Source organism: Microcoleus sp. S13C4, from assembly GCF_036700865.1.
In the GTDB taxonomy this organism is placed as follows: domain Bacteria; phylum Cyanobacteriota; class Cyanobacteriia; order Cyanobacteriales; family Microcoleaceae; genus Microcoleus.
In genome coordinates, this window is record NZ_JAUBPS010000005.1 from 87232 (window position 1) to 141692 (window position 54461).

43 protein-coding genes, 1 tRNA gene and 1 pseudogene are annotated in these 54461 nt (G+C 46.2%); 23 read left to right on the forward strand and 22 right to left on the reverse strand.

Translation table 11 applies throughout. The features are described from left to right. Positions 1–180: 180 nt before the first annotated feature. Positions 181–336: a hypothetical protein gene (locus QT996_RS04105; RefSeq protein WP_333044734.1), complete on the forward strand. Its 156-nt coding sequence runs from the start codon at positions 181–183 to the stop codon at positions 334–336. 25 nt (positions 337–361) lie between these two features. Here the strand turns inward: QT996_RS04105 and QT996_RS04110 are convergent, their stop codons facing one another. After that, complete coding sequence (locus tag QT996_RS04110; protein WP_333044735.1) at positions 362–1297, reverse strand: DUF1350 family protein; 936 nt, start codon at positions 1295–1297, stop codon at positions 362–364. Between the two features lie 99 nt (positions 1298–1396). Continuing rightward, positions 1397–2215, reverse strand: coding sequence for a hypothetical protein (locus tag QT996_RS04115; RefSeq protein ID WP_333044737.1), 819 nt, complete (start codon positions 2213–2215; stop codon positions 1397–1399). A 434-nt stretch (positions 2216–2649) separates the two neighbouring features. Here QT996_RS04115 and QT996_RS04120 point away from each other — a divergent pair, with 434 nt between their 5' ends. From QT996_RS04120 to QT996_RS04145, 6 genes are all read left to right on the forward strand, one after another. Continuing rightward, complete coding sequence (locus QT996_RS04120) at positions 2650–2871, forward strand: DUF3285 domain-containing protein (protein ID WP_333044739.1); 222 nt, start codon at positions 2650–2652, stop codon at positions 2869–2871. A gap of 206 nt (positions 2872–3077) precedes the next feature. Further along, complete coding sequence (gene ybeY / locus QT996_RS04125) at positions 3078–3614, forward strand: rRNA maturation RNase YbeY (RefSeq protein ID WP_333044740.1); 537 nt, start codon at positions 3078–3080, stop codon at positions 3612–3614. Positions 3615–3775: 161 nt separating this feature from the next. Further along, positions 3776–4285 (forward strand): diacylglycerol kinase family protein, encoded by a 510-nt coding sequence (locus QT996_RS04130; RefSeq protein WP_333044742.1) that lies wholly within the window; start codon positions 3776–3778, stop codon positions 4283–4285. 180 nt (positions 4286–4465) lie between these two features. Further along, positions 4466–5053, forward strand: a complete 588-nt coding sequence (locus QT996_RS04135; RefSeq protein WP_333044744.1) for an aminodeoxychorismate/anthranilate synthase component II — start codon at positions 4466–4468, stop codon at positions 5051–5053. A 321-nt stretch (positions 5054–5374) separates the two neighbouring features. Then, the gene (locus tag QT996_RS04140; RefSeq protein ID WP_333044746.1) at positions 5375–6157 is read left to right on the forward strand and encodes an MBL fold metallo-hydrolase; all 783 of its coding nucleotides are present in this window, start codon (positions 5375–5377) and stop codon (positions 6155–6157) included. A 165-nt stretch (positions 6158–6322) separates the two neighbouring features. Beyond that, the gene (locus tag QT996_RS04145; RefSeq protein WP_333044748.1) at positions 6323–6955 is read left to right on the forward strand and encodes a fasciclin domain-containing protein; all 633 of its coding nucleotides are present in this window, start codon (positions 6323–6325) and stop codon (positions 6953–6955) included. Positions 6956–7075: 120 nt separating this feature from the next. On the opposite strand, the gene QT996_RS04150 is transcribed toward QT996_RS04145, so the two are convergent. After that, positions 7076–8029, reverse strand: coding sequence for a cobalamin-binding protein (locus tag QT996_RS04150; protein WP_333044750.1), 954 nt, complete (start codon positions 8027–8029; stop codon positions 7076–7078). Positions 8030–8095: 66 nt separating this feature from the next. Next, complete coding sequence (locus QT996_RS04155; RefSeq protein WP_333044751.1) at positions 8096–10804, reverse strand: glycosyltransferase family 39 protein; 2709 nt, start codon at positions 10802–10804, stop codon at positions 8096–8098. A 133-nt stretch (positions 10805–10937) separates the two neighbouring features. On the opposite strand from QT996_RS04155, the gene QT996_RS04160 reads away from it, so the two are divergent. Further along, positions 10938–11010: transfer RNA gene (locus QT996_RS04160), tRNA-Phe, on the forward strand. A 191-nt stretch (positions 11011–11201) separates the two neighbouring features. On the opposite strand, the gene QT996_RS04165 is transcribed toward QT996_RS04160, so the two are convergent. Further along, a complete protein-coding gene (locus tag QT996_RS04165; protein WP_333044752.1) occupies positions 11202–12551 on the reverse strand; it encodes a DUF4339 domain-containing protein in 1350 nt (449 codons plus the stop codon). Between the two features lie 138 nt (positions 12552–12689). Next, positions 12690–13538 carry a site-specific DNA-methyltransferase gene (locus tag QT996_RS04170; RefSeq protein ID WP_333044753.1) on the reverse strand — a complete coding sequence of 283 codons (849 nt, stop codon included), beginning with the start codon at positions 13536–13538 and terminating at the stop codon, positions 12690–12692. A 170-nt stretch (positions 13539–13708) separates the two neighbouring features. Between QT996_RS04170 and ribBA the strand changes: the two genes are divergently transcribed. The 7 genes from ribBA to QT996_RS04205 all read left to right on the forward strand — a co-directional run bounded on the left by ribBA (position 13709) and on the right by QT996_RS04205 (position 25098). Further along, the gene (gene ribBA, locus QT996_RS04175; protein WP_333044754.1) at positions 13709–15424 is read left to right on the forward strand and encodes a bifunctional 3,4-dihydroxy-2-butanone-4-phosphate synthase/GTP cyclohydrolase II; all 1716 of its coding nucleotides are present in this window, start codon (positions 13709–13711) and stop codon (positions 15422–15424) included. Positions 15425–15686: 262 nt separating this feature from the next. Continuing rightward, entirely contained in the window at positions 15687–16142 is a 456-nt protein-coding gene (locus QT996_RS04180; protein WP_333044756.1) for an HAD domain-containing protein, read from the forward strand. A 48-nt stretch (positions 16143–16190) separates the two neighbouring features. Continuing rightward, positions 16191–17630 carry a pentapeptide repeat-containing protein gene (locus QT996_RS04185; RefSeq protein WP_333044757.1) on the forward strand — a complete coding sequence of 480 codons (1440 nt, stop codon included), beginning with the start codon at positions 16191–16193 and terminating at the stop codon, positions 17628–17630. Positions 17631–17728: 98 nt separating this feature from the next. Next, on the forward strand, positions 17729–19462 hold the full coding sequence (locus QT996_RS04190) for an ATP-binding protein (RefSeq protein ID WP_333044759.1): 1734 nt from the start codon (positions 17729–17731) through the stop codon (positions 19460–19462). Between the two features lie 875 nt (positions 19463–20337). Further along, positions 20338–21342, forward strand: coding sequence for an RNA polymerase sigma factor, RpoD/SigA family (locus QT996_RS04195; protein ID WP_333044760.1), 1005 nt, complete (start codon positions 20338–20340; stop codon positions 21340–21342). 532 nt (positions 21343–21874) lie between these two features. Continuing rightward, complete coding sequence (locus QT996_RS04200) at positions 21875–22372, forward strand: hypothetical protein (protein WP_333044761.1); 498 nt, start codon at positions 21875–21877, stop codon at positions 22370–22372. 188 nt (positions 22373–22560) lie between these two features. Continuing rightward, positions 22561–25098 carry a CHASE4 domain-containing protein gene (locus QT996_RS04205; RefSeq protein WP_333044762.1) on the forward strand — a complete coding sequence of 846 codons (2538 nt, stop codon included), beginning with the start codon at positions 22561–22563 and terminating at the stop codon, positions 25096–25098. Between the two features lie 49 nt (positions 25099–25147). Here the strand turns inward: QT996_RS04205 and cobO are convergent, their stop codons facing one another. The 3 genes from cobO to QT996_RS04220 all read right to left on the reverse strand — a co-directional run bounded on the left by cobO (position 25148) and on the right by QT996_RS04220 (position 27196). Continuing rightward, positions 25148–25774 carry a cob(I)yrinic acid a,c-diamide adenosyltransferase gene (cobO, locus tag QT996_RS04210; RefSeq protein WP_333044764.1) on the reverse strand — a complete coding sequence of 209 codons (627 nt, stop codon included), beginning with the start codon at positions 25772–25774 and terminating at the stop codon, positions 25148–25150. A 59-nt stretch (positions 25775–25833) separates the two neighbouring features. Next, the gene (locus QT996_RS04215; protein ID WP_333044765.1) at positions 25834–26412 is read right to left on the reverse strand and encodes a Uma2 family endonuclease; all 579 of its coding nucleotides are present in this window, start codon (positions 26410–26412) and stop codon (positions 25834–25836) included. Between the two features lie 160 nt (positions 26413–26572). Continuing rightward, positions 26573–27196: a hypothetical protein gene (locus QT996_RS04220; RefSeq protein ID WP_333044766.1), complete on the reverse strand. Its 624-nt coding sequence runs from the start codon at positions 27194–27196 to the stop codon at positions 26573–26575. Positions 27197–27313: 117 nt separating this feature from the next. Here QT996_RS04220 and QT996_RS04225 point away from each other — a divergent pair, with 117 nt between their 5' ends. From QT996_RS04225 to rimM, 3 genes are all read left to right on the forward strand, one after another. After that, a complete protein-coding gene (locus QT996_RS04225; protein WP_333044768.1) occupies positions 27314–28588 on the forward strand; it encodes a molybdopterin-binding protein in 1275 nt (424 codons plus the stop codon). 117 nt (positions 28589–28705) lie between these two features. Next, a complete protein-coding gene (locus QT996_RS04230) occupies positions 28706–29338 on the forward strand; it encodes a response regulator (RefSeq protein WP_006632834.1) in 633 nt (210 codons plus the stop codon). A gap of 163 nt (positions 29339–29501) precedes the next feature. Next, positions 29502–30143, forward strand: a complete 642-nt coding sequence (gene rimM, locus QT996_RS04235; RefSeq protein WP_333044770.1) for a ribosome maturation factor RimM — start codon at positions 29502–29504, stop codon at positions 30141–30143. A 77-nt stretch (positions 30144–30220) separates the two neighbouring features. Here rimM and QT996_RS04240 read toward each other — a convergent pair whose 3' ends face one another. From QT996_RS04240 to QT996_RS04280, 9 genes and pseudogenes are all read right to left on the reverse strand, one after another. Beyond that, a complete protein-coding gene (locus tag QT996_RS04240) occupies positions 30221–30679 on the reverse strand; it encodes a phosphate-starvation-inducible PsiE family protein (RefSeq protein ID WP_333044771.1) in 459 nt (152 codons plus the stop codon). A gap of 360 nt (positions 30680–31039) precedes the next feature. Next, entirely contained in the window at positions 31040–31348 is a 309-nt protein-coding gene (locus QT996_RS04245; RefSeq protein WP_015179102.1) for an RNA recognition motif domain-containing protein, read from the reverse strand. Between the two features lie 623 nt (positions 31349–31971). Beyond that, entirely contained in the window at positions 31972–34167 is a 2196-nt protein-coding gene (locus QT996_RS04250; protein WP_333044773.1) for a nitrate reductase, read from the reverse strand. A gap of 373 nt (positions 34168–34540) precedes the next feature. Next, complete coding sequence (locus tag QT996_RS04255) at positions 34541–36205, reverse strand: nitrate ABC transporter ATP-binding protein (RefSeq protein WP_333044774.1); 1665 nt, start codon at positions 36203–36205, stop codon at positions 34541–34543. A 104-nt stretch (positions 36206–36309) separates the two neighbouring features. Beyond that, on the reverse strand, positions 36310–38334 hold the full coding sequence (locus QT996_RS04260) for a nitrate ABC transporter ATP-binding protein (protein WP_333044776.1): 2025 nt from the start codon (positions 38332–38334) through the stop codon (positions 36310–36312). Between the two features lie 200 nt (positions 38335–38534). After that, entirely contained in the window at positions 38535–39404 is an 870-nt protein-coding gene (gene ntrB, locus QT996_RS04265) for a nitrate ABC transporter permease (RefSeq protein WP_333044777.1), read from the reverse strand. 149 nt (positions 39405–39553) lie between these two features. Then, a complete protein-coding gene (locus tag QT996_RS04270) occupies positions 39554–40870 on the reverse strand; it encodes a CmpA/NrtA family ABC transporter substrate-binding protein (RefSeq protein ID WP_333044779.1) in 1317 nt (438 codons plus the stop codon). A 91-nt stretch (positions 40871–40961) separates the two neighbouring features. After that, a complete protein-coding gene (locus QT996_RS04275) occupies positions 40962–41285 on the reverse strand; it encodes a 2Fe-2S iron-sulfur cluster-binding protein (protein WP_333044794.1) in 324 nt (107 codons plus the stop codon). Between the two features lie 24 nt (positions 41286–41309). Further along, a pseudogene (locus QT996_RS04280) lies at positions 41310–42845 on the reverse strand (ferredoxin--nitrite reductase); the annotation flags it as partial. A 612-nt stretch (positions 42846–43457) separates the two neighbouring features. Between QT996_RS04280 and QT996_RS04285 the strand changes: the two are divergent. Both QT996_RS04285 and QT996_RS04290 read left to right on the forward strand, forming a co-directional pair. Continuing rightward, on the forward strand, positions 43458–43673 hold the full coding sequence (locus tag QT996_RS04285) for a hypothetical protein (RefSeq protein ID WP_333044780.1): 216 nt from the start codon (positions 43458–43460) through the stop codon (positions 43671–43673). A gap of 824 nt (positions 43674–44497) precedes the next feature. Then, positions 44498–45385, forward strand: a complete 888-nt coding sequence (locus QT996_RS04290) for an XDD3 family exosortase-dependent surface protein (RefSeq protein WP_333044782.1) — start codon at positions 44498–44500, stop codon at positions 45383–45385. 96 nt (positions 45386–45481) lie between these two features. On the opposite strand, the gene QT996_RS04295 is transcribed toward QT996_RS04290, so the two are convergent. From QT996_RS04295 to QT996_RS04305, 3 genes are all read right to left on the reverse strand, one after another. Then, a complete protein-coding gene (locus QT996_RS04295) occupies positions 45482–48136 on the reverse strand; it encodes a C39 family peptidase (protein ID WP_333044783.1) in 2655 nt (884 codons plus the stop codon). 435 nt (positions 48137–48571) lie between these two features. Further along, a complete protein-coding gene (locus tag QT996_RS04300) occupies positions 48572–49012 on the reverse strand; it encodes a peroxiredoxin (RefSeq protein WP_333044785.1) in 441 nt (146 codons plus the stop codon). A 253-nt stretch (positions 49013–49265) separates the two neighbouring features. Further along, positions 49266–50771, reverse strand: a complete 1506-nt coding sequence (locus tag QT996_RS04305; RefSeq protein ID WP_333044786.1) for a catalase — start codon at positions 50769–50771, stop codon at positions 49266–49268. 141 nt (positions 50772–50912) lie between these two features. Here QT996_RS04305 and QT996_RS04310 point away from each other — a divergent pair, with 141 nt between their 5' ends. Then, positions 50913–51179: a hypothetical protein gene (locus tag QT996_RS04310; protein ID WP_333044787.1), complete on the forward strand. Its 267-nt coding sequence runs from the start codon at positions 50913–50915 to the stop codon at positions 51177–51179. Beyond that, complete coding sequence (locus QT996_RS04315; RefSeq protein ID WP_333044789.1) at positions 51172–51348, forward strand: hypothetical protein; 177 nt, start codon at positions 51172–51174, stop codon at positions 51346–51348. The genes QT996_RS04310 and QT996_RS04315 overlap by 8 nt, the downstream gene beginning before the upstream one ends. A gap of 117 nt (positions 51349–51465) precedes the next feature. Here QT996_RS04315 and QT996_RS04320 read toward each other — a convergent pair whose 3' ends face one another. Further along, positions 51466–53550, reverse strand: coding sequence for a tetratricopeptide repeat protein (locus QT996_RS04320; RefSeq protein ID WP_333044791.1), 2085 nt, complete (start codon positions 53548–53550; stop codon positions 51466–51468). A gap of 250 nt (positions 53551–53800) precedes the next feature. On the opposite strand from QT996_RS04320, the gene QT996_RS04325 reads away from it, so the two are divergent. Further along, positions 53801–54211, forward strand: coding sequence for an Npun_F0494 family protein (locus QT996_RS04325; RefSeq protein WP_333044793.1), 411 nt, complete (start codon positions 53801–53803; stop codon positions 54209–54211). The last annotated feature ends 250 nt before the right edge of the window (positions 54212–54461 follow it).

The window sequence follows — 54461 nt, forward strand, 5'->3', positions numbered from 1 at the left end:
AGAATCTCTCGAACTTGATGAAAAGATTGGCAATCTTCAAGGGAAAGCTGCTACTTTGCAGCTACTAGCAATAATTTATACCAAGCAAGGGGAAGTAGCAAAGGCGATCGCATTTTATCAAGAACTCTCGAAATTAAGGAAAAGATTGGCGATGTTCGAGTAAAAGCTGCTACTTTCGCAATGTTAGGACAGTTGCTAGCAGATAAGAAGGGAGATTTTGACAAAGCCTTGAATTATTTACACGAATCTTTGGACATTTTGCAGCATTTGCGATCGCCCGAGGCGGACAAAGTGAGGGAAATTATTGCTAGGGTTCAGCAGATGGCAGGAAATTGAGGGTGAGTTGGCAGTTTATACAATGTTAAGTGCCTAACCGCTTTTTCAAAGCCTCCAAAAAATGAACAGACCAATATTCAAGAAATCGGCTTTTCAGGGGTTTGATGAATTTATCCCAAGGATTGAGGTCAACAATATAATTACCTATTTTGATACCAATCGGCTCTAAATGTTTGCCTTCTATTTCCTGGCTTAATAAAGGCAATTTTCTATTACTTAGCTGTTGTATGAGCCAAAGTACATCGCTGTTTTTTTGTTGTTCTGGACTTTTGTTGATATCATTGGTAGAACCAGCAATATCATCTCGGTCGAAAGAAATTATTGCAGTCAAATTAAACAGAGAACTATTAGCAATAAAGCATTGAGTTTGTTCTCTGGTTGGTAGCACTCCTAAGCGGAATTTGTCTAACAGTTTTGCTAGCGATCGCACTGGAATAGCGCTCTCTGTATTGCTGATATCAGGAGCAATTAATAAGGACGGCTGGCCTTTAATTGAAGGTCGGTCGATGCCCAGGTTTTCGATTAACCTTTGAATCCGTTCGTAGTCAGGGCGATCGCAGAATTTCTCCACAATATTTGGATACCGATCGTCGCTTAAAAATTCTAAAAGAGCAATATACTTGCATCCCAGACTGTGACCAACCCAAAAATAACTCGATGGTTCTTGATAAATTTCGCTTTCATACCCTAATCTTTGAGCAATCTCGGTCAGTTCTGTTCTCAGGATCTCCTGTTCTTTTAATAACCCAATAGCGATCGGCCAGTGACGAAAAGTAAAACTAAATGGCAGAGCAACTACGGTATAACCTTCTTCAAACAACTGCTGTAAAAAATATCGGTAAAATATAGTTGGCAAACTACCGAAAAAAGTTCCACCAATAAATTGGACAACACCTTTGGGCTGCGGATGAACAGCCACCCAACTAAAAGAAACAGGCTGAAATTTAAATGAGTTCGACATTTGAATAAAGCTCAGTGAGTGTATAAGTAGGCTTAATTAAACGTAATCAAACGTAAGGTGGGCAATGCCCACCCTACAGTTACTTACCATTTAACAGTTCTAGCCGCGAGACATTCTGACAGGAATATCGAATTTATCCATCACTGTATTTAGCTCTTTCAAATTGACCTCATTGGCATCGAGTTGGGCCAGCAGTTGCACTAGCAGTTGAGCTTTTTCTGAATTGTCTGCTTCCAAAGTAGCCAAGTCCAAATTACCGTTGCGTAACTCTTCCAAAATTGGGGTGACAATTGGTAAATCGATGATAATTGGTTTACCTGGTTCAGGCGTAATCTCGTTCAAGCCTTTTCCACTGGCGATCGCTAAAGTGTAATTAATTTGATCGAAGTCTGGTAAAGTGGGAGTGTCTGATGGGAAATCGTTTGGCAAGAAAGTACCGCGAATTTCGGGATTCAATAACACCTTGACTGGTTTCTTGCTTTGGGGTGTAGGCTTTGGAAAGATGGAGCGCGCTGGCACAAATAGCGAGACATAGCCGCGTACTTCCAACAAACCGGGAGTCAGAGTTTTTGGCAGAATTGGCAACAATTCAACAGATGCAGTTTTGTGAGCGGGTATGGTGAAAAATCCGCGATATACGTTCGGTTTCCCTGGCTGCTGAGTCAGAGCGATAGGGGTGTTAGTGCCTTCAACGTCAACAACTAAGAAAGCGTTGTTGAGCAAGATTTTATTAGGATCTGCCGGTACGGGTAAGCTGACGGTAAACTCAATCCGATATCGCAAGTCGATCGCTTCGAGATTGGAGATGGTGAGAAAGTATCCCTGAACGATTCGACGAGCCACTGGGATGAGTTGTGGAGGGATGCCCATCACAGGTGCGATCGGTGCGGTGAGGATTTCAAAGGTGGAAACTTCCATGTTTGTGTCCGAGTAATTTAACTTTTAGCTTGGGTTATTTAGCCGGAAAATTTTGTTTCTGTTTTTCCTTGGCTATATCTATGAATAACTGCCCGTCGAGGTTGGTTAACAGTCGCTTTTTCTGGTGACACTCATTTGAGTTAACTCAAATGAGTGTCGCTTGATTGTGCGACTTGACAATTTAAAATTTTTTGTTAAAGCGCACAGGAACACGGATCAGGAATTTAATTTATTCTTGTGTATCTGAAGATGAAAAGAAAATATCGAATTGATAATCAGCCCGATCGCACATTAATCTGTTGGTATAATCCCCCTTTAATCGGCCCGGGGCGATCGAAAAGCTCAAAACACCTACACAAAACGTTACATATTTGTTAACATCGGGACGAGCCTGTCCTCAGCAGCCCCTCTGTTAACCTTCTAAACTAACGACTATGAGTCAACCTCCCTCAGCAATTCCCGCCTCCGAAGAGTCCGCCGCCGAAACCCCGACAGCGCCGACAAACACTGCACCTCCACCGAGTTATGTCAAGCTGGCGATGCGGAACATGGTTCGCAAGCGGGCGACTTCTCTGTTTCATTTTGCTTTGACAGCCGCCGGACTTTTAGGCGTACTCGTCGGTTTGGCATTTCTCGATCGCTATTTCAATTCTTAATCGAGGATTCCAACAATCAGCCTCTAATTGCTGCTGATGTTTTTGATATTTCTTAATCGGGAGTTAAGCTGATTGTTCTGCCTGCGTGTTGCAATCTCTAACAGATTACTGTATCTTTCCAGCAACAGCAAAATCCCCTGCCGTTCGATCGCGCCATTGGAATTTGTAAAAAAATTGAATATATCCCTTGACAGGAGAGCAAAAAAATGTTAATTGAGGTGAACGTCGAGGACTGTTACGGGCTCGCCCAGCAGTCAGCCGACGCTTCCAACCTCCCTGAGAGTGCAGCCAGCGGGGAGATTGCAGCCGACACCTGGGAAAATTGGTTTAGCGTTTGGCTGGAAAACCAGGAAGAGTATGTGCCAGTGGCCCCGGGCTACGAAGTCAGTCTGCGTTTAACCGCCGATGCCGAGATGCAAGCCCTCAACCTCCAGTACCGCCAGCTCGATCGACCAACGGATGTACTAGCTTTCGCAGCTTTAGAGGTAGACTGTCCTCAGCTAGAGGAAATGCAGTCATCTGAACCCCTATACTTGGGTGATATCGTCATCTCGATCGATACAGCTAACCGACAAGCCCAGCAGCAAGGACATCCCCTGAAGACCGAACTAGCTTGGCTCGCAGCCCACGGTTTTCTGCATCTTTTGGGCTGGGATCACCCGGATGAAGAAAGTCTGACTCAAATGCTCGATCAACAAGAAACATTGCTGCGGGCGATCGGTCTTACGATCCAAACAGCATAACTGAAGTTGATGGTGATTTAACAAATCATGTCAAGCCCAACATAACTTTCTGAAATTAAACCAAAACTTTAGTAAAAACTTAGAAAAGTTACCTAGACTTGATGAAGTAAATTTGAAAAGTTTAGCTTTCATTCATCTCTGTAAATTAAAGTTGGTTCTTTATGACACTAGATAGACCCTCAATTTCCTCACAAATCGCACAGTTTCTGCCCATGCCTCAAGACTCTTCTAGCCAGACAGTCCACGAGCCTAAAAAAGCCTTGAAATACAATCGAGAGCTGTCCTGGAAAATCGCATCTAGCTTAGCTACGAGTTTTAGATACGCTTGGGGGGGTCTGAGTTATGCTTTTGAAACTCAGCGGAATTTTCGGATTCACACAGTTATAGGAACATTGGCGATCGGACTCGGGCTATTTTTGCAACTCAAACCTGTAGAAATATCTGTGATCGGCGTCACCATTGGCATAGTTTTAGCAATGGAACTGTTGAATACGGCGATCGAATCGGTGGTAGACTTGACAGTCGGGCAATCTTACCACGAACTCGCCAGAATTGCCAAAGACTGCGCTGCAGGAGCAGTTTTGGTATCGGCAATGGCTGCGATCATCGTGGGTACTGCACTTCTGCTCCCTCCCTTGTGGGCAGTGGTTCAAATTGCGATCGCCCGTTAGTAACTTATTGGATCCAGAAAATTTTAGGTTTTAGATGACCAATTTGAGATTTTTCGTTTTATTCGTCTATATTGCAGCTATTTTTATCTTCGGCATCTATCTAAAATCTTGAAACCCTTGCTTTCAGGGAGCGAGTTAACCTAAAATCTAAAATCTAAAACCTAAAATCTAACTTAACCCGTGATTATAGTCATCGATAACTACGACAGTTTTACATACAATTTGGTACAGTATCTAGGAGAACTCGGTGCTGAGTTACCGGTAGCAAGCGAAGTGCAAGTCTACCGCAACGACCAAATCTCCTTAGCAGAAATTCGCCAATTGCAGCCGGCAGCAGTGGTGATTTCTCCTGGCCCGGGGCGGCCGGAAGATGCGGGAATTTCTTTGGAATTAATCAAAGAATTGGGGCCGACTCTACCCATTTTAGGAGTGTGTCTTGGACATCAAAGTATCGGTCAAGTATTCGGGGGAAAAATTGTTTCTGCACCCGTGTTAATGCACGGCAAAACTTCTCAGGTAGAACACGCAGGAGTCGGAGTGTTTCAGGGCGTCGAATCGCCGATGATTGCCACTCGCTATCACAGTTTGGTAATTGAAAAGCAGAGTTTTCCCGAAGTGTTAGAAATTACGGCTTGGGTTGAAGACGGAACTATTATGGGTGTGCGGCATCGGGAATATCCGCACATTGAAGGTGTGCAGTTTCACCCGGAAAGTATTTTGACGACTGCGGGAAAGCAATTATTACGAAATTTTTTGGCACGGCTTTAGTTGGGTTGGGAATTTTGAGTTTTTGTCTGAATCTTTCGGGTGCGAAATCCACACCTGACTGTTCAAATTATCTAAATCTTTAGGGTGGCACTGCGAACTTTACGGTAAAACTAGGGTGCAGAGTTTCGCATCTCAACCGCCCACAAAAGGATACAAGCCCCAAAAATGGTCGTGGTGAACCCCAAATTTTAGACGAAAGTTCCATATCCCAGATTCATCTGTGGAGTAAATCTAAAATCTAAAATCTAAAATCTAAAATCGACTGACTGTGTTTTGTGGTATAACAACAAACGACCAACACCCGACAACCCCAACCACAAGATGAAACGGCGACAATTAATACGTTACGCACAGACGGGTTTGCTAGCAGCTTTCTTCACTGGTTTACCATCTGGATGGGAAACCTATCAAGCTCAAACTGCTGATTCTTTGTCGGTTCAGTGGTTGGGCCACACTTGCTTCTTGTTCGCCGGAGGCGGTGCGAGGGTGCTGGTGAATCCTTTTCGCCCCCTGGGCTGTACCGCAGGCTATCGCTCTCCTAAAGTGCCAACAGATTTGATTCTGATTAGCAGTCGGTTGCTCGATGAAGGGGCGATCGACGGATTTTCGGGCAATCCGGGCCTTTTGTACGAGCCAGGGGCTTATCAGTCCAACGGGCTGCGGATTCAAGGGATTAGGACGGAAAAAGACCGTGAGGGAGGAAGGCGATTTGGGGTCAATGTGGCTTGGCTGTGGCAGCAAGCGGGCGTTAAGATTTTACACTTGGGCGGAGTTGCTGGCCCGATCGGCATTGAAGAACAAATCTTGATCGGGCGGCCCGATGTAGTGCTGATTCCCGTGGGCGGCGGGCCGAAAGCTTACACTCCGGCGGAAGCGAAGCAAACTTTGCAGCTTCTCAAACCGAAGATGGTGATTCCGACACATTTCAAAACCCAAGCCGCCGATGCTGCTGCGTGCGATTTGGTGCCGCTAGATGAATTCTTGGCGCTGATGGATGGTACGCCGGTGCGCCGATTGAATAATGACACGATTTCGATCAAAGCTGGTGACTTACCTCAAACTGGTTCGGTGATTGAGGTTTTGAGTTACAGATTTAGCGGTTGATGCCCGATTGCTCAGCTTGCGTTATAGTAAGGGAGTTTTGGTCGATCGGGGATGCAAGAGAATTTTCTTGCTATCTTAGCCTCTGGCAACCTTGCCTTTTGTCGAGATTTGGCTAACATAACAATTCATGTTCACTGTTTTATCTCATAAGGAAATGCAAGCGCAATGAAAAATCAAAATTTACTTAGCTGGATGAAACAACTCACAGGTTTCGCAGGAGTAATCGGCGCTAGCGCGTTGATTGGTTTCCCGGCTTGGGCTCACATCACCTCCAACACCAATGTTGCTAATGCAACTCAAAGTCAACAAGTTCCAGGAAAAGTGAAGACCGCTGCTTCACCAGCACCAACTTCCGCTTCACCGGCATCAACTTCCGCTGCTAAGGATATTGTTGCTATTGCATCTGGCGACGCTCAATTCAAGACGCTGACAAAGGCTTTGGGAGCTGCTGGTTTGGTGACAACTTTACAAGGAAAAGGCCCTTTCACTGTTTTTGCTCCGACTGACGCGGCTTTTGCTGCTTTGCCAAAAGGAACTGTGGATGATTTGCTCAAACCGGCCAACAAAGCCAAACTTACTAAGATTTTAACTTACCACGTTGTTCCTGGTTCGGTTTTATCTACTAGCCTGAAATCCGGCGATGTGAAAAGTGTGGAAGGCAGCTCGCTAAACGTGGCTGTTAGCGCAGGCAAAGTTACTGTCAGCGGCGCTAATGTTGTGAAAGCTGATATCAAAGCTAGCAACGGCGTTATTCACGTAATTGATAAGGTGTTGATGCCCCCTGATGCAACAAAGTAGGACTAGCGTTTTTTGCATTCATTGATTTCAGATTCGGTTAAATGAAGGCGAAGTAAGGACACAACAATGTTGTGTCCTTATTTTTATTGCCGGCAATTCTGAATTAATATAGATAAAGTTTTAGCTAGCTGCCGGGACTGGCACAAATGGCTGCCAACCCTTACCCCGATAGCCAAAATTGAAGATTTCGGGATGGAGAATTTCTGCTAAAATTTCTAACGAATCAACCAATCTCGGCCCCGGTCGATTAAAGTAAGAATTGGCGTCAGTTATGTAAACTTGCCCCGTTTTTACTGAGTGCAAATTATGCCATTCTGGCTTTTTAGTTATCTGCATTGCTTCGCTGCGAGTGCGGCTTAAATCAAAGCCGCAAGGCATGAAAATAATTACATCGGGATTAGCTTCTACTAGCGATTCCCATTTTAACCAAGGGGAATGTTCGCCGACAATTCCAAATAGCGAATTGCCTCCCGCCATTGCCACTAATTCGGGAATCCAGTTACCCGCAGCCATCAAAGGCTCAATCCACTCGATGCAAGCTACTTTGGGAAGTCTCTGTTTTGTGGTAATAATAGAGGATGCTTGTGTTTGGGAGGTAATAGCATTGATGCGGGATTGCAAAAGGTCGATCGCACTTTTGCCATCTACGCCCAAAACATCAGCAACTCGCTCAATATCCGTCCAGATTTCTGCTAGCAGATTCGGCTGCAAAGAAATAATTTCCGGCTTGCTATTTACCAGAGTGCTTACCGCTTGTTCAACCTCTGTTAGAGAACAAGCGCAGACTTCACATTGAGCTTGAGTAATAATGTGAGTCGGCTGCAATTTTTCCAAAGTCTCTATTTCTACTTTATAGACACTCAGCGCATTTTGCAACAATTCTGTCACGCGGTTGTGAATTTCGCTGCTAGTTCCTTCGGGATTGAATTTAGGCTGAGTGCAAACAGGTAAATTTTGGATTTCTGGGGGATAATCGCATTCGTGGGAACGACCCACAATTGCATCGGTTAATCCTAAAAGTGCTACAATTTCGGTGGCACTGGGAATTAGAGAAACAATTCTGAGTTGGTTCATTGGTTTTCTGTTTTTTACCGCTTCGCAAGCACAGGCGGGACGCCTGTGCCACAATAAAAGGGATTGTTAAACTTTCAACTTTTTTAAGAATTGCAAATCTTGCCATGCTTGAATGAGATTACCTTGCATCAGAGCAGCTACACCGTTTAAAACTCTAATTTCCGGTAGATTGGAGTTGAGAGCGAGAGCAGGTTTTAATGCTGTTTGAGCGGCTTTGGGATGCCAGCCGTACAGGTGTACGAAAGCGAGATAGGCGTAAGCGTAAGGGTTTTTTGAGTCGAGTTGAGTGACTTTTTCTAAGGCGGCGATCGCACTTTCGACATTCTGCTGCAATACTCTAGAAAATGCCAAAGCATAAGCCAATTCTAGATTATTTGGTTCCTGCTGCAACCGATATTCTAACGCTTGTTCCGCTTGCACGGTATAATCTTGAATTGGATCGTACTGATTGATGCGCCCAATCTGGTCGAACACGGGTTCTAAACCGGGCAATCCTTTGGGTAAATTAACCGCCATCGCCCGCAATTGAGTCACCAAATCTAACTCAGGCTTATCAGTATTATCCTCGTTTCCAGGCTCTGCCTCAGAACGCATATCCAGAGGCTCTGCCTCGATCTTAACACTAATTGCCGGCACATTAATCGGATAAGTTTCGCCAGTTTTCCGATTGAGATAAGTAGCTTGCAGATTGTAAGTTCCCGGTGCAATATTAGCAGGAGGAAGCATCGCCGTGCGATCGACAACTCGAAACCCCACAGCAAATTTATCCGCTTCCAGCATCCCCGGATGCAAGGTCGCCTGGGCGATCGCGCGATCGTGTAAAATCCTGAAAGTCTTTCCCGGTGGAATATCGCCAGACTGCTGATTTTGCCACGTTACCAACACTAAACCAGACTGTAACTGCTGCCAAGGCCCAGACCAAGTATAAGTAACCGGCAGCGCGACGCCGGGAACTGCTTTTGCAGCAACAGTAACTTGCTCTAATTCTACTTGCGAGCGCCCTTCATTCAACGGCTGTATTTCGACAGGCTGCACTCGCTTGCGATAAAGACTTAAATTAGTATAATCTGGCAAAACCCAAGTTTTATCTAACTCAAAGTTATCACCTTTTTCAATTGCAGTCACCGCTGCATTTTGAGCTTTTTTAATACCTTCGCGAATAGAACCTTGCGGCCCACTTTTAGTTACAAACCAAGATAGCGATCGCACGTCTTGCGGCACTTCTTTTAAATTCGTTCCCACCTGCCGCCCGTAAACCTGAAAATTAGCCAAAGCACCGTAAAAATTCAAATTATGCTGATTAATTTCCGGCGTCGAAGGCAAGACGCCTAAAGTAGATTGTAAATAAGGTTCCCTATCAATTATTTCGGCAATTACCTCTCGGTGCGGCCACTCTTTCCCCAAGTAAGGATAGTTAGAATTTCCGGGACTGATAATTTGGACTAAGCTATTTCCCACAGCACCTCCCAGCGGCCATATATGGAACAGCATCGCCAGAATTGCCAAGCCAATTGTACCCCAGTGAATTTGTCGTCCCCACCGAGAAGGCCACAGCGTTAAACAGTAGGCTAAGAAAATAGATAAAACTGGCAAATAAGGTATCACATATCGGTCGTCTTTGTTGATATTTAGAGAATTAATTAAATAAGCTCCTCCCCAGAAAACAGCCAGCCAGCGACAGGAGTTGAGATGCAAGAGTGACGAACTATCTTGCCTGCGACGCCAATAAAGTATCAATCCTACTAAGGGAATAAGTAACAGAGGCCAAGAAACCTGTTCGGGTAAGTGCTTACCGTAGTAAATCCAAGCGTCGATCGTATTGAGAGCCGGATCTCCTTCGGCGATCGCAGAATCCACCGTTGCCCGTTTTCCCCCGGTCAAAATTAACAGCCAATTGGTTTTCGCCCACGGGCCAAACACCGCCGCCGACAGCAACAAAGCACCAGTTAATTGACCTAATCTTCCCCAAGCTTTTTGCCGCACAGCACCAACAGCCAACCAGACAATCGGGGTAAATAGAAATAATACGGTAGTGTGTTTAACTAATATTGATAAGCCGAGAGAAATTCCAAAGGCGATCGCCCAAAAGAAAGATGACGCGGAGAGTGAGGAAGTGTTGGAGGGGGAGAGGGGGAGATTGGGGGAGGGGGAGAGGGGGAGATCCGGAGAATGGGGAAAATCTTCCTTGATTTCTCTTCCTTCTTCCTTCTTCCTTCTTCCTTCTTCCTTCTTCCTTCTTCCTTCTTCCTTCTCCCTTCTTCCTTCAGAAGCCTTCCACATTGTCAGACAATAGAAAGCCAAAGTAATCGCAGCAGTGAGGGGATAGTCGAGCAAAAATTGCAAGCGGAACCGATAAAGTCCCGGCAACAAAACGCAAATTGCAGCGGCCCACAAACCGACTTGCCTGTTAAACAGTTGGACGCCCAGACTGTAGACTGAGGCGAGGAGAATTGCACTAAATAATAAATGAACGAGGGTTGCCCGATCGCCCCCAGTACCGAACACCTGAAGAAACGGAACCGTCAAGATGTACACCAAGGGCGGAATTTTCGTCGAAAGCAGCCAGAAGTTTGTCCACCACTCCCCGGAAAACCACTGAGGATGCTGCAACACCTGCAAGTAATTCAGGGTGCTAGTCAGGTATTCTGCCTGATCCCACGCGGGGACAGATCGATCGAGGGCAAACCAGAGGCGATCGCTAATTGCCCCCAGCAGCCAAATTATGCCCAAGACAAGCAGACTCTTACTCCCGCTGTCCCGATGTTGCTGTGCCATTGCGATTTTGGGTTTTAAGTTGCAGCTTTTAGCTTACAGGCGGGGGGTTCTCGCGCGATCGAAAAATTAATTTACAAAACCCCTTGCTAAATTCCCTATGTGTCTGCTAAGGTGGTTAAGCGTAAAAAAACAAGCCGAGATAGCTCAGTTGGTAGAGCAGTGGACTGAAAATCCACGTGTCCGGAGTTCAAGTCTCCGTCTTGGCATCGCAAAGCCCTCACAATGTTGAGGGCTTTTTTTTAGGGGAAGTGCGGGCAATGCAGTCCATTATCTAACTCGATTTGCCTGAAAGTTTAGGTGAGGAGATTGATGAATCTATTCGACCTGAATATTTGAAGCTGTGGAGAAGCGTTCAACCCCGCCGAGAATAGTTTTTAGAGTGAATTATTTAACTGTCTTATTTTTGAGTGAGGTACGACGCTAGTTCTGGAATTTCACCGGCGCGCTGCCACTCGGCTTCCCCGCGCCGCACTTTGGTTCGGGCTGTGATTTCCTGAACCTCCCATAATTGCAATTTGGTATAGGGCCCCTTAGCTTCTCCGCTGCGAAACACGTACCATTGAGGAACTTCAGGAGTTGCCGGGGTCGATCGTCTCACAGGCTTCATCCGATTCATTCCTGTTGTGGCTTTGAGCTGATTTAGGTCTTGTTCTACCGGATTCGGAGGCGGTGAGTTAGAATTGGGCGATCGCTTTTTCTTAGCTGAACTCTGACTTTTATTAGCCTCCGACTTACCTCTAGCAATTTCTACTTCGCGAGGCCACCCCCAGAAATGCCACACCGCCACCCACACTACTGCTACGGCAGATCCTACAATCTCTTCTTGTGTTTCTGACCATTCTGAAGACTTTCCAAACAGCAGAAAGCCGATCGCACCGAGTACGCTCGCTATGAGGTTTAGGTAAATTAGGTTGGTAGTATCGTTAGCCGCTAAGTGCCAACTGGTTGTGTGCCGAACAAAAGATTGGCTGGTTGCTGTCCTGTTGTGTTTCCAGGCTTTTCGGGCTTGAAGGCGACTGTAACCCGGAGAGTCAGCGGGCCACCACGTCGCGGCCCAATTAACTAGATGCGCTGACCAATACTGCAAAGCTGCATATCCCACTATTCCGCTCAGCAGTACGCAAATAACTAACAGAAAGGTTGTCAGCGGTAGTAGCTGTTTTGGCACGATTTTGGCCGTCGCAACAGTTAGCAGAAAAAACGGAGTACCAGTTAATACTGGAACTAACAAAAGTTCCAGTATCTTTAGAAGCTCTGCATAGAAAATCCATAAGAATTTAAGAATATTTTTAAGCAGCTTTGCAAAGCGGAAGTGATACAGGTAAGCAGAGGCGATCGCAGTTCCTAGAATTAAAGCAACGAGCGCGCCTGAAGAGCTTCTGAGCGGCAGCATAAAAATTGCGATCACCGGAATTCCCATCACGATTGCTGCTGGCAGCGTGAGAAATGCAATAACGCCTTCCCTCCAGTGCTGCCAAGCCGATACAGTCGGCGGTTGCTGATTGTGTCGGCGAATTTCCACCCACTCTGCAAACTTGGTTAACCCCCAGTGATAGAAAGCAAATAACAAGATTTGGCACAACCAAGCAACTACAATCGGGGATTCCCAGTCAGAGCTGCTAAATCCGTCGGAGGAGTAGTAAGCGTTGGGCAGCAGCACTGAAAGAATCAGCCAAAAGCTAATGCTTAAGGCAAACCCTCTGGCGCACGATGTAGGATCGGGGAGGAATTTCGGCCAATTATTCATGGTTGGGATAATTTGACGGGATATCAATATTGTCCCATTGCGCCGATCGTTCTGGGCAGTGCGATCTTAAGCGCCGATCGCTTGAGACCGCTCGCCCACTCTGGAACAATTTAAATTAAGTTGCTGCAATTACCAACTTTAGAATAAAGATAACTCTGCTTCTGTGAGTTCCTTGTCCCTCAAAAAACCATCTATTCTACTAGCCACAATCTCACAGTAATCAGCCCTAATTTCAAATCCAATAACTTGACGCTGCAAACCCAGAGCCACAATTGCTGTAGTCCCGGAACCCATAAACGGATCTAAAACAATTTCGTTTAAATTCGATGCCGACTTGATGATGCGATCGACAACAGCAACAGGAAATTGAGCGGGGTGAGGCGTGCGTTCTTTTGAAGCTCGGTTTTTCCCCGACGTAACTTTTGGGAATTGCCAAACATCCGTCGGATTTTTGCCTTTTAAATTTACTTTAATCTTGCCGTTCTTTTTCTGATTCGGGTATTTCACATTTGGATCGCGCACTTCATCTAAATTAAAAGTATACTTATCTTGATTTTTCACATACCAGAGAAACTTTTCATTGCGGGGTGAAAAGAACTTGCTGCCCGCAACTCCCGCGCCGTAGTTCCAGACAACTTCTTGAATTAGATAAAAAGGCACTTTGTCCCAAAGCAGATAGGAAATCGGAATTGCTTTTGCCCGATCGCGAATTGACAAATAACCTAAATTCAGCCAAAATGCTCCTCGATCGAGCGTTACCCGGTAAACCTCCGCTATCCACTGCTCGCACCAGTTTAAATACTCATCTAACACCAAGGATTTTTCGTACTCTTTGCCGATGTTATAAGGCGGGCTGGTAACGGTTAAATCTACAAATTGATCCGGCAGCAGCTTCAATGCTTCCAAACAATCCATGTTATAAATTACGCAATTAGGAGCTTGGAAGTACGGTTTACCTAAAATATTCGCGATCTCAGTCAAGCTCATGAAATATTGGGGAGAAATTTTGTTGACAAGATGCAATAATTATAGTAAGTGAGTTTAGAAATATTGTCAAACTCATCTGGACTGGGGAATCGCCCTGTCGGAAACAAAAGGTTACAATCACAAATACATTCTATTTCCATAACAATACAGTTTATAGCTTGAACTCCTCAGTGCCAAATAACAACACCTCAACTCAATCCTTTCAATTTGACTCAATTGACAGCGCCCTGGTAGACCTCAAAGCAGGTCGCATGGTGGTAGTAGTCGATGACGAAAATCGCGAAAACGAAGGCGACGTGATTTGTGCCGCCCAATTCGCCACCCCCGACAACATCAATTTCATGGCCGTGAACGCGCGGGGTTTGATTTGTCTAGCATTGAGTGGCGAAAGGCTCGATCGCCTGGAATTGCCCCTGATGGTCAGCAAAAACACTGACAACAACCAAACTGCCTTCACCGTCAGCATCGATGCAGTCAACGGTGTCAGTACCGGCATCTCGGCCGAAGACCGGGCGCGCACCATCCAAGTCGCCATCCACCCGGACACCAAACCTCAAGACTTGCGCCGTCCCGGTCACATTTTTCCCCTGCGGGCGATCGATGGTGGCGTCCTCAAACGCGCCGGTCACACCGAGGCCTCGGTTGACCTCGCCAGACTCGCTGGCCTGTATCCCAGCGGCGTGATCTGCGAAATTCAAAACCCCGACGGTTCGATGGCGAGGTTGCCCGAATTAATCGAGTACGCCAAAACCCACAACCTCAAAATAATCAGTATTGCTGACTTAATTAGCTACCGACTGAAGCACGATCGATTCGTCCGCCGCGAAACAGTCGCCAAATTGCCCACTCAATTCGGCGAGTTTATGATTTACGCCTACCGCGACACTCAAGACAATTCAGAACACGTCGCCGTTGTCAAGGGCGACCCGGCAGAATTTAAAGACAAACCCGTGATGGTGCGGGTGCATTCCGAATGCCTGACCGGCGATGCTTTGGGTTCTCTGCGCTGCGACTGCCGGATGCAACTGCAAGCGGCACTGAAAATGATCGAAAATGTCGGTTCTGGCGTCATTGTTTACTTGCGCCAAGAAGGTCGGGGGATTGGATTGGTAAATAAACTAAAAGCTTACTCGCTGCAAGATTTGGGATTCGATACCGTAGAAGCCAACGAACGGTTGGGCTTTCCCGCCGACTTGCGGAACTACGGCGTCGGAGCACAAATGCTCAACGATTTGGGAGTAAAAAAAATTCGGTTGATTACCAACAACCCGCGCAAAATTGCGGGTTTGAAAGGTTACGGAATTGAAGTAGCCGATCGCGTCCCTTTACTAATTGAAGCCACAGATTACAACTCGATCTATCTGGCAACAAAAGCCGAAAAACTCGGTCATATGCTACTGCAAACTTATTTAGTAACAGTGGCGATTCAGTGGAACGAAACGAAGGAAGAAGCTAGAAGCCAGAAAGCAGAAGGAAAAGAGGAAGATTCTGCCATTCAAAATCGGTACGAACACCTCGAAAAGCTGCGGCATTTGGCGGCTAGCCAGCATTTGCTGTTGCAAGAAGAAGCGCGGCCGGTGGGAATAGCCCTTTTCGGAGAAGGCTCCCTCATCGTTCACCTCGGCTTCGATCAAGCCGGACTCGCAGCCCCCGACTGGTACTCGGATGTAAACCATCCTTACGTCAAGGCGATCGGCAAAATTTTGGGTGAAATCAGCACTGAGCCGAATTTGCAAACATTAGAATTCATGGTTTCCTCCGGTGGAGACCCGCTCAAAACCCTGCAAGTTCAGCTCGATCGCGAGACATTCCCTTTGTCGGAATTAACCGGAATTTGCGATCGGCTCGAACCTCAAAAAATCTACAGTTTTGCTCCTCTTCCCTGAAGGCAGAAGGTAGAAGCCAACCCCCCCTACCCCAGCAGGGGGGAAGGCCGAAGCTAAGAAAAACTGTGGATTTAAGAACAATACTTGTTGATACCAGCATCTTCCTTTCATCAGAAAGCAGCCACCAATAAAAACAGTGAATAACAATGTTGATTTCAGTCTAACAAGTCGATGTAGCGAACAATTGAGAGAGCATCGTAGATGCACATTTATATTAAGCAGTATTAATAGTCATTAAATTATTCACTAGGAATTTTAGTTAATGTTAATTTTTTTAGACATTGATGGTGTACTTATTCCTGACAGAAGGCATGAAACATCGAGCTTGCAAACAGATATAATGAAATTTAATTCAGATTGCCTTAATCACTTTGAAAAGGTCCTTCGTTCCTATCCTGATGCGCGAGTACTAATTTCATCTTCCTGGCGTGAAATATTCCCCTTCGAGGTAATCCAGGCATTATTTTCACCAGATATCGCTATCCGTATTATCGGATTCACCCCTTTTCTCAACCCCAAAAATATTCATCAACACAAATATTTACGACACCAGGAAGTTCTTGAGTATCTTCGACAAAATCAAGCCGAAAACTCACCTTGGGTAGCAATTGACGATATTCCCGAACACTATCCGCCAGATGTGCCAGTTGTGGCTATTGATGATTACAATGGTTTTGACCAGAACTCAGCAAAGGTACTTTCAGAATATCTAACTTGATTTCAAAGGTTAGGAAAAAAGTATCGGAATAGAGAGGGTAAATTTGACATGGAAATGAACGTTGGTGACTTTCTGCACCGACTCGACCTCAGGGGACAAGCACTTAAAGGCACCAACCTCGGCGGTGCGGAACTCCGGGGAGCCAACCTCAGAGGCACGGATCTCCGAGAAACTAACCTCAGCGGCGCTATGCTCAGGTATGCAGACCTGATTGAAGCCGACCTCAGCGGCGCTAATCTCAGCGGGGCGGATTTAGCTGAATCATTTCTTAATTTAGCTAACCTCACTAGAGCTGATTTGACTGGTGCTGTCCTCCGAGAAGCTAATCTCGTAGGAGCCGAATTCACGGGCGCCAACCTCCAAGAAGCAAGTTTGATCAAGGCTAATTTAGTAGGAGCAAATCTCCACGAAGCCAACTTAACTAGAGCCAACCTTAGCGGGGCGGATTTGCGCGGTTCTCAGTTGAGCGGCGCCATTTTAGACAAGGCTGTATACAACAACCGCACTATCTTCCCCGAAGATATTGATCCGGGTGCAATGGGAGCATTTTTGCTAGCTCCCAATGCTTCGTTCCCTGGCTTAAATCTGGCTATGGTAGATTTGACCGAAGCCGATTTAAAAGGAGCCGATTTGCGGCGGACAAACTTATACAAAGCTATTTTATTTGGCGCAAAACTCGATCGGGCAAACTTAGCAGGAGCCAACCTCAGTGCAGCGGACTTGAGGGAAGCTAGTTTGAGCGGCACGATTTTGGAGAAAGCTGTTTACAGCAGCAAAACATTGTTTTCAGAAGGCATTGACCCCGCTCTGGGCGGAGCTTATTTAATTGCTCCCAATGTATCGCTACAAGGGGTAAACTTAACCGGAGCCGACTTAAACGGGTCAGATTTAAGCGGAGCTAATTTGAGCGGTTCTAACTTAAGTTCGGTTAATCTCAAAAATGTAGACCTCAGCAGAGCTAGCTTAAAAAAAGCTTACCTCAAAGGTGCAAACTTGGAGCAAACAGATTTGAGAGGAGCCGATTTAAGCGGCGCAATTTTACACCAAGTAAACTTGAGTTCTGCTGACCTCCGGGGTGTAGACTTAACAAGGGCTGACCTCAGCGGCGCTAATTTAAGCGATGCCGATTTGAGGGAGACAGATTTCACGGGAGCTACTTTGCTGTTCGCTAACTTGAGCGGGGCCGACTTGAGAGGTGTAGACTTGACAAAAGCTAACCTCAGTGGCGCTAAGTTAACCGAAGCTGACCTCCGAAAAGCAGATTTGATGAGAGTAAATTTGGAGGGAGCAGATTTAACTGAGGCAGACTTGAGCGATGCTCATTTATTCCGAGTTAATCTCAGAGGTGCTAACCTGAAGGGTACTAACCTCAAAGGCGCAAGTTTAAAAGGGGTATTTTTGACAGATGCTTATTTGAGCGAAACCGATTTGGCCGATATACATCTGAGTCCGAGTTTTTTTGAATTGCCACTAGAATCGGAATGGTAATTAGTTGACTGTTAACAATCGAAAATCTAAAATAAAAAATCGCCCATCGAAAATTGCTCGATTATTAACAATCTAAAATCTAAAATCTAAAACCTAAAATGGATCGACCGTTAGGCTCTGTTATTCAAGGCTCCCTGAGCAAGGGATTAGAAGTGCGACTGCACGCCGACGTTTCGGTGGAAGATATGAGGGTGGGGAAATTTCTAGTAGTGCGGGGGGTGCGATCGCACTTTTTCTGTATGCTCACCGACGTGTCTCTCGGAACTTCCAGCGCTCGCATTTTATCGAATCCTCCCAATCCCAACGACGATTTTCTGCTCGCAGTGCTAGCCGGTAGCAGCACCTACGGTACGATCGAACTGTCGCCAATGTTGATGTTGACTGCTGAGAGAGAAAAACAGCAGGCAATTTTCGATCCGACGAAAAACGGCGGAGTCCGCGAGAACAAGTTGGCTTTAGGAAATTTGGCTTCTTTTGAGTCACAAACCGGTGCGGATATTGAGTTGCTGCCGGTCAAAACTATTCCCAGCCACTTTTCCCAGGTGTTTGATGCCAAAGAAACCGATTTTCGGGCAGTTTTTGGCTGGGAAGATGACCCGTACCGCCGCAATTTTGCGATCGGCAAACCGATTGACATGGACGTTGCTGTGTGCTTGGATTTAGACCGATTTGTGGAACGCAGCAACGGGGTTTTTGGGAAGTCGGGAACAGGAAAATCTTTTCTGACGCGCTTGCTATTGTCGGGAATTATTCGCAAGCAAGCTGCTGTTAATTTAATTTTTGATATGCACTCGGAGTACGGGTGGGAAGCTGTTTCGGAAGGGAAACAGTTCAGCACTGTTAAAGGTTTGCGGCAGTTGTTTCCCGATAAAATTCAGATTTATACCCTCGATCCAGAATCGACCAAACGCCGGGGAGTCCGCGACGCTCAAGAGTTGTTTTTGAGTTTCGATCAAATTGAAGTGGAAGATATCGCGCTGGTGCAGCGCGAGTTGAATTTGTCGGAAGCTAGTATCGAAAATGCGATTATTTTGCGAAATGAGTTGGGAAGTGGTTGGATCAACAAGTTGCTGGAAATGACCAACGAAGATATCCAAATGTTTTGCGAAGAAAAGCGTGGAAATAAGTCTTCGATTATGGCTTTGCAGCGCAAGTTAGAGCGATTAAACGATTTGAAGTATATTCGCAAACGCTGTCCGAAAAATTATGTAACTGAAGTTTTGCAGTGTTTGGACGGTGGCAAAAATGTGGTAATTGAGTTTGGTTCCCACTCGGATTTGCTGTCGTATATGTTGGCGGCAAACGTGATTACTCGCCGCATTCACCAAGCTTATGTACGGAAAGCAGAGAAGTTTTTGCAGAGCAAAAATCCGTGCGATCGCCCGCAGCCGTTGGTGATTACCATTGAGGAAGCTCACCGCTTTCTCGATCCGGCGATCGTGCGATCGACTATTTTCGGTACGATCGCCCGAGAAATGCGAAAATACTTTGTCACCCTGCTAATTGTAGACCAGCGTCCCTCCGGCATCGACGCAGAAGTCATGTCGCAAGTCGGAACGCGCATTACTGCTTTGCTAAACGATGATAAAGACATTGATGCTATTTTTACCGGCGTTTCGGGAGGGCAGAGTTTGCGTTCAGTTTTGGCAAAACTCGACTCCAAACAGCAAGCATTAGTTTTGGGGCACGCCGTACCCATGCCCGTAGTGGTGCAAACTCGCCCCTACGACGAGCAATTCTACAGAGAAATCGGGGATATTGACTGGCAAGAAATGCCCGACGAACAAGTATTTGCCGAGGCAGAATCTGCTAAAATGGATTTGGGATTTTAGATTGAGAACTTCTAGATTTATTACAGAACTTAGGCAAATGTCACTCTAAAGTAGTCTTTGCGAACAATTGGCCGCTGGCAATGACAGGAGTATCTGATTTTTGCCTCAGTTATAAACGAAAAAGTGCGATCGAACGTCAAAAAAATTAGCCCCCACCTTTCAGTCAGAACCTTTTCCCCTTTCACCCCCTCACCCCTCATCCCTAAGTGCCCAAAATTTGCATAAGCTTAAACATGATGGAGATGATGGAGCCTCGCAGCACAATGAAAGTCAAACAGGGCAACAGCCAGCCTTTATACACCTTGTCGTTACTCGTAGCAGAATTGGATTAGCATATTTAAATAAAAATGTCAATAAATATTTTAAACAATTACTCGCATCTAATACGGCGATCGAGTTCGGTTATCTCGCATCCCACCATCTAGGCAGCGAGAAAATTTCAAGCGATGATGGAACAGAGAGCAAAACAAAGCCCTCGAATTGCATGAGTCTGTTTGCATGAGTATTGTGAAGTTGAGTGGCAGTTAAAACTAACAGGGAATTCAAAACCTTAAGGAAAAATGTAGAATCTTGACCTTAAGACAGAGGTTTTTACCCTTTACGATCCTCAAAATTGGGAATAATATTGAGAAAACTAAACTCTTGCTTCACTTCGCCTTGAACTAGCCGTTAAAGCTAGCGAGCTACCGAAAATCGACGGGGATTACTGGAAAATCCAGCACAAAAGTAATCCCAAACAAAAAGCTTCTACCGATCGTCACCGATAAACAGGAGGGGAAACATCCCCTTTGTCGCAGTCTTTATCCCACTTGCAAAAGTGGGACAGGGTATCACCAACTTTTTATCTGTTGTTACAAGGAGTGCAATACTCACCCATGTCCACCACAACCCCCAAAAACAAAACAGTGAAAGCCGATCGCATGGGCAGCCGGCCATACTCCTCAACGGATACGGTTCGTACCTATCTGCACGAGATCGGTCGCGTACCCCTGCTAACCCGAGAAGAAGAAATTGTTTTCGGGAAGCAGGTGCAGCAAATGATGAAATTAATCGAAGCAAAACAAGCACTTGCTAAAGAATGGCAGCGGGATCTGACGAATCAAGAGTGGGCTGCCGAAATGGAGTTGACCGAAGCTGAACTTAGCCGGATCTTACAAATAGGGCGGCGGGCCAAGCAAAAGATGATTGAAGCCAATTTGCGGCTAGTAGTGGCGATCGCCAAAAAATACCAAAAACGCAATATGGAATTCTTGGATTTAATTCAAGAAGGCACCCTTGGTTTAGAACGAGGAGTCGAAAAATTTGACCCGATGCGGGGATACAAATTTTCTACTTATGCCTACTGGTGGATTCGGCAAGCAATTACCCGCGCGATCGCCCAACACGCCCGCACAATTCGATTGCCAATTCACATCACCGAAAAACTCAACAAAATCAAAAAAGTGCAGCGGGAACTTACCCAGCAGTTGGGCCGATCTCCCTCCCCCGGGGAAATTGCCGCAGCCTTGGAACTGCACCCTTCCCAAATTCGGGAATACCTGCTGATGGCAAGACATCCAGTTTCTTTGGACTTGCGGGTAGGAGACAACCAAGATACCGAACTGCAAGAACTCTTAGAAGACGAAACTGCATCTCCAGACAACTACATTACCTCGGAATTGCTGCGGCAAGACCTGGATACTTTGATATCAGAACTGACCCCCCAGCAGCGAGATGTGATAATTCTGCGCTTCGGCTTGGAAGACGGCACAGAAATGTCTCTGGCGAAAGTGGGAGAACGCCTCAATCTCAGCAGGGAACGGGTGCGGCAGCTAGAACATCAAGCCCTCGCCCACCTGCGGCGCCGCCAATCTCAAGTCCGAGAATACTTGGCTAGTTAGTCACTAAAAAAGTTGAGATTTTGGGAAATCTCAACTTTTTTTACGTCTTGGCGCGGCTGGGAAGGATAGTTTTGTACCAGTTGAAAAAAAGAATGTAACTGTAGGCCCGTGATTCAACTCCTTAAAGAATAGGTCAATCGATTTTAGATTTTAGATTTTAGATTAAAGAATTGAAGCATTGACCCCACGGATAAATTCGGGGGGCAAGTTTCATCGGATACAGGTTTTTTATTTCTACACGGATGAATCCGGGGGCTTGTATCCTGGATGATTTCGCTCCTTCCCAATTCTGCAATTCTTTAATCTAAAATTTAAAATCTAAAATGGTATTATTTGAGAGGTCGATCGCACTTTCGGGGCGGTCGCAAAATTTGTCAAAACTAATTTTAGATTTAAGTTCAGGAACCGGGCGGGCGATTATTCCTTCAAGTTAATAGCCAACGTTAAGCCAGATACCCGGTTTCTCTACGAGCTTTGTGAAACTGGTACAAGAGGCGCTTGGAACCAGCTATTTTAAATTTTGGGGTCTGGAGTGGTTTTGACTTATTTGATATTGACAGGAAGTTTAGAAGCGATCGCGATCGTGCTTGCTATTTTGCCCGGTAACTTCAGCATCGCATTTCCCGCACGCTGGGCACACGACTCGGACATCAAATCCGGCGTTTTAAGCTCGCAATCTCCGCCCAATCCTGGGCAAGATACAGCTAGCACAGGTTTAGCAGATGGCATTTACCTCTACGGCCAGTCGAGCAAGCCCGAGGAAATTAAACAAGAATATTTTGTATTTGAAATGCGACAGAGTAAGGTAGTCGGCGCTTTTTACCTGCCTCGGTCTGCTTTTTACTGTTTTTACGGCACAAGCGATCGAACTCAGTTAAATTTAACAGTAGTGGACAGTTACGACGGCAGCCGCTCTCCCTACTCGGTAAACCTGGAACAGTATTACCCAATTTCCACCATCAGCGAGAACGATCGGCGCATCTTGGGTATTTGCAAAGAATCTCACAAACAGCAGGTGTGGGAAAAGTAGGAAACACGCGCTCTGCCACCAGTCAATCGATTTTAGATTTTAGATTTTAGATTTTAGAATTGAAGAAAGCAACCCCACTGATACATTGGGGGCCCCCGGATCAAATTGCTTTCGGTCAGGGTTCAGGAAACAGTAGTAAAATTGCTCCTGAGTTGAGAATTTCGGATGGACACCACACACATGGCAAGATGAAACTGCGTTGGAAAACACTATCGATCGTTGGCATTACCATCGCTGGGCTGACTGGCATTCTGTATGTCGCCTCCTCAAGCATCCTCTTGGGCAGCCTGATCAAAGCAGAGGAACAAGAAGCCACACAGGTTGTCAGGGGAGTGCTAAGCGTGTTCGGGCAAACTGCAGATGACTTCAACTCGCGCTTTGCCGACTGGTCGTCCTGGGACGACACCTACACCTTCATCCAAAACCGCAACTCAAAATTCATTGCCTCCAATTTAATTCCAGAAGGGCTGGCTAATATAAGAGTTAATATAGCCATTTTTGTCAATACTTCTGGCAAAATAGTTTACAGTACGGGTTTCGACAGCCAAAAGGTGAAACTAACGCCTGTTCCAGAAGCATTAAAACGGCGCATTTCTCTCAATGACCCGCTGTTGCAGCACCCCAACGCCAAAAGCAGCCTCGCTGGTATCCTGCTGCTACCGTCAGGGCCAATACTGATTACTTCCCGCCCCATTCTCACGACTAAAAGCACCGGCCCGATCCGAGGTACTCTGATATTCGGGCGCAATTTGGATGCTGCGAGCATTGCGAAGGTTTCTAAAATTACTCGCTTGCCACTCATTGTACACAGCGTTAATGAGGCTCAGTTGCCTGCAGACTTTCAGAAAGCGCGGGAGAAACTGTCGGAAAAAAAACCGATTTTTGTGCGTCCTTTAAGCGAAGAGTCGATCGCGGGTTACGCTCTGATCCGCGATATTTATAATCAACCGGCGCTGCTATTGCGGGTGGATATCCCCAGAGAAATATACCGGCAAGGTCACATTAGTTTGCTGTACCTGCTGGTGTCTGTAGCGTTAGCCGGAGTTGGGTTTGTCGGCTGCACTCTGCTGCTGCTAGAGCGTCTGGTGCTGTCTCGCTTGAGCGGTTTGGCGAAAGCAGTGAACCACGTCAGCCGCAGCCAAGACCTCTCGGTGCGACTACCGGTGACGGGCGAAGACGAGTTGTCCGACCTTGCCCATACTATCAATGGAATGCTGAGTGCGATCGCGATCGCCGAAAGCGAACAACTTGAGGAAAAAGCCCGCTACCGAGCCGTCGTGGAGCAAGCTACAGATTGTATATTCCTGTGGGACGCTCAAACCAAACGCCTTTTGGAAGCCAATACAGCGTTTAGAGACCTGCTCGATTACAGTCATGATGCGATTTCGCAACTAACTATTTACGATATCATCGCTTACTCTAAAGACCTAATTGACAACAATATCGAGTTGCTGCTGACGGACAAACAATTCAGAATTGGCGAAGTTCTCTATCGCCGCCGAGACGGTTCCTGCGTGGACGTGGAAGTGAGCGGGAGCGTGATTTCCTACGGCGGCCGCGAAATTATTTGCACGGTTGTCCGCGACATTACCGAGCGCAAGCAAGCCGAAGCCGAACTGCGAGCCTCGGAAGAACGCTACAGACTTTTGTTTAAAAATAACCCCCATCCAATGTGGGTTTACGATTTAGAAACTCTGGAATTTATAGCCGTCAATGAGGCTGCTATCCACCACTACGGCTACACTCGCGACGAATTTCTCAACATGACCGTTGCGGACATTCGTCCCCCCCAAGAGGTGCCGAGATTGCTAGAAAATATCTCCCAAGTAGATGTCGGTATTGAGTTTGCAGGTGTGTGGCAGCACCAGAAAAAAGACGGAACAATTATTGATGTAGAAATTACTTCTTATGCCATGATCTTTGATAGTAGAAATGCTGAATTAGTGCTGGCTCACGACGTGACGGACCGTTTGCAAGCCGAGGCCGAACTCTACAAGGCAAAGGAAGCCGCAGAAGCAGCTAGTTTGGCTAAAAGTCAGTTTTTAGCTAACATGAGCCACGAACTGCGAACTCCTCTGAATGCGATTATCGGTTACAGCGAGATTCTGCAAGAAGAGGCTTTAGATTTGGGTGAAGAAGATTTTGTGTCGGATTTGGAGAGAATTCACAATTCAGGCCAGCTTTTACTTTCCTTAATTAATGATATTCTGGACTTGTCGAAGATTGAAGCCGGTCACGCGGAACTGGAATTAGAAACTTTTGACGTGTCCGAGGCAGTTCAAGATGTAGCCAGAACTGTGGAACCGCTATTTTTGCCAAACACTAATCGCCTGAAGGTGGAGTGTCCTAATAATATTGGCGAATTGTATTCCGATCAAATTAAGTTTACTCAAATTTTGTTTAATTTGCTCAGTAATGCAGCTAAGTTTACTCATAAAGGAACAGTTACACTCAGCGTTGAAAGAATAAAAAATGACGAGAATAGTGGGAATTCGGAACAGTTAATTATTAAGTGTACTGATACGGGGATTGGGATTACTCCTGAACAGCTACAAAAGTTATTTCAACCTTTTACGCAAGCTGATGCTTCGACTACCCGCAAGTACGGAGGTACGGGTTTGGGCTTGGCAATAGCGCAGAAATACTCTCAGATGCTGGGGGGAGAAATTACTGTGAGTAGTGAGTTTGGCAAGGGGTCAACTTTTACTCTGATGTTGCCAGCATAGCTCTTTTTTAAATTTGAGAGGGGCGCCCAAGTCTTGACTACAAACAACATTAATAATCAATACCTGCTTGAGCTTTAATGCCTTGTTCTCGAAATGGATGCTTAACTAAAGTCATTTCTGTCACCAAATCTGCCCGTTCAATTAGCGCTGGCGGGGCGCCTCTGCCTGTTAAAATAATGTGGGTTTCTTCGGGTTTTTGGTCTAACCCGGAAAGCACTTGCTCGACTTGCAAATAACCTAGTTTTAATGCTATATTGACCTCATCTAGAAGAACTAATTTAAATTGGGGATTGCAGATAAAAGTTAGGGATTTTTCCCAGGCTTTTTGAGCTGTTTCGATATCTCGATCGCGGTCTTGTGTGTCCCAGGTAAAGCCTTCCCCCATTGCGTGAAATTCTAACTGTTTTTCCCAGAGTTGAAAAACGGCTTTTTCTGCGGGTTCCCAAGCTCCCTTAATAAATTGTACTATAGCGACGCGGTATCCGTGACCGAGCGATCGCACAACCATTCCCAAAGCGGCCGTGGTTTTGCCTTTACCGTTACCCGTATTGACTATAATTAAACCTTTGTCTGTGGCAGCGTTGGCAATGCGCTGCGCCTGTACTTCTTGACGGCGCTGCATTTTCTGTTTGTGCTGTTCGGCAGTTAAGCCAGTGGTTTCTGTAGTGGTTTCCATTAGATTTTTTTTAACCGCAGATGAATGCAAATAAACGCTGATAGATGCAGGATGTCGGGTTATTCCCAGACTAGCTGCAAGTTTAGCACGAAACCTGGTAAAATATCTTCTCCGGAAAGTTCCGTTGGACATTCCAAAACTTCTTTTTCTTGTCCTTGGCGATAGATTTCGACTCTCCGGGTTTTGCGGTTGATTAACCAGCCTAGTTTTACTTGGTTATTCATGTATTCTTGCATTTTGTCTTGAGTATCTTTTAAACTGTCCGTTGGCGACATTAACTCCAAGACAAAATCTGGGGCAATGGGAGGAAATTTTTGTTTTTGTTCGGGAGTGAGTGCGTCCCATCTTGATTTTTCAATCCAAGAGACATCGGGAGAACGGTTTGCACCGCTTGGCAGTTGGAAGCAAGTTGAAGAATCAAAACAAATTCCCAGTTGAGTTTGTCTGTTCCAAATTCCAAAATCAGTAGCTATTTCAAAATTGTAATTTCCAGTTTCTCCTCCTGTGGGTGACATAACAATTATTTCTCCTTTGGCGTTCCGTTCAAATTTGACATCGGGGTTTTCGCGACACAGGTGATAAAATTGGTCGTCGGTTATTTTGGCGATCGAGTTGAAGTTGATGGTAACTGCTATCATAGTATTTTATCAGGATGCGTTGGGATTTTTAAGACCACATAATGTATATGAATGCGCCTAATTGCCGAGCGAGTCAGATGATGTAAATATTATTAATGTGGCAAGGAGGATTTGAGTTGTATTTTTGGGGAGGCAATTGTGATATCATTATATCATCTACTTATAAATAGCTCTCAATATTTTTATAAAAAGCTTTTTGCAGGAAACACTTACAGACATACCAATAGTAAAATGCAATGTTGATTTCGCTAAACAATTTAGGTACTCCCTCTAGTAAGCTGGAAAAAATCTGGTTTTTTAAATGTAGGGAATCTACGCCGATCGCAAAAAACAACAAGCCCAAACCAGCTAGCAGTATTTGGTAGGGAGTTAACTGTAGTTCTCGCCGAAAAAACCAGCCGTAGGATGACAAAACAACGGCGTACAAAAGACTTACTCCTAGCTTGGGAATTCCTGCTGCTACCATATATATATGAATTCTGTAAATTTCATTTAGTAAAAATCCACCTGTTAAGAAAGCCGAAAAGAGAATAAATCGATTTTCGGAAGTGCGCGGTTGAATACTTTGAGCTAATTTATAGGTAAAAGTACAAACAATGACTGGTAGAGAACATAAAATCTGGAAAGTCCGAGTTAACAAGGCGACATTGGGATTGGGGGAAAAATAAGGGTGAAAGAATAAATCGCTGACTTTTAAGCCGGAAAGTTGAGTGAAAATTATCAGCAGCGCCACTAGGAAGAAGGATAAACAATTTAGTCGGACAACCAAGCGAGAAATAGTCATAAGCAATTAATACCAAAAATTAGGTTTACTGCCCCACTACAAAAAAATTATATCACCAATATCTCTGGATATTTTGCTAAACTTAATCAGGAGTGTTATCAAAACAAGGAGACAGTGATGCTGTCAGTGAAAGAAGCAGAATCGATCGTTCTAAATTTGGCGCAACCCCTCGACAGTCAGCGGGATGTAGAAACTGTAGACTTACTGGCAGCATCGGGGCGCATTTTGGCGGCACCCATCACTGGTTCTCTCGATTTTCCTTATTGGGACAATTCGGCAATGGATGGGTACGCGGTGCGGTTTGCGGATGTCGAAAACTGTAACGCCGACAAACCGATCGCACTTGATATCGTTGAAGAAATTCCAGCCGGATATCAGCCTCAAAATACCGTCCACTCGGGGCAAGCGGCGCGGATTTTTACGGGTGGGGTGATGCCTGCGGGTGCTGATACGGTGGTAATGCAGGAAGAAACAAGGCGTGAGGGCGATCGTATTTTTATCTTAGTTTCTCCTGAAAAACCGCAAGCATTTGTCAGGCACAAAGGCGCTTTTTATCAAGCAGGAACAACTTTGCTAACTCCCGGTACAGTTATCAATGCCCCTGAAATTGCGGTGTTAGCAACTGCCCAGTGTATTCAAGTTCCGGTTTATCGGCGGCTGCGGGTGGCAATTTTTTCTACGGGTGACGAATTGGTCTCGCCAGACGAACCTTTGGCACCCGGGAAACTGGTAGACTCGAATCAGTATGCTTTGACAGTTTTGTTGGCACAAATGGGATTTGATCCGATTCGATTTGGCATTGTTCCTGATAATGAAGAGGCGTTAAAAAAGGCGATATCCCGGGCTGTTGCTACGGCGGATGTGGTGCTTTCTACGGGCGGTGTCTCGGTAGGAGACTACGATTATATTGAAAAAATTTTGGGGGATTTGGGAGGAAAAGTTCACGTTAGTTCTGTGGCGATTAAGCCGGGAAAACCTTTAACAGTTGCTGGGTTTAAACGAGGTGAAAAAAATCAGGATTCGCCGAGTTGGAGTTCGGATTGTCTCTATTTTGGTTTGCCCGGAAATCCGGTTTCTGCTTTAGTCTGCTGTTGGCGGTTCGTGGTACCTGCTTTGAGAAAGATGTCTGGGCTTGCCCCGGATGCTTGGGGGCCGGAGTTTGTCAAAGCTAGGTGTAATGCTGAATTGCCTTCCCCAGGCAAGCGCGAAACTTATGTTTGGGGTAAACTACATTTAGTTGCGGGCGTGTGGGAATTTGAACCTGCTACTGGCAGCCAAAATTCAGCGAATTTAATTAACCTCGCCAATACAAGTGGTTTAGCAGTTTTGCCACCAGCGGACACCGGGATTGAACCGGGCGAATTCGTTGAAGTTTTAAAAATTAGTCATTAGTTATTTGTTATTGGTTCAGTATAAGTTCATGTAAAATATTAACAACTAAGTAATCTTCCTTTTTCCTGACATCCGTTACATCCGTTACACAATCCGTTGCCGAACTTCCTTCGTATTATGAGAATTTTAATTGTTGAAGATGACCCGATGATGCAACTGGGATTAGAGCAAGTTTTAGCCGATTCCCCAGAAATAGAAATAGTAGGACAAGCAGAAGACGGCTATTTAGGCGTAGCAGCAGCACTGAAACTAAAACCTGATATTATTGTAATGGATATCGGTTTGCCGCGGCTGGACGGCATAGCAGCGACGCAGCAAATTAAAGCACAACTGCCAGAAGTTCGAGTAGTAATGTTAACTTCTCACACGGCAGAAACTGAAATTATTGCGGCCCTTTCTAGCGGTGCTGATGCTTATTGCATTAAAGGTGCTTCCGTAGACAGGCTGTTAGCAGCGATTGCAGCCGCAGCAGAGGGCGCTACATACCTTGACCCCCAAATTGCCCGGACTGTCATAGAACACCTCAAGCCCCCAATACCTGCCTCTACAACTACTTTTGGTCAGTTGTCACAGCGGGAATTGGAGGTGTTAAAATTAATGGTGGAAGGTAACAGCAATCCCGAGATAGCAGCGGCGCTTTACTTGAGCCCAAATACTATTAAAACTCACGTTCGCGGTATTATGAATAAGTTGGCAGTGGATGACCGCGTGCAAGCAGCAGTTGTAGCGCTGAGAACTGGATTGGTGTAAAGAAGGAAGAAGGAAGAAGGAAGAAGGAAGAAGGAAGAGGGAGAAGGGAAGAGGGAAGAAGGAATAAAAATAATTCAACATTTTTCAGTTGCCACTCCCCAATTCTCCATTTCAAACACCAAATTTCCATTATCAATTACTAGCAATTTGAGTGATATAATGTATGTCTGAATGGATAGAAATCGGTAAAATTGTAGCAGCTCAAGGTTTGGACGGGGAAGTGCGAGTCTATCCCGATTCGGATTTCCCGGAAAGGTTTATCGAACCGGGGAAGCGGTGGATTCTGCGCCCTAACAAAAGTGAACCGGAACCGATCGAGTTTTTGGGCGGTCGCTACATTCCGGGCAAAGGGCTGTATGCTGTAGAGGTAGAGGGTGTGGAAGACCGCGATAGTGCTGAGGCGCTGCGGGGCTGTAAGTTGTTTGTTGAAAAGACCGATCGACCTTACCTGGAAGGTGATGAGTTTTACGTCCAAGATTTGATCGGTATGGAAGTTTTTAACCAGTTAACCGGGGAAATCCTAGGCAAGGTAAGTGATATTATTCCCGCAGGTAACGACCTTTTAGAAGTAGAAACGAATCTAACGCCGCCGGAAACTGTCGTTGCAGAATTAGAAAAACCAAAACAGCCTGAAACTCCCAAAGCCAACGCTGACCCCAGAAATACCCGCAAACCACGGAAAATTCGCGCTAAAGAGCCTAAATCCACAAAAATTTTGATTCCTTTTGTGGAAGAGATTGTGCCAGTTGTTGACTTAGAACAAGGCCGAATTGAAATTGTGCCTCCTCCTGGTTTGTTGGAATAATATCATGTCCGGTCGAGCGACCGGACATGATATTAGTTATTAACCATTTCCAATCCCCAATTCCCCATTTCCCAATATTAATTATTTCCTTTATTTGTGTACCGCACTATCAAGTAACTGATGGAAAGCGCAAAAATTGCAATCGCCAAACCAATCAAGTCGGCTGCGGTTTTCTTTTCCAGGTCAAGAATGATGATTTTTCGAGATACTGCTATCAAAGAAGTTACAATAACTAGCTCTACTTGAATTATGTGCTTTTTCAGATAAGCTGTAATATTTTCCAAGATTTCCAGAGCAATTAAAACATTTAAAAATAACCCAAATATGACAAATAACGTGTCTTTTAACAAATTATCAGTGTGGTTTACCAAGTCTTTTGCTAAAAAAATCAGCAAATCGCAAACGCTGACGATAATTACCAAAATCATCGCCAGTGATAAAATTTTCGATATTATTACCTCTACACTTTCTGTAAAATGCAGAAAATTTTCCTCATTCCCTAACTTAGAAATTTGCCTAAATATTTTTTTCAGCATACCCGTGATTTAGTCATCTTTCTTGATGATTCTGTCATTGTTCGGTACACTTTGCAAGCGCCCAACTCTGGGATGGCCTGGTTTCGCGGCGGCGACAGGTTGCTGGGGAAGGTGACTCTCTGGGCCTGTTATATTTTATAATTTTTCGTGTCAGCTAGGAATCGATCGCACGCGATCGAACTCCTGATTAATAATTTTTGCCATAAAAAAGCCTCAAAATATTGTCTAGCAATATTTTGAGGCTTTTAAGGCGAGGTGCAATCACTGAACTAACTATCTATTCTCAACAGAGAATGATTGTTTACTCCCAGCTTGCTCCGACGCAATATACAAGCTAGCTAAAAATTTAGCTCGGGTGGTTTAGTAGCGACGAGAATTGCCACCGCGATCGTTGTTACCCCAGTTACCGCCGCCACTAGGACGTTCTTCGCGGGGTTTTGCCTTATTGACCTTGAGGTCGCGACCCATCCACTCAGCACCGTCAAGAGCCTCAATGGCTGCAGCTTCTTCTGCTTCAGTAGACATTTCTACAAAAGCGAAGCCGCGCATCCGACCTGTTTCCCGGTCAGCAGGCAACTGAACGCGCTTTACTGTTCCGTACTCTCCAAAAGTTTGGTTGAGGTGCTCCTGCGTTACTTCGTAGGATAAATTGCCGACATAGATTGACATTGAACATTCTCCAGAATCAGAGTGTGTAGAGATTTAAATCCGGAGGAACGCCGATCGAACGAACTGCACTGCCGAAAATAAAGCCTTGTAAAACGATTATAGCACCTTGAGGTGCAAACGGCAATTGTCTGACTCGATTAATTAAAAACAAAGCACAAGCCTTTGGCCATAAGGCATTCAGCCGAAGCAAAAACCCCCAATCTAGAAGGAAAAACTCAGAATAAATAAATTTAGTTTTCCTTGTTCCCGGGCTCTGCCGGGGAAACGCAGGCTGTAGGCTGCGTAAGCGCATAACGATTTTAGGTTTTAGATCTGGGAGTTGAGATTTAAGATTTATGTGTAGGGTATGTCCGGGTTCAAAATTGCTTGATCGAGAGAGGTTGTTACCCTAAAAAACGGATACAAGCCCCGGACTGCTGTCGGGAAGAGTGCAAAATTTTAGACTCTTGTTCAAGAACCCAGATTCATGTGTGTAGTAAATCTTCAATCTTCGACTGAGCGCGATTGACTGAGCGCTACCCGAACGTATCGCCGAACCTCCACCACGTCCTCCCCAGGTCGATCGCCCGGGGCTTCCCGCTCGTTCTTCAGTGATTTGTAACATCCCGTAGTTGGACGCCAGCTCAAGAAGTGACGGCGAGGGTGGATTTTGCCCAATTAAATTCCCCAACTTCTGCGGCAACTTCTGCGACAACTTCCGTCGCAGTTTCTGGCCCAACCAGCACCAACTGTACTGCACAAGCTTTTAACTCGGGCTGTTTGGAATCTGGACAGCTTGCAGCATGAGTCATGGCATTGGCTTCAGCACCTTCAGCCCACAGAGAACCCCAGTGCATGGGTACAAATAGCGTACCTGGGGCGATCGCCTTTGTGACTTTTGCTGGAAACTGCGCCTTGCCGCGGCGCGATCGAACTTCCAGCAAATCCCCCTCCTTAATCTGCAATTTGGCAGCATCGCGGGGGTGAATTTCCAAAAACGGATCGGGATGCAATTGATTAATTTTTTCTGTTCTACCCGTCCGCGTCATCGTGTGCCAGTGTCCGTAAACTCTCCCTGTCGTCAACACAAACGGATAATTGGGATCGGGAGGTTCTGCCAGTCCCCGGGAGTGATATGCCGCAAATCTCGCCCGCGCGTCAGGAGTGTGAAAACGCCTGTCAGTATACAGCCGTTTCGCTTCGTTCGCTGGATGCACAGGCTCGTTTTCGCGACAAGGCCACTGCTGTGGCCCTTTTTGGCGGATGTATTCGTGGCTCAGACCGGTCATGTCGCAAGGCTGGCCCCGCGTCAACTGCGCGTACTCTGTAAAAACCTCGGCACTGTTCTCGAAAGCAAAGTGTTCAGCAAAACCCAATCGGCGGCCGACTTCAGCGAAAATGCTCCAGTCGTCGCGGGCTTCCCCGGAGGGAGTGTCGAAACCGGGACAAAAGGTAACGCGGCGTTCGGAATTCGTCATTACTCCGGTTTTTTCGCTCCACTGCGTTGCCGGCAGCAGGATGTGAGCGTAGGCGGAGGTTTCAGTGGGATAGTAAGCTTCTTGATAAATAGTAAAGGGCGATCGCAGCAAAGCGGCTTTAGTGCGTTCCAAATCCGGCATACTCACCACCGGATTGGTAGCTGCAATCCACAGCAACTCGACTTCACCAGTTTCCAAACCGGTAATCATCTCCCAAGCTGTGCGGCCCGGATTCGGGGAAATGCTTCCCGGTGCGATTCCCCAAAACTCCTCCACTTGGGTTCTGTGTTGGGCATTTTTCACAAATCGGTAGCCTGGGAGCAAGTGAGACAGTCCTCCGGCTTCCCGCCCTCCCATGGCGTTTGGCTGGCCGGTGAGGGAAAACGGGCCACATCCCGGTTTGCCGATTTGACCGGTCATCAAGTGCAAATTAATCAGCGATCGCACCTTTGCCGTGCCTTCCGACGACTGATTCATCCCCATCGACCACAGCGACAAAACGCGCTGCGACTGTTCCCAGTAGTTTGCCGCCGTTTCTAACTCGCTGACAGTAATGCCACAGCGCGAGGCTACAAACTCCGGCGTGTAGCTGCTAATAACCTCAGCAAAAGCTGAAAAATTCTCCGTGCATTCTTGAATAAACTCCGAATCTATTGCTTGCCTGCGTAACAGCAAATAGGCAATTCCGTTAAGCAAATCTATATCCGTACCCGGTTTAATTGCTAAGTGCAAATCCGCCGCTTCAGCAGTCGGAGTTCGCCTTGGATCTACCACAATCATCTTAACATGGGGGTGCTTTTTGTGGTATTTTGCTAATCGATTGAATACGATCGGATGGCATTCCGCTGTATTGCTGCCAATAATAAAAGCGCAATCGGTTAATTCTAGATCGTCGTAACAGCAAGGTGGCCCGTCCGAGCCCAAGCTTTGAACGTATCCAGAGACTGCTGAAGACATACACAAGCGAGAATTAGCATCAAAATTATTAGTACCCAGACAACCTTTCATTAGTTTCTGGGCAATATAATAATCTTCTGTAACGAATTGACCCGAACCGTAAACGCACAAAGCATCGGGGCCGCTGGTGCTGCGAATTGTTTGGATGCGGTTAACAATTGCATCGAGAGCTTCGTCCCAGCTAGCGCGGCGGAACGGTTGGTCGAGAGTATCTCGCATCATCGGATACATTAGCCGATCGCTCCGAATCGACTCTGCTACGGTTGCTCCCTTAATACAAACCATGCCCTGACTCGATGGGTGATTGCGATCGCCCCGCACTTTCCAACTTTGTTTTTTGTCGGCTACAACTTCAAGACCGCAACCTACACCGCAGTAAGGGCAAAGAGTTTTTATAGTTTCCATCTGGTGATTTTAGATGCTAATTTTTGAAAGCTAATGGGTAAGTGGTAATTCATTATTATAGTCGGAACTGAAGGCTCCTGCAAATAACCTGTCAATCCTTACTAAATTACCGCAAAAATGCTTCCCAGAAACGGACAATACCCTGATTTAAAATTACCCGCTCTCTTACTAAAACTCGCGCTCGCTCTCGCTTGTAGTCAGCTTCTGATTGCTACTAAATCTTACTCAAACAGAGGAAATTCCAACCTAACTCTTGTCACCCCAAGAATGGGGGATAGGAGGAACTTTTGCCGAGTTCAAACAGCGCCCAGGTACTACTTTTGACCTAGTTGTTAATAGCAATGTGAGATTTAGGGCGGGAGGATTATGTCGCCTACTTCCCTGATTTTACTTCAAATACGCCATTGTTGGTGGGGCTAAAAGTTACTTGGAAATCAGCAGTTTTTTCAGCGCCTGCTGTGGCACCTGCAGGAGTTTGCAAAACCGGCAGAGGAGTTTCTTTGACGAAATCTTTAGCTGCTTTATTTGTGGGCTCGAACTGTAGGATATCGCCGTTTTGTTTTACTTTGACCCGATAAGTCAAGCTTTCGGTAAACGTTGGAATTGTTCTCCACTTTTGGTCGATTTGTGCATACAACTTCTGCCCGATCGCATCGAGTTCAGCTTGGTCAGAAATCTCTGATGTGGCACTGGTTGCTGCATTGGGCGCGGCGGTGTTAGTGGCAGCAGGTGAGGCAGCCGTCGCGGCAGCAGCGATGGGTGCAGGACTTGCAGCAGCAGGCGAGGCAGCAGCGATGGGTGCAGGACTTGCAGCAGCAGGCGATGCAGGGCTAGCATTCGGTGCGATCGAACTTGCTGCAATTTGCGGGCTGGGGGGTGAACTCACAACGGCCGTCGCAGTCGTCGCCTGCGGTGCAGTTTCTCCTAGTTTCGCTTGCTTTAGCTGGCTGGAAACACCAGACATATTGACTGCTGCTAAAGTAACCATTGCTACTAACCACGAGGCTGCCAGGATGCCGCCTTTGATCGGCGAGGCTTCAGGAAATTCCGCAGCGTGAGGCATAAAGGACACAGGTGGCATCGGCCTGTCAGCAACCACAGGCTTTTTGCTAGCAGGTAATGGCATCGGTAGCGCGACGGCTTCTGTCTCCGAGTCCGTTGCTTCATCCTCTTCGTGGTGGGCGTACCGAGAAAACAGGAACTCCAAAGCAAAGTTACGCAGTTCGTAGTATTTCGGGTCTTCCATAATCCGCGCCCGGTTGCGGGGACGGCTGAACGGAACGTGCATATCTTCGCCGATGGAAGCTGCTGGTCCGTTGGTCATCATCACGATGCGATCGGCCAAAAACAAAGCTTCATCAATATCGTGAGTAATCATAATGACGGTAATTTTTTCCTTCCGCCAAATTTTTAGCAATTCTTCCTGCAACTCTTCTCGGGTAATCGGGTCTAGAGCTCCGAAAGGTTCGTCCAAAATCAACAGTTTGGGACGAGTTGCCAGAGCTCGGGCGATCGCCACCCGCTGTTTCATCCCCCCGGACAATTGGCCCGGTCTTTTGTTACAAGCTTCCGTCAGCCCGACTAATTCCAAGTGTTCCTTGACGATCGTATTGTGTTCGTCTGCGGACTTTTCCGGGTAAACATTTTCAACGCCGAGGTGAATATTTTCAGTAGCAGTCAGCCACGGTAGCAGCGAGTAGTTTTGAAATACCACCATTCTGTCCGGGCCTGGTTCAGTAATCTGCGAACCTTCCAAAGCCACTTCACCGTTTGTCGGGCCGTTGAATCCCGCGATCATATTCAGCAAAGTTGATTTGCCGCAGCCCGAGTGACCGATCAAACAAATAAATTCGCCTTCATTAATAGTCAGGTTTACACCGTCGAGAACGACGTAAGGGCCTTTAGGAGTTGCGTAGACTTTCGATACGTCTTTAATAGTAAGAAAGTCTTGCTTGGGCGTTTGAATTTTGGTTGTTTGGGGAGTTTTGATAGTTTGCATATTTTCAGGATTTGGATTCTGGGTTTGGGAATTAGACATGACAACTTTGGATTGATAATTTTAAATTACGGAGTTAGGAAGCGGGAAATATGGAGTCTTGTTTCCTGATTTCTTGCTCCTGATTCCCTCTTCCTATTTGCTGGTTAGGCTGGCAGTTTGATCGAACACTGACTGCCTATTTGTTCAATTAAGATTTCTTCAATGCGGACGGCGCGCTTGATTTTGACATTGTGAAGATACTGGATCGGGTCGTCTAGATTAAACACAGTGCCGTCAAATAGCTCGATCGTCCGGCGATCTCTGGCAATATCCGGCAAACCCAATTCGCGCACAGCTTGACCGAAAACATCGGGCCGCAAAACTCGATCGACCACTTCCACCCAGTTTTTCGGGAACGGAATCAGCCCCCAGCGAGCCATCTGCGCCATCACCCACACCATTTCTAGGCGGTCTGGACAATTGGTTTTGTCAACATAGAACTGGTTGAAGTTGTACAGCATTTCTGGTTCTGCCTCCGTACCGGAGTTGTACGGGTCGAGGAACCCCGGACGGATGTCTTTGGGATCGGCGCCGATGTATTGTTCTTGGCTAATCAATGCTAGGACTTCTTCACGGTTGCGGCGATCGTCGCAGTAGTCGCAGGCTTCCAAAAGCGCTTTGACGAGGGCGAGGTGGGTTTGAGGATATTTCTGAGCCCAATCTTCGGTAACACCGAGAACTTTTTCGATGTGCCCGGGCAGAATATCCAGGGAACGGGCCATAACAAAACCCGTACCGCTGTTGACTGCGTGGGAGTTCCAGGGGTCGCCTGAGCAGTAGGCGTCAATGTTGCCTGCTTTTAAATTCGATACCATCTGCGGGGGCGGAATCACGGTCAAGCCCACGTCGAGGTCGGGGTCGATGCCGCCGGCGGCCAGCCAGTAGCGGAACAGCAGATTGTGCATAGAGGCGGAGTGTACCATGCCCAAGGTGTGAGCTTTATCGGGACTCTTGGCGATCGCAGCTTTGAAATCCTCTAATGTCCGAATGCCTTGTCTGTAAAGATCCTTGCTGAAAACAATGGAATTGCCGTTGCGGGACAGCGTGAGGGCGCTACAGACGGGTACAGGGGCTTCACCGTCCAGGCCCAACAGCATGGCGATCGGCATTCCTGCGACCATTTGCGCCGCGTCCAGCCGTCCTTCGGCGACTCCTTGGGCGATCGCTTTCCAGCCCGGTTCGCGACTGAGAGTAACTTCTTCCAAGCCGTGGGCTTTGAAAAATCCTTTTTCTTTAGCTACTACTAAGGGGGCGCAGTCGGTGAGGGGAATAAAGCCGATGTCGAGGTTGATTTTTTCCAAGCCGTTGCGGGCGATGACAGGCGGTTGTTGTTTGGCCCTGCGCTGTTTGACCCGCTTTTGCTGGTTGAGGAAGTAAACCATTTCGTTACGCAGCGAATAGTAACTCGGATGGTTGACCACTTCCATGCGTTTGCGGGGGCGGGGAATGTTCACTTCGAGGATTTGCCCGATTTGCGCTTCCGGGCCGTTGGTGAGCATCACAATGCGATCGCTCAGCAATAAAGCTTCGTCAACGTCGTGAGTTACCATCACGCTGGTAACTTTGCTTTCCTCGCAAATTTTCATCAACTGTTCTTGCAAACCGCCCCGAGTTAAAGCGTCGAGGGCTCCGAAGGGTTCGTCTAGCAGCAGCAATTTCGGGCGAATCGCCAGGGCGCGGGCGATCGCAACTCTTTGTTTCATCCCCCCAGAAATTTCACCTGGGCGTTTGTCGGCGGCGTGGCCGAGTCCGACCAATTTAATGTGGTGTTCGATCACCAACTCGCGATCTTCTTTAGAGTTACCGCTGTAAATTTCCTCTACTGCTAGGGCAATATTTTCGCGCACCGTCAGCCAAGGTAGCAGCGAGTAATTTTGAAACACCACCATTCTGTCGGGGCCTGGATCGCGGACTTCGCGTCCTTCTAAAGTAATCCCGCCCTGACTTGCTTTGTCGAGACCGGCGATGATATTTAGCAGCGTAGATTTGCCGCAGCCCGAGTGACCGATTAAGGTGATGAATTCTCCCTTTTTAATTTTAAGTTCGATATTTTTAAGAGCGATGTATTGCTCTCCATTGGGCAAGTTAAATACGCGATCAACGTGGTCTACTTCAACAAATACTGACATGGCTATTTTAGGTTAGTTTGTAATTTGTAGATGCTAGTTATTAATTGGGCATTGGGCATTGGGCATTGTTGACTGTTGACTGTTGACTGTTGACTGTTGACTGTTGACTAATAGCTAATAACAGATAACAGATAACAGATAACCAATTCCCTGTTTGGCCCATGCCCCATGCCCCCTGGCCCATGCCCCATGCCCAAATCCTATTTCTGTTCTTCGGGAACAACTTTGGAAGCGATGAAACCAACGATTCTGTCTAAAATTAAACCGACAATTCCTACATAAAGCACTGCTAGAATCACTGCGCTGAGTCTAGAACTGTTGTAAGCATCCCAGATGAAGAACCCGATGCCGACGCCGCCGACTAACATTTCCGCAGCTACGATCGCCAGCCAAGACAAACCGATGCCGATTCTCAAGCCAGTGAAGATGTAAGGAACTGAAGAGGGCAGCAGGATTTTCCAGAAGTATTTTTGGTTAGGGAGGCGCAAAACGCGGGCGACGTTTCTGTAGTCTTGAGGTATTTGTTGAACGCCTACTGTGGTATTAATTAAAATCGGCCAAATTGCTGTAATTAAGATGACGAAGAGTGCTGATACTTCGTTAGCTTTTACCCCCATGCCTTCAAAGGGATTGAACTGTTGAAATACTGCCAGGGCGATCGGCAGCCAAGCCAGGGGCGGGATAGTTCTGAATACTTGAAACAGCGGGTCTAAAGCATCGAACATTAAGGAGTTTGTGCCGATCAGGATGCCTAAACTGATGCCGAGAACTGCTGCCAAAGTAAAGCCGATCGCCACCCGCTGCAAGCTAGCCAAAATTTGCCAGAACAAGCCTTTGTCTGTACCGCCGTTGTCGAAGAAAGGATTAATAATCAGATTCCAGCTTTCTTGGACAGCTTTGATTGGCCCCGGCAAGGTGGATGAGGCGTCGTGGCAGAGGATTTGCCATATTATCAGTAGAACTGTGATCGCAACTAGCGGGCGGATGATTTTTCGGCGGTTTTTTTGAACATGATCCAGAACGAAATTTACTGGATTTTTGCTTTTAGTAACAGCGAGGTTTGTTGCCATTTTTGTGTGTGGACTATTGTGAATAATGGATTATTTGTAGATACTTTGAAGGGTTCACCGTGTCTGGGGTGGGTTGAGTTAGAAAACCCAACTCCACTCACTTTTAAAATTTGTCAACTGTCAACAGTAAACTGTCAACTCTTCACTAATTATGCTTTTTTGATTACCAGACCCTTCAGATATTCTTGTGGTTTTTCTGGATCAAACTTTACGCCGTCAAAGAAGGTTTCAACACCGCGAGAAGTAGTAGTAGGAATTTGGGCTGCGGGAACGCCAAGTGCTGTCGCTGCTGCTTTCCAAATATCTTCGCGGTTAACTTTATCAACCGTGGCTTTGATGTCGGTAGTTGCCGGCATATAACCCCAACGGATATTTTCAGTTAAGAACCAAGTATCATGGCTCTTGTAGGGATAAGAAGCATTATCAGCCCAGAATTTCATCGCCACTGGGCTGGCAGCTTCAATGCGGCCGGTACCGTAGTCAATTTGACCCTTAGAGCGACCGATAATATCTGCTACTGGAACTTTTAACCACTTATCTTGAGAGATGATTTGACACATCTCATCGTGATTTTCTGCCTTGTCGCACCACTGCTGGGCTTCCAGTATGGCCATTGTTATTGCTTTAGCAGCTTTAGGATTTTTTGCAACCCAATCTCCTCTTAAAGCGAAAGCTTTTTCTGGGTGGTCTTTCCAAAGTTCTCCGGTTACTAAGGCGGTGTATCCTACCTTTTGAGTAACTAGCTGAGCATTCCAAGGTTCGCCTACGCAAAAGGCTTCCATGCTGCCAGATTTCATGTTCGCTACCATTTGGGGCGGCGGTATGGGAATCACGGAAACATCTGTATCTGGATTAATACCGCCGGCTGCTAGCCAGTAGCGCATCCACAAGTCGTGGGTGCCGCCGGGAAAAGTTATAGCAATTTTTTGATTGGCGAGGGCTTCTTTGAGAGGTTTGCTGTCAGTACCTACTTTTAAATCTAGGTATTTTTTGCTGAGGGAAATTGCTTGACCGTTAGTATTTAACCGGGCAACAATGTTCATCGGCACTGGCTGATTGCCTTTGGTAATAGTGCCTAATGTCATTTGGTAAGGCATCGGGGATAAGATGTGGGCGCCGTCAATACCGCCTTTTTCCGAACCGAGTTCTAAGTTGTCGCGAGTAACTGGCCAAGATGCTTGTTTGGTAACTTGTACGTCTTTCATCCCGTACTTGGCAAATAACCCTTTTTCTTGGGCGATGATTAAGGGTGCTGAGTCGGTGAGGGCGATGAATCCGAGTTTGGCTGTGGTAACTTCTGGGGCGTCAGCAGGGTTGATGTTGACTGCTGGGGTGGCGCTGGGTGTGGCACCGCTGGGAGTTGCGCTAGATGTGGTCGAACCGGAACTGCAACCGTGGGCTAGGAGGGTGCCGGCTGCTGTTGCTCCGGCGGTGATGATGAATTTTCTTCTAGAAAGGTTGCTCATTTGTCTTGAATTGTTGTTGTACTTTGAGATCTTGGAAATGTGAGATGTGAGATTGATTCGCGACCTTGGCATCGTATCTCACATTGTGAGATTAGGCGTCGATCGACACTTTGCCGATCGCCCGCGCGCTGCAAGCTAAAATGAACCCTGGTTCTAAGTCTCGGGCCGCGTCGGGTTGGCTGTCGTAGACTGTTTGGCCTTCTAGGAGTTTCTGCTGGCAAGTGCCACAGCTTCCCGACCGGCAATTGCTGTCAAGTTCGACTCCGGCCCGTTCGGCAACATCGAGAATGAACTCATCTTCGCTGCAAGCAACTTCTTTGCCCGATCGAGCGAAAATGACGGTAGATGTCTGAGGTTTGGCTGCCGGGACTGCCGTTTCGTCCCTGTCAACCGTCAGTTGCAGTTGCCGGTTCAGCGAAACTACATCTTCTTGAGATTGATTGGGAACAGCCCCGAAGTTATCGACTAACAGTTGGCGCAGCACTGGTTTGAGGTCTTCGCAAGGGATGCTTTTTTGGACGCAAGTACCCAAATGAGCGTCTTTGCCGACTGTGCCTCCCATGTAAATGTCTACACCTTCGAGGGTTTTGCCGTTCTTGCGAACTTTTGTTCCCATCAAACCGATGTCTGCTACTTGGGGTTGACCGCAGGAATTGGGGCAACCCGTCCAGTGAATTCTGACCGGTTTGGGAACTGACAGTTCGACTTCGAGTTCCTCAATCATTGCCACGGATCGGCTTTTGGTTTCGATGAGGGCGAAGTTGCAAAACTTGGCGCCGGTGCAGGAAACCAATGCTCGCGTCAGCGGTGCGGGGTTGAGCGAAAAACGCTGCAACAGCGGTTCTTTGACCAGCGATTCAATCCGCGAGTCGGGAACGTTGGGAATAATCACGTTTTCTTCGACGGTGAGCCTGAGTTCGCCGCTGCCGTAAACCTCGGCGATTCTGGCAAAATCGAATAAATCCGATGCCTGCAGCCGTCCGACGGGAACGTGCAGCCCTACATAGTTGAGCCCTGATTGTTTTTGGGGGTAGATGCCGATGTGGTCGCGTTTGTCCCAGGTGATTTCATCTTTGGGCGCGGCGGCGGGCAAAGTGCGACCTAATTCTTGTTCGACTGCGGCTCGGAATTGTTCGATTCCGAGTTCGTCAATCAGCCACATCAGCCGGGATTTTTGGCGGTTTGCTCTCGGGCCTTGATCGCGAAACACAGTTAAAATTGCTTTGCACAAATCTACAACATCGGTGGGACTTGCCCATGCGTTGAGAGGAATTGCAGCTTCGCAGCGTTTGGCGGAGAAGAAGCCGCCGACTAAAACGTTAAAGCCGATGTTGCCGTCTTTGTAAGCGGGTACGAAGGCGATGTCGTTGATTTCTGCGTGGACTGAGTTGTCGCGACAGCCTGCGATCGCAATATTAAACTTTCGTGGCAAATTTGAAAACGCGGGGTTGCCTTCGCCGCTGTTCGTAATCAAATCTTGGACTTGGTTCGCCAGTTCCCGCGTATCTATCAGTTCGTCGGCGTCGAGCCCTGCGACTGGGGAACCCGTGATGTTACGCACGTTGTCCATACCAGACTGGATGCTGGTCATGCCCGCTTCTTTGAGGCGGCGGAAGATGTCGGGCAAGTCTTCGATGCGAATTCCCCGCAATTGCAGGTTTTGTCTGGTGGTGATGTCGGCGCTGCCATCGTCCCCGTAGCGCTGTACAATTTCTCCTAGCGTTCTGGTTTGATTGCTAGTAATGATGCCGTTGGGCAAGCGCAGCCGCATCATGAATTTGCCGGGAGTGACTGGCCGAAAGAAGATGCCGAGCCATTTGAGGCGGTGCTCGCGATCGGTTTCGTCCATTGCTTCCCAGCCGATCGCGGCGAAGTGGTCGAGTTCGGCTTTTAATGCTAAGCCATCTTTTTCGGCTTTGAGTTTTTCAAACTTATTCAGGCTCGCTTGGGCTTTGGGTTCTACTGTTTGGGTCATCGGTTTACCCTCGCTGCTGGCTGGTGTGGGGAGGTATTGACTTGGAGCATAAAGTGTGTGTTTCCTGCTAACCTTAGTGACTGTATGGATTTAAAACTGTATATTTAGTTACTAGATGGAATTTCTTTTAAGCATGGTTGGTCTTCTGTAAACTTGAGCTTGACTGGGCGCTGGCTCGAACGTCGCCAAACTATTTATGGTTATAGTTGCTACCGATGATTCGGTCGATCGCTGCGTTTCCATGCACCTTTGTTATGAGCTAATGTAAAGCCCACGATTGTAAATATTCGTAGCTATTTTTACAAAATATTGAGTTTTATGAATATTTCGCATACTGGCGATGCGTTTTATACATGGAAAATGGGTAAAGAGACCCACAAAACCGAAAAATCTCTCTAAATCTTTAGATTTAAGAGGGGAGAGGGGGATATTGGAATATCTAAGATTACTGTTGTGAGTGCGATCGCAGACTTAAAACGAGATCGTCACAACATTAGAGCGGTCGCTGTCACACAATTTGCCTCAAAACATCACGTTATGTGCTATGCCAGCGTCACTATTAATTTTCGGAGAACGAGAGATGATACAAGTATCGAATTCAGGGAACGTGTCATGCTTTTAGTTCAACTTATCCCCGGCGCTATTTCCGAAATGCTTGCCTCTGTTACCGATACGGGCAGTTTAACTTTAGCCGATCGCTACGGTTTGATGGCCGCTGTTTTGGACGACTCTCTCGACGAGGAACAGAGACATTCGATCAACCGCCTGCTGCGTTCTGTGATCAAGGGAAGAGTCAAGATAGTCAACGAACTGTCGGCGACATATTAACAGCATTTAAAAATTTGATTGATTTATGCAGCGCATAAGAGTGCAGAAACCACCGCGCGAGTTAGAAGGAACCCACGATGCCTGCTGCGGATGTAGGGCAGGAAGTTTCTTGGGTGTTCTAAAAACGTGCGATCGTTCTTGCCGTATGATTTTTTTTGATTCTCCAATTCTCGCTTTGGCCGACACTTACAGAAAAAGTGGTGATTCACAGTTTTGACGCTCAATTAAGAGCCTGTTGGGTTGAACGCTTATGGTAAAATTAGTAAAGTTGTTGTGCGCGATCGGCATTTGAAAAGTTTGAGGAATGAAGTCATCCCAACCAACATAGTTATAATTATTGAACAGGGCTGGGGATGAAATACAATTTATGAAAATTATTAATCAAACAATCGAATAATTAATAGAATTAGGCCTCGGCATCTACCACATCACGCCCCCTCTTGTCAAAATTAATTGGTAATTAATAAAAAATCAATTAAGTCGCTCTGCATGAAAAAACCATAAGCTCTTGTAGAGGCGGGTACCGCCTATATCTGGACTAGGAGGCAGTTTATTGGTGTTCTAAACCCCCCAAACCCAGTAGTCGGTTTATTTGCAGCTACAGGACTTATGCAGCCCCACTATAATACTGTGCCTGCGTAAGTCTTTTATTTAGGTACTGGCATGAGTTGGTTATTTTAACCAATCTAGTTGATAGGATGTAGCCAGACCAAATCTGTAGCAAAAATTTAAGAAATTCGGCCCGAAGGTATGATTTACTAAAAATTAAAAATAGTCGAGCGAGCAGACTTGACAATTTAACAATGATTCCCCGGGAGCATTTTATGAAATCCATTGCTAAAAACAGCATCCACTGGACTTACTCAGTGGCTATTTTCTGTGCCCTTTTCGCAATACAGCAACAAAAAGCTACAGCAGCCACGCTATCTAACGGCTGGAATTATGCGATCGATTCCTTCAACGACGGCGTGACAGGGCCCCAAATCGGCGGCGGGGAATTTGAATTTTACGGCATCGCCATCAAAGAAACATCAGATACAGCTTTCATCGCCATCAACTCCAATCTAAGTTTAGCAGGATCTGCCGACCCACTAGCTCAAAGAGGCAACATCAACTACGGCGATTTATTCTTCAATTTTTCCGGTCAAAACTTCAATACAGCTAACGCAAACGGCAACTTGTTTGGTATCCGCTTTGCCGCCGGAAATGACTCCGGCGTGGCTACAACAGGCGTTTACAGGGATGTTACCGCGAAAAATGTCACCCAAACTAACTCTGGGTTTAGCAATTTAAACCAATTCAATACGGTAGTTGCATCTCAAGGTGGAACCCCATCAATGGGCGATTTAGCTGCCATAGACCCCTATTTTCAACTAACAGGAAACTCCACTATTCTCAACTCAATAGCTAAGGGTACAAAAGTAGGAGAATTAAATTTTTTAACGCCAGCAACTTTGAACGCTCTAGGTCTTAATTTCACTCAATTTAATGCAGTAGGTTCTCAAACAATTGGATTCAGTTTCAATAAATCCTCAATGCCTTCGGCGAACTATATTGCTAACTTTTTTGCCGAGTGCGCTAACGATGCGATCGCTATTCAAGGATCTTTTGAGGCTGTACCCGAACCTTCTACGTGTTTTGGTACTTTACTAGGATTAAGCTTTTTAGGTATTGGCGCAGCAAAACGCAAAATTAAGCGCAAGATTTCCTAAGTTAGGTAGGGTGTGCATTAAGTACCTTACGAATAGCTGTTATGCACACCTTACGAATAGGCGTAGTGCCTCACAAATTGCCAACATTAGAGTAGACTATCGAGAGATAAAATGGGCCCAAACATTCCCATCTGGTCCAGCAACTTGATTGACGTAACTGTAGGGATACATCAACTTTCTCCCCTCAGTATCGCTGTAACCGGTGAGTGCATCTCCCCAAGGATCTTGCACTATATAACCCTGAGAATTGTAGCCAATTAAAGTGATAATGTGACCAGCAGCAGTAAAATCTCCCGCTAAAACTACTGGCCGTCGGTTCAGCAATTCCGATCGCACCTCTGCCCACGTGCGAGTCGTACTAAAACTCGTCTTAAACCCGTAGGCCTCAATCAGTGCCGAAAGCACGTTGTGATCGGTTTGAGAACCCTGACCGGCATAATCGAAACACCACTGCAACAACTCATCCTCCAACTGTCCGCCCCCCTCAGAACGAAGGCCGTAATAATAAAGCACCATTGCGATCGCAGTTACGTTGCAAGTAGACCAATCAAAACGCGGATTGTCCCGCTGCGAAAAATACGGCACGTTCAATTCCACATTGTTAGGAACCGGATCGAAAATTTTATTTCCCCGCTTGAACTGAACAAAACTAGAAAAAACATAACCTGTATTGCCAAAATTCGGCAGTTCTTCAGTCAAAGAAACTTTCAGGTGAGATGCTTCCGCACCGTAGCTGTTCACGCCGTAAACTCGACCTAAAGGCAGCGTAGTTTTCTCGGTACTGCTCAGGCTAGCAGCATCTACCGGCCGTTTTTTAAACACAGTTGCTTGCAGGATTGTCATCGTCAAAGCATCGGGGTCAAAGGGAACTTCTTTGCCGTCTTTTTTAATTTTAACGTCCTGCCAATAAATAAACCCGATATTGCCGAAACCGGGAATAGGTTCGGCAAGAGTTACTCGGAAATGCCCCAAAATGCAGGCATAGCCAGTGATGGCATAGGTGGTGCCTAAAAGTAGGTTAGCAATTTGATCGGCAGGCAGTTTCGATGAATCTTGCGGTTGAGCTTTAATCTGAGTTGTTTGAGTTACCAAAAGTTGAGCACTGACGTTGCTATTCGGTACGTCGGCAAGGTCAAATTTCAGGATTTTCGTACCTTTGGCCAACTGAACATCGGGCTCGTAAAAATAGCCAAAAGTGCCGATCGGGGAAATAGCTAAATCCAGAACCACCTTGAGATGCCCGTCAATAAATCCGTACTTGCTAACAGTGAAAGTCTGGCCTGCTTTGACAAGAATTTTTTGCTGATTGTTGAGTCGAGAAGAATCAACCGCAGCTACCTTAAACAAAGTGTCAGAAAGTATCTTTAAGGTCAAACCTTGTCCGACAGTCAGCGGATCGGAACTGACGGCAATGTAAATTATTTGGCTACCAGTAACGTTGCCTTTGCTGTCAGTTGCCCGCAACCTTAGCCACCGAGCTCCCGCTATGCTAAATCCTTTAGACAAATTAACTTGCCAAGTGCTGGCTTCTTGGTTTAGCGTGACGCTTAGGGGAAATGTATCCTCAGCTATCACCTCAATTTTTGCTGCTTGTTGCCGGTCAAAAGTACCCCGAAGGACGATCGGCTGATTTACTAAAACTTCTGACGGCCCTTGATAACTTAAATTCACAGCGGGATTAAAAGATTTGCCACCGCGGCTGAATTGCACAAAATCGGGATAAATGAAACCCGTATTGCCAAATTGCGGCAAATTCTCAGTCAGCGAGACTTTTATGTGGCTTTGTTCGATCGAGAATCCCGCAATTCCGTAAATCCTTCCCGCCGGTAAAGTAAATTTTTCTTGCGGTTGCAGGTTAGTCGCATTTATCGGCCGCTTTTTAAACACAGTCGTTTTGATAACAGTCATCGTAACTGCATTTCTATCAAACTCAATTCCCCTGCCGTCTTGCAAAATTTGGACGTGCTGCGAGTACAGAAATCCCGAAGTTCCTAACTTAGGAATTGCCCGAGCAAAAGCGACTCGAAAATGGTTTTCGACGCAAGCGTAGCCGAGAATATTGAAAGTTTCTCCCGGGTTAAATTGTAATTTCTGAGTTGATCCTAAAGTAGCAGAATCTGTGGGGTTGAGCTTTAACCAGGTCTTTTTTATCACCCACAGTAACTGCATTCCAGGCGGCGGGGCGGGCAACTCGGCGCGATCGAATATGAGGATTTTTGGGCCTTTGGTTATAAGTACGTGTTTTTCGTAGAAAAAGCCGGACTTTCCCACCGGATTAATTGGATTATTTAGTTGAACATTCAGGTGTCCGTCTTCTAACTGATAGTCGCTAATTTGATAAGTTTTACCTGCTGGTATTTCTGCTTTTTGCAGGTTGTTGAGATTGCTCGCTGGCAGTGTTCCGGCTTTGAATGCGGTATCTCTGAGAGTAATTAAGGTGAAAAATTGAGCGGGTGACTGAGAAGCAGGATTAACTTTGATGTTAATTGTTTGTTGGCCGATAACTTTGCCGGTCTTATCAGTTGCCCTCACCTGCACTGTACGAGTTCCTGCGCTATCGAATCCTTTTTCTAAACTGATGTTCCAAATGCCTCTAGAGAGATTTATCCCCACATTTAGGGCATTTGAGCCTTCTGCTGCTGAAATCGCTACCACTAGATTTTTGTCAAAACTGCCAACTAAGACAGCGGCTCTATTGACCTCAATTTCTTGTGGGCCTAAGTAACTCAAAATAAGGTTGCTGTTTGTCATTATATATCCCCCTATCTACTTAATTATTCAGCTAAAGCAAGGATAACTTCTCATTTTCTCAAACACAATGACCTGAACCAGGAAAAAATCGCCCCTAGATTCAGCCTACGGGCGGTTAATGCCTTTTACAGCATAAGTTTTTAATTATTGGCGGGAGTTGCGCCACAAATCTAACTTTAGACGTACCATAAGCACCTTAACCGAATATATGCCTGGTTGAGGGGATTTGGGGTGCAAGATTTTGAGGGAAAGAATTTAGTTCGAGTAGGTTGCTTCCTCCTGTACCCTTGACCCCTCACTTCCTGAGTCAGGACTTACGAAAAAAACCCGGTTCCTAGGAGAATATTGCTTATAGCAACGAGCAATCTAGGAAGAAACCGGGTTTTTAGCCGTTTGGTGCGTGCAGGAGTGTTAGTGCGATCGACTAAATTTCGACTAAACTATGGTGACAAGAATATCTTGAGCGTGAGAGTCAACTTTCAGATTTTCTCCTTCATAAACTTGAATGATTTTACCAGTACCGTCGATGACGAAGGTGACGCGCTTGGCATAATCGCCTTTCTCGACATCGTAAGCTTTGGTAATCGTGCCATCAACATCTGCTAATAGCTGGAAAGGCAAACCATATTTTTCTGTGAACTTTTGGTGCGATTCTTCGTTGTCTCGGCTGACACCGAGAACTACTAAATCTTTGCCCTTGTATTCTTCATAAGCTGCTTTGAAGCTTTGGGCTTGTCTGGTGCAGCCAGGGGTGTCATCTTTGGGGTAGAAATACAAGATTACGGTTTTACCGGCGAATTCGGAGAGCGAGACGGTTTTGCCGTTGGTGTCTTTGGCGGTAAATTGAGGAGCGGCACAGCCAATTGGTAATGTCATAGTTTGGTTTCTCTTGCTTGGTTTTTATTGCAGTTCCTTAAGTTATTTTACTTGGTTCTGTGCCTTTTCAAGAGACAATTCCTAAAAATCGCGTGAAGCGAAGCTATCCCGCAGGGAATCGCCCCCAACTCCATGACGTTAAGCTTTACTGCATTTAACTTGCACGTAAGACGCGGGCTAAGAGGGCCTCTTACACGCATAGTTTCAATAGATATCTGCTAAAAAGCAGATGTCTATTGAATGTTCGTAGGTTCTACATACCAACCGGTTGAGCTGCAGCGGGCATCATAGACGGATCGATCGCAATTCCTAAACCTTCTGCGACTTGGCGGCCGTAATTGGGATCGGCGCGGAAAAAATGGCACAGTTGGCGCATCTGAATTTCCGGTTTTGCTGCACTCAAACTTTCCACAATGTTAGCGATAAGCCGCTGCTGTGCGTCGGGTTTCATCAAGCGATAGAGGTCTCCTGCTTGGGTGTAATCGTCATTTCCCTTACGGTGATCGTAGCGATCGACTTTGACATTTCCTAAGTCCCAAGCTGGGTCAGCATAGACACAGTTTTGCTTCGGCGCATCCTCGTGGCTGTTGGGTTCGTAGTTGGGCCCGCTACCACCGTTGTTACCCGGTGCCATTGCGCCATCCCGTTGATAGTGCATCACCGGACACTTTGGTTGATTGACGGGCAATTGCTGATAGTTTGCACCGAGACGGTAGCGTTGAGCATCTGGATAAGACATGATGCGAGATTGCAGCACTTTGTCTGGAGAGAAGCTAATACCTGGAACGACATTAGAAGGAGAAAATGCGGCCTGTTCCACCTCAGCAAAAAAGTTTTGTGGATTGCGATTGAGTTCCAGAATTCCCACGTCAATTAACGGAAACTCTGAGTGCTTCCACACTTTTGTCAAGTCAAAAGGGTTTTCGCGATATTCTGCGGCTTGGGCTTCGGTCATTACTTGAATGCAAAACCGCCACTTGGGATAATTACCTTGGTCGATCGCCTCAAACAAATCGCGAGTGGCATGATCGGGGTCTTCGCCTTTGATCTGCGTCGCTTCTGAGGCGGTGAAATTTTCAATACCTTGCATGGTTTTGAAGTGGAATTTGCACCAAACCCGTTCTCCTTGAGCATTGATTAGGCTGAAGGTATGGCTGCCAAAACCGTCCATGTGGCGGTGGTTTTTCGGCGTACCGCGATCGGAAAACAGAATAGTTATTTGATGCAAAGCTTCTGGACTCAGCGACCAGAAATCCCATTTCGCGTCAGGATCTTTGAGATGCGTTTGGGGATGGCGCTTTTGCGTGTGGATCAAATCAGGGAATTTGAGGGGATCGCGGATGAAGAAAACAGGGGTGTTATTGCCTACTAAATCCCAGTTGCCTTCTTCGGTGTAGAACTTCATCGAAAAACCTCTGGGGTCACGTTCGGCATCCGCTGAACCTTGTTCGCCGCCTACGGTAGAGAAGCGGAGGAGAACCTGAGTTTCTTTGCCTACTTCTGAGAATAGCTGAGCTTTGGTGTAGCGAGTAATGTCATGGGTGACGGTAAACGTGCCAAATGCAGCGGCTCCTTTTGCATGGACAACGCGCTCAGGAATGCGTTCCCGGTTGAAGTGAGCCAGTTTTTCCATCAGGTGAAAATCCTGCATGAGGATAGGCCCGCGTTCACCCGCAGTCAAGGAATTCTGGTTATCTGCAACCGGAATTCCGCTAGCGGTTGTCAATGTTTTGTCTTCTGTCATAGTGGGTAAATCCATTGCTGCATCCTAAGTATTCTATACCTTTCTGGGGCCCAGGTGTTTCTGCGGTGGTAATTCTCAGAGCGGCGACTGTGTGTTAAATTATTAGTGTGTTTTCAAAATTTGCTGACTCAATTAAAATTAATTTCTCAATAAAATATGATTGATTTCTACACTGTGATTCTCAGAAAAAGTGCTGATTATTGGGTTTCTTTGTGTTTAGAAAATGGCTGGGTCGGACAAGGCAATACTCCCGAACAATCTATTGATAAACTTAAACAAGCTCTTGAGTCATTTTCCGAAGTCTATGAATCAGAGTCTGATGTTTATCTCAGTCCTCTTTCTATTAATGAATTACACGAATTTCTGACTTTAGAAGATGCAGAAGCCTCAGACACTTATGAACTTAGGAAAGTTTATGCCTAAAAACCTTCCATCTTTAAAACCTAAAGCATTAATTAAGATTTTAGAACAAAAGGGATGTCAGTTTTACCGAGAGGGGAAAGGGGATCATCGTTTGTATATGCGTGAAATTGAAGGTATAAAAAGGATTGTTCCGATTGATCTCGGTGCTGGGGAAATGTCACCAGCTTAAGTGTTGCGGATTTTCAGGTAATTTGGGTTTACCGATCCGGAAATTGAGGGGATGATTAGTTAAGTCCGCCTTTATTAGTCAGGGATTGAATTAGCAATTTTACTGGACAGCATTTGCCTAATCCATACCCCAATCTTTCAGTTGTTTTGTAACTGATTGGATCGGAAAAGCAAGAGCATAACCCGCTCTCTCTTGCTGTTGATTCTGTGTTTGAAGGTTAGCTCCCCAGGCAACGCCAACCACGCGATTTTGCTGGTCTAATACGGGACTGCCAGAATTGCCGGGAGATGAAATAGCAGACATTCGTAACTCTTGGTCAGTCTGGTTGATCGCTTCTCCTGTTGCAACTGTCGGATACTCGATGCCGTAGGGATACCCAATAATGCGGATAGGTGCGTTGAGGGGAACAGGCGTTGAGGATCTGGGTAAAGGCTGAATATCCTTTGGGATGTTGGTGATTTCTAGTAAAGCTAAATCTAGCTTGTCAGAGGCAGCAGTAATTTTAACAATCTTAGCAGGTTTCCGCTTGCGGACTTCACCCGAATGCGGTTCACTGTAAAATTCAACTTCAATTTTTTGCTCGCTCTGGGGCGTATTTTCGCTAGCCGTTGCCACATGGCGGTTAGTAATAATCCAAGCTTTATTCCCCTGCCGTTTTAGCACCCAGCCAGTACCCCACTCTAAGTCGGAAGAACTTTTAACAATAACTCGGACAACAGACCGCTTTAATAAAACTAAAGGTTCCTTTTTTAAACTCGGTAATCGCTCTGGACTGGTCAACAATTGCGGGTTTTCCCGCATAGTTAAAAGCCGCAGCGTCTCGTAAAATAATATTGCAGCTTTTATAGAAGAGTTTGGAGGTAATGCAATTGCTATGCCACCGACTTGAAGTGCTTGATCTAACTTCCCTTGTTGCTGTAAAAGAAAAGCTAAATTGAGATGAGCTTGGAGATTTTTGGGGTTTAGTTGAATCGCTTGACGATAGGCTGCGCTCGCCTTATTTAGTTTCCCCTGCTTGTGTAAACTCACGCCCAGGTAGTTATAGGCAGCGTCATTTTTAGGGTTGAGTTGAATTGCTTTTTGATAGGTTGCGATCGCCTTGTCTCGTTTCCCTAAATCGTCCAGCGCAGAGCCTAGATAGATATAACCCTTAATATTTTTATCCTCCTCTGGTTCAATTTCAATCGCCTTTTCATAAGCGATTAGTGCGTCATCTAGCTTGTTTAGCTTACTCAGAATATAGCCTATTCTGCGATAATAAAAAGCGCGGTCTTTTTGATCGGGTTCGATTTCAATGGCTTTTCGGTAAGTGGTTACAGATTCATTTAATTTGTTCTGCTCATCCAACAAATTAGCTAGATTTCCATAACCAGTCGCGGCGGGATCTTTGTAACCGATTTCTATCGCTTTTTGCCATGCCGCGATCGCTTCTTGCGGTTTCCCGACAGCTTTCAGCGCATTGCCTAGATTGTTATAAGCAACGGCATATTTCGGATCTATTTGGATGGCTTGGCGGTAAGCCGCGATCGCTTCATCTTGTTTCCCTTGGTAGGACAGCACATTACCCAGATTATTATAAGCAACATCATACTTCGGATCTATTTGGATGGCTTGGCGGTAAGCTGCGATCGCTTCATCTTGTTTCCCTTGGTAGGACAGCACATCACCCAGATTGTTATAAGCAATGTCATACTTCGGATCTATCTGGATGGCTTGGCGATAAGCTGCGATCGCTTCATCAAATTTCCACTTATTATAGAGCGCTTTGCCAAGTTCGTTGTAACCCCTAGTCCACTGAGGATTAACTTTGATAGCTTGGCGGTAAGTTGCGATCGCTTCATCATATTTCCCCTGCTTAATCAGCGCTTTACCTAAATCTTGATAAATATAGTCAATTTTGGGGTCAAGTCGGATAGCTTGGCGGTAAGGTGCGATCGCCTCCTCAACTTTACCTTGCTGACTCAATTGCAAGCCGAGAAAGTAGTAAAGGGTCGCCTCCCAAGGATTAGGTTGAATCGCTTCCCTGAAACTCTCTGTCGCTTCACCTTGTGCGTTTTGGCCACTCTGCACAATCCCTTGAACAATGTAAGCAAAGGACGTGAGACGATTGGTAAGCAATGGCAGTGTCGCCGTCGCGTATAAGAATAAGAAAACGGAGGTTAACTTGGGCAAGAATTTTTTAGGCACTTTTGGTAAAGGCATAATCTTTCTTCATTTCTAACTTCGTTAAGCCTAGTCTACTTCCTCTATCAAGCTACCTGCAAGGGTTTCTCTAAACCGGGTGATTGGAAATGCAGAAGCCTCAGACAGTTATGAACTAAGAAAAGGTGATGCCTAAAAATATTTATTTCTGTTCAACGCCTGTCTGAATTTTTGTATAATTTTCACAACTCCACTTTGACTCTAAATCTGTAACAATTAAAAATATAGTAGCTGTTCAGATGTTCTCTCAATGACTTTTATCCCATCCGAAGCGTTTAAATCTATTAGTTATCCCGATCGCACCGTAAAAAGAGCCGATCGCGCCGTCCGCTGTTCCCCTTTTCAATTACACTTCTTCCAGACCATCCGCGATAACAGTGTTTTCCTAAGTGCGATCGCCTCAAACGCGGGTGTCGAAAGCGGCTACACCCGATCGCCCGTATCCGAACTCGTAGCCGAAAACTCGCTACTTTGGCTGATCCAAGTCGGCGTGTTGCGGCGGGAAGTAGACGGACAAGGGATTACCGACAGTTTTCGCCTCACGCCCCTGGGCCGCCAACTCGTGGAAAAATGGGAACAGGAAGGACAGGGAGTGCCGGCCGCGTCATTGTGCGATCGCATGGGAAATGCCGTCAGCCGCGGGTTGGGACTATTTCTTTAAGCGTTTATTGCTTGTCCCAGTCCGCCAGTCCGACAGGGAATGAATTCCCTGTCTCATAGCGAAAGTCGGTTAAAACTGAGATCTTGCACCATTCTCAATTAGCCCTTGCATTTTGTGCCAAAATGTGAAAAAAAGGACGTATAAACAATGGGATAAGTTAATGTTAACCATCCTTAATTACGCCCAAGCATTAGTCTATACCTTGATGGATTTAATGCCAAGCAAATATCAACAAAAAAGTCTGCGAGCC

Excerpts from the sequence above, each read along its gene's own strand:
- QT996_RS04140 (WP_333044746.1), top strand. The coding sequence starts at position 5,375 with ATGAAACGGCGACAATTAATACGTTACGCACAGACGGGTTTGCTAGCA.
- QT996_RS04300 (WP_333044785.1), bottom strand. The coding sequence starts at position 49,012 with ATGACATTACCAATTGGCTGTGCCGCTCCTCAATTTACCGCCAAAGAC.
- QT996_RS04145 (WP_333044748.1), top strand. The coding sequence starts at position 6,323 with ATGAAAAATCAAAATTTACTTAGCTGGATGAAACAACTCACAGGTTTC.
- QT996_RS04190 (WP_333044759.1), top strand. The coding sequence starts at position 17,729 with ATGGATCGACCGTTAGGCTCTGTTATTCAAGGCTCCCTGAGCAAGGGA.
- QT996_RS04110 (WP_333044735.1), bottom strand. The coding sequence starts at position 1,297 with ATGTCGAACTCATTTAAATTTCAGCCTGTTTCTTTTAGTTGGGTGGCT.
- QT996_RS04325 (WP_333044793.1), top strand. The coding sequence starts at position 53,801 with ATGACTTTTATCCCATCCGAAGCGTTTAAATCTATTAGTTATCCCGAT.
- cobO (WP_333044764.1), bottom strand. The coding sequence starts at position 25,774 with ATGGAAACCACTACAGAAACCACTGGCTTAACTGCCGAACAGCACAAA.
- QT996_RS04195 (WP_333044760.1), top strand. The coding sequence starts at position 20,338 with ATGTCCACCACAACCCCCAAAAACAAAACAGTGAAAGCCGATCGCATG.
- QT996_RS04260 (WP_333044776.1), bottom strand. The coding sequence starts at position 38,334 with ATGTCAGTATTTGTTGAAGTAGACCACGTTGATCGCGTATTTAACTTG.
- QT996_RS04165 (WP_333044752.1), bottom strand. The coding sequence starts at position 12,551 with ATGAATAATTGGCCGAAATTCCTCCCCGATCCTACATCGTGCGCCAGA.
- QT996_RS04215 (WP_333044765.1), bottom strand. The coding sequence starts at position 26,412 with ATGATAGCAGTTACCATCAACTTCAACTCGATCGCCAAAATAACCGAC.
- QT996_RS04290 (WP_333044782.1), top strand. The coding sequence starts at position 44,498 with ATGAAATCCATTGCTAAAAACAGCATCCACTGGACTTACTCAGTGGCT.
- QT996_RS04220 (WP_333044766.1), bottom strand. The coding sequence starts at position 27,196 with ATGACTATTTCTCGCTTGGTTGTCCGACTAAATTGTTTATCCTTCTTC.
- QT996_RS04170 (WP_333044753.1), bottom strand. The coding sequence starts at position 13,538 with ATGAGCTTGACTGAGATCGCGAATATTTTAGGTAAACCGTACTTCCAA.
- QT996_RS04270 (WP_333044779.1), bottom strand. The coding sequence starts at position 40,870 with ATGAGCAACCTTTCTAGAAGAAAATTCATCATCACCGCCGGAGCAACA.
- QT996_RS04320 (WP_333044791.1), bottom strand. The coding sequence starts at position 53,550 with ATGCCTTTACCAAAAGTGCCTAAAAAATTCTTGCCCAAGTTAACCTCC.
- QT996_RS04240 (WP_333044771.1), bottom strand. The coding sequence starts at position 30,679 with ATGCTGAAAAAAATATTTAGGCAAATTTCTAAGTTAGGGAATGAGGAA.
- QT996_RS04230 (WP_006632834.1), top strand. The coding sequence starts at position 28,706 with ATGAGAATTTTAATTGTTGAAGATGACCCGATGATGCAACTGGGATTA.
- QT996_RS04155 (WP_333044751.1), bottom strand. The coding sequence starts at position 10,804 with ATGGCACAGCAACATCGGGACAGCGGGAGTAAGAGTCTGCTTGTCTTG.
- QT996_RS04205 (WP_333044762.1), top strand. The coding sequence starts at position 22,561 with ATGAAACTGCGTTGGAAAACACTATCGATCGTTGGCATTACCATCGCT.
- QT996_RS04130 (WP_333044742.1), top strand. The coding sequence starts at position 3,776 with ATGACACTAGATAGACCCTCAATTTCCTCACAAATCGCACAGTTTCTG.
- ybeY (WP_333044740.1), top strand. The coding sequence starts at position 3,078 with ATGTTAATTGAGGTGAACGTCGAGGACTGTTACGGGCTCGCCCAGCAG.
- QT996_RS04115 (WP_333044737.1), bottom strand. The coding sequence starts at position 2,215 with ATGGAAGTTTCCACCTTTGAAATCCTCACCGCACCGATCGCACCTGTG.
- QT996_RS04180 (WP_333044756.1), top strand. The coding sequence starts at position 15,687 with ATGTTAATTTTTTTAGACATTGATGGTGTACTTATTCCTGACAGAAGG.
- QT996_RS04310 (WP_333044787.1), top strand. The coding sequence starts at position 50,913 with ATGATTGATTTCTACACTGTGATTCTCAGAAAAAGTGCTGATTATTGG.
- QT996_RS04150 (WP_333044750.1), bottom strand. The coding sequence starts at position 8,029 with ATGAACCAACTCAGAATTGTTTCTCTAATTCCCAGTGCCACCGAAATT.
- QT996_RS04105 (WP_333044734.1), top strand. The coding sequence starts at position 181 with ATGTTAGGACAGTTGCTAGCAGATAAGAAGGGAGATTTTGACAAAGCC.
- QT996_RS04225 (WP_333044768.1), top strand. The coding sequence starts at position 27,314 with ATGCTGTCAGTGAAAGAAGCAGAATCGATCGTTCTAAATTTGGCGCAA.
- QT996_RS04295 (WP_333044783.1), bottom strand. The coding sequence starts at position 48,136 with ATGACAAACAGCAACCTTATTTTGAGTTACTTAGGCCCACAAGAAATT.
- QT996_RS04245 (WP_015179102.1), bottom strand. The coding sequence starts at position 31,348 with ATGTCAATCTATGTCGGCAATTTATCCTACGAAGTAACGCAGGAGCAC.
- QT996_RS04255 (WP_333044774.1), bottom strand. The coding sequence starts at position 36,205 with ATGTCTAATTCCCAAACCCAGAATCCAAATCCTGAAAATATGCAAACT.
- QT996_RS04285 (WP_333044780.1), top strand. The coding sequence starts at position 43,458 with ATGCTTTTAGTTCAACTTATCCCCGGCGCTATTTCCGAAATGCTTGCC.
- QT996_RS04120 (WP_333044739.1), top strand. The coding sequence starts at position 2,650 with ATGAGTCAACCTCCCTCAGCAATTCCCGCCTCCGAAGAGTCCGCCGCC.
- QT996_RS04315 (WP_333044789.1), top strand. The coding sequence starts at position 51,172 with ATGCCTAAAAACCTTCCATCTTTAAAACCTAAAGCATTAATTAAGATT.
- QT996_RS04305 (WP_333044786.1), bottom strand. The coding sequence starts at position 50,771 with ATGGATTTACCCACTATGACAGAAGACAAAACATTGACAACCGCTAGC.
- rimM (WP_333044770.1), top strand. The coding sequence starts at position 29,502 with ATGTCTGAATGGATAGAAATCGGTAAAATTGTAGCAGCTCAAGGTTTG.
- ntrB (WP_333044777.1), bottom strand. The coding sequence starts at position 39,404 with ATGGCAACAAACCTCGCTGTTACTAAAAGCAAAAATCCAGTAAATTTC.
- QT996_RS04185 (WP_333044757.1), top strand. The coding sequence starts at position 16,191 with ATGGAAATGAACGTTGGTGACTTTCTGCACCGACTCGACCTCAGGGGA.
- QT996_RS04250 (WP_333044773.1), bottom strand. The coding sequence starts at position 34,167 with ATGGAAACTATAAAAACTCTTTGCCCTTACTGCGGTGTAGGTTGCGGT.